Below are 54,153 nucleotides of genomic sequence, written 5' to 3'. Positions count from 1 at the left end.
GGATCGCGGTATCGGCATCGCGCCGGAAGACCAGTCGCGCATTTTCGATGCCTTCGAGCAGGCCGACAGCCAGCTCAGCCGCAAATACGGCGGCGTCGGCCTCGGCCTGTCGCTGGTGCAGGCCTTCGTGCGTGCCCATCAGGGCAGCATCGCCATCGACAGCGCGATCGGCAAGGGCACCAGGATCACGGTGTCCTTCCCGGCCGCACGGACCGGCATTTCGCCTTAAAACCGCAGTGCAGACGGACGGCCTTTGGCCGTCCTGCGTCAGGCGGCCGCCATTCTCTGCGCCGCCTGGGCGCGGCTGCGCCGACGGGTCAGCCAGCGCTGTTCCTGGTGATCCCACAGCATGGCGAAATCGGCCAGCATCATGGCCGTCGCCACCTCGACGAATTCGGCGCGTTCGACCGTGCCGCGCAGGAAATCGAAACCGCGCGCCAGATCGATCACCGCCTCGACCATCTTGTAGTGATCCTGCGGCAGGCGGCAGCGCTGGTAGATCGCCTGCAGGCCGCGCTTGCCGGGATCGTGCAGCAGCAGGCGCACATTATGCAGCGGCACGCCGGCAATCAGGCTGACGCCCTGTTCGAAGAAGGCGATGTCGCCGCCCGCCAGCGACCGCAGCAGCAGCGTGCCGGTCAACTGGCCGCGCTTGTGCAGATCGACGATCAGATCGGCCAGCGCCGGCGGTTCGGCGCCGTCGCCCAGCAGTCCGAGCAGGCTGCGCTCGCGCAGCTGGATCATGGTATCGGCCGCCATCGCCGGCGGAATCTGGTAGCGGCTGATCAGCGCATCGCGCAGGGCATCGGAAACCTGGGCGATCAGGCGGGCGGCGAATTTCGGCGGCAGGCCGGGATGGCCCGCCAGCGCATCGCCCAGCGCGCGGCTGTCCGGGAAACGGTCGAGCGCGCGCTCCATCATCGCGCCGCTGACGGCGGCGCCGCGATTGTTCATCAGCGCCGCCACGGCCGGTTCGGCGGCATGGCTGGCCAGCGCATCGGCCAGCGGCGCCGAGACCCGTGCCCGGCCGGCGATCGCACTCTGATGCAGCGGCGACACGGCCTGCACCAGTTCGATCAGGTCGGCATCGGTGAAGACCGGCGAGAATTGCAGCAGCGGAGTGGCCACCGCGGCGACATCGCGCGCCAGCCGGAGCGCCAGGCTGCGCGGCAATTGCGGCGAATCGCGGAGCTGTTCCGCCAGCGCCTGGCGCACCAGGGTTTCGGCATCGCGGGCGAGTGCGGCGATGATCGCCTGGGCGAGATCTTTCTCGACCGCGCTTAAGGCCGGGCCGCCCTCGTTTTCATTGGCATAGGCGCGGGCGACTTTCGCGGCCGTGTCGGCGCGCGCCGCCGGCGAAGGGTCCGCCAGCAGTCGTTGCACATCCTGAATGCCGAGAAACGCCCCCTGAACCACTAACTCTGCTTCCCCCGCCCATAACGTCGTTCGGTTGGTCGCCGATGTTGGCGGCGGACAATAGCAAACAAGGGTCAAATGTCACGGTGAAAGATGCTGACCAAATCTGACGGGATGCGACTGCCTATTCATGCGGCAAAACGCCGTGTTACGGGGCAGATGTATGCACGCATACGGTGGCAGGCCGGACGAGATCGGCCAAGCCCCGGCGCGGCGAATCCGGGCGCTAGGCCATCACGCGGCGGGCCAGGGCATCCTCGATGGCATCCCAGATCTCGGCTTCCAGCTTCACGCCGTTGAAGCGGTTGATCTGCTGGATGCCGGTGGGCGAGGTCACATTGATCTCGGTGAGATAGTCGCCGATCACGTCGATACCGACGAAGATCAGGCCCTCGCGCTTCAGATGCGGCCCGATGATGTCGCAGATTTCCTGTTCGCGCGGCGTCAGCAGCGATTTTTCCGGGCGGCCGCCGACATGCATGTTCGAGCGCGCCTCGCCCCTGGCCGGCACGCGGTTGACCGCGCCGACCGGGCGGCCGTCGATCAGGATGATGCGCTTGTCGCCGGCGCGCACCTCCGGCAGATAGCGCTGCACGATCACCGGTTCGCGCGCCAGCTTGGTGAACATTTCGAGCAGCGAGCCCAGATTCTCGTCGTCGGGCGTGAGATGAAACACGCCGGCGCCGCCATTGCCGAACAGCGGCTTGAGGATGATGTCCTTGTGTTCGGCGCGGAAGGCCTTGATGGCTTCCATATCCGAGGAGATCAGCGTCGGCGGCATCACGCCGTCGAAATGCGTCACATACAGCTTCTCCGGCGCATTGCGCACCGCGACCGGGTTGTTCACCACCAGCGTCTTGGGGTGGATATGCTGCAGGATATGCGTGGCCGTGATGTAGGCCATGTCGAAGGGCGGATCCTGGCGCATCAGCACCACATCCATATCGGCAAGATCGACCAGTTCGGGATCGCCCAGCGTGTAGTAATCGTCGCGGTCGGCGCGCAGGCGCATGGCGCGGCCGCGGGCCAGCACCTTGCCATCGCGGAAACTGAGATCGCGCGCCAGATAATGGAACAGCGCATAGCCGCGCGCTTCGGCTTCGAGCCCGAGCACGAAAGTGCTGTCGCCGTCGAAGTCGATGCTTTCGATGGGGTCCATCTGGATCGCCACCTTGAGGGCCATGGCACAGTCCTTTTTTGTGAAAAGCAGGCTTCCCCAAACGGGGAAGCCGGGCCTTTTTTGTGAAAAGCAGGCTTCCCCAAATCGGGAAGCCGGGCCTTTTTTGTGTTTTACGCGAGACCTGAACTGGGGCTGCCGGCGCCCGATTCAACCGGACGCCTAGTTCAGCTGCAGACGAATGTGGCGCAGGAAGGCCTCGGCCTCAAGGCTCGCCGCCTCGTCGCCGGCCAGCATCAGGAAACGTTCGGTGGCGGCCATGGCCTGGCGGATGCGACCGAGCTGGCCCTCGACCACGCCGAGTTCGCGCCAGGCCGGCGCGAAATTCGGCGCCACCAGCAGCATGCGGCGCAGGGTTTCGGCGGTCCGCTCCATATCGCCGGCGCGCCAGGCGCGCGCCTTGATGTTGTTCTGCAGGCGCAGCAGCACCTCGCGGCCCGTCATCGACCGCACATGTTCGGGCCGCAATTCGGTTTCGCTGACGCGGCGCAGCAGGTCGTTCATTTCCGGCGGCGCGGCGATGCGCCCCTGGTGGAAGGGATCGAGAATCAGCGCACCATCCTCGCCTTCGAGCCGGATCAGGAAATGACCGGGAAAATCGACGCCGGCGACCGGCCAGAGCTGGGCGCGTGCCGCGAAGATATAGAGAATGCCGAGGCTGACCGGCAGGCCCATGCGCCGGTCGATGACGCGGACCAGATCGGCATTCTGCGGATCGTCGTAGGACTCGGTGTCGCCGCGGTAACCGAATTCCACACTGAGCACGGCGGCCAGCGCCATGGCGCGCGGCGCCACTTCGGTATCCGCCTCGATACGGCTGAGCGCAGCGGCGATATCGGCGAGATGGCGGCGATACGGCGCCAGATCGAGGCCCGGCTTGTCGAGCGCCGAGAGCAGCAATGCTGCCTCGGCGATGTCGAGTCCGTCATCGGGCGCGGCGCCGAGAGCCTTGAGGGCCGTTTCGATCGCCGCGCGGTCGGTCATGGCATGTCCTATACCGGGCGACGGCGCGGATCGGTCTTCAGCCAGACATGGCTGACCACCTTGCGCACGCCCTTGATGGTGCGGGCATAGTCGGTGACTTTGGTGATTTCCTGATCGTTCTGCGCCAGGCCGATCAGGTAAACCGTGCCGTTCACCGACTCGATCGAATAGTTGATGTCGACGATTTCCTTGTCGGTGGCGATCTTGGCGCGCAGCTGCGTGGTGATCCAGGCATCGTTGGCGCTGTCGACCAGATCGCCGGCGCTGGTCACCTGCACCTCGTTGATCACTTCCTGGATACGGTCGCTCGCCGTCCAGGCCAGCCGCGTGGCCTCGTCGCGCGAGAACTCCGTGCCCACCACGCCGGTCAGCAGCACGCGGCCCTCGATCACCGTGATCGACAGCTTGCGCCAGACATACTGGTTTTCCTTGAGGTATTTGTCGTTGATGGCGAGCTGGATGCCCTTGTCGTTGGCGGCATTCTTGATGCCGCGCTCCTCGGCGGCGGCAACACCGGTGGCGGCACCGGCGCCGACCGCCACACCGACACAGCCCTGCAAGACCGGCACGGCCAGCAGCAGAAGGACAAAGGGCGTTACGCGAAACAGGGAGGCAAGGCAGACAGGACGCAAGCGGAACTCCTCAGGTGTGACGACAAGCCCGGACCGGACGTCAGATCCGCCAGGCATCGCGGATATGACGGGGCCAGCGACCGGGCACCAGCAGCATGGCATCGAAACGCAGCGACAGGGTGGCGGCATCGGCCTGCTGGCCCAAGAATACCGCAGCCGCCTGGGCAATGCGATGGCGTTGCGCAGCCTGCACGGCCTCGGCGGCCTGCGCGAAACTGTCACGCCACTTCACCTCCACGGCAATCACCAGCCGGCCGCGCCGCGCCAGGATATCGATCTCCCCCAAAGGGTGGCGCCAGTTGCGGGCCAGGATGCGATAGCCCTGCAGCCGCAGCCACCAGACCGCCCGGGTTTCGCCGGCCCTGCCCCGGCTGTGACGGTCAGTCCGTGCCGCCATCGCGGGAGTCCCCGTCGCGCAATGCGAGAGCCCGGGCATAGACCGGCTTGCGGCCCAGCCCGAGCAGCACCGCGACTTCATCCACGGCCTGGCGCAGCGGCAGCCGGGCCATCGCCTCGGCCAGTGCACTGTCGAGATCGGCGGCCGAGGCCGCGGCTTGCTCCGCCGGCGGAGCGATCACCAGGGTGATCTCGCCCTTCGGCGCGCCATGGGCGGCATAATGGGCGGCCAGATCATGCAGCGTGCCGCGCCGCACTTCCTCGAATTTCTTGGTCAGCTCGCGCGTCACGGCGGCTTCGCGCGCCGGGCCGAACACCGATTCCATATCGGCCAGGCTGTCGCCCAGCCGCTGGGCGCTTTCGAGCATGACCAGGGTGGCCGGAATGCCGGCCAGTTCGGCCAGCCATTTGCGCCGCGCAGCGGTTTTCGGCGGCGGAAAGCCAGCGAACAGGAAACGGTCGCTGGGCAGGCCGGAGACGCTCAGGCCAGCCAGCACGGCCGAGGCGCCCGGCAATGCGGTGACGGCGATACCGGCCTCGATGCAGGCGCGTACCAGTTTGTAGCCCGGATCGTTGATCAGCGGCGTGCCGGCATCGGACACCAGGGCCACCACGGCACCGCCCTGCAGCTTCTCGATCAGCTGGGGCCGCACTTTTGCCGCATTATGCTCATGGTATGGGAAAAGCGAGGTATCGATGCCGTAGCGTCTGAGCAGCGGCCCGGTGACGCGGCTGTCTTCGCAGGCGACCAGGTCGGCATGCTGCAGCAGGGCGAGGGCACGCAGCGTGATATCGGCAGCGTTGCCGATCGGGGTGGCCACCAGATATAAGCCGGGGGTGAATTGCGCCGCATCGACCCCGAAAGTTGAGCGTTCGGGCGGCGACTGGATTGGATCTGTCATGGGCTTCGGAATGAGCTGCGTCATGCATTGTAGAGTGGGCCTTTCCGCCCAGTCTATGCCTCCCATGCCCCTGTCCGCCCCGATATCCGGTTTCCTCCGTCGTATTCTGCCTTTGCTGATGCTGGCCATGCTGGCGGCCTGCCAGAGCGGCCCGCAGGCCCAGGGCGGCCTGCCCGGACTGCTGGAGCGGGTGGCGCCGGGTGCGCCGCAGCGCGTCGCCCCCTCGCCCGGCACCCCGGCCCATCAGGCGGGCGCCGGCACGCAGACCAACATCCCGCCCGCCGGCACGGCCCTGCCGCAGCCGGCACTGCCGTCGCTGGCCATCGAAACCCAGCCGCTGCCGCCGCTGAATGCCCCCATGCTGACCGCGCCAAGCAGCGCCGATGCCATCCGCATCGGTTTCCTGGCGCCCTTATCGGGCCCGAATGCCGGCCTGGGCCGGGCGCTGTTCGACGCCGCCCAGCTGGCGCTGTTCGATCTGGCCGACAGCCGCCTGGTGCTACTGCCGCGCGATACCGAAGGCAGCGCCGACAAGGCCGCCGAAGCGGCGCGCCGCGTGATCGCCGAGGGCGCCCAGATCATCATCGGCCCGCTGTTTTCCAACGAGGCCGCCGCCGTCGGCACGGTGGCGCGCGAGCGCAATGTGAAGGTGCTGAGCTTTTCCACCGACCGCAGCGTGGCGGGCGGCGGCACCTATCTGCTCGGTTTCACGCCGGACCAGCAGGTCGAACGCGTGATCGGCTATGCCCGCACACGCGGCCTCACCCGCTTCGCCGTACTGGCGCCGGATTCGCCCTACGGCAATGCGGTGACGCAGGCTGCAACGGTGGCTGCCGGTGCCGCCGGCGGCCAGATGCTGCACCAGGACCGCTACCCGGTCGATACCGGCGACCTGACGCCGACGGTGCGCCGCTTCGCCGCCGCCCTGCGCGCCCTGCCGCCGCGCGGCCCCGAAGAGCCGCCGGTGGAGGGCGCCGATCCCAGCCTGCCGCGGCCGGTCGACGGCCTGCTGCTGCCCGAAGGCGGCGCGCGGCTGCGCGCCCTGGCGCCGCTGCTGCCGTTTTTCGATATCGATCCGCGCGCCGTGCGCTTCCTCGGCACCGGCCTGTGGGACGATGCCGCGCTCAGCACCGAACCGGCCCTGGTCGGCGGCTGGTATGCCGGCCCGGCGCCGGACGGCTTTATCGAATTCAGCCGGCGCTTCGAGCAGGGCTTCGCCCGCCGACCGCCGCGGCTCGCCAGCCTGGCCTACGATGCCACCGCGCTGGTCGGCATCCTGGCGCGGCGGACCGATACCGCCACACCCTTCGATGAGGCGGGCCTGTCCAATCCCGATGGCTTTGCCGGCTATGACGGGATTTTCCGTTTCAGGGCCGATGGCCTGGTGCAGCGCGGCCTGGCCGTGCTGGAAATCCAGCGCCGCGGCAGCAGCCGGGTGATCGATCCGGCCCCGGCCAGTTTCCAGCCGCCGACCAACTGATCCGCAGCCGACGCACCGGCTGCACAGGCGGATTACCGAGAATTTACTCGATCCACGCGGGCCGGGCATGATACTTACCGCTTAAGGCAAAACACTACTTTAACGAGCTTTTGCTAATGATCATCTTCTAGTACAATTTATGTTCACCCGTTCGCGGGAGGAACTGAGCGGTGAGCGAAGACATGGCCGATCATGAGCGTATCGATTTCTCGAAGATCAGTTTCCTGGTCGTCGAGCCCAACCGATTGATGGGCCAGATGGTGCGCGACGTGCTGCAGATGCTGGATGCGCAATACATCGACCGCGCCCGCGATTTCGACACCGCCATCAACGTCCTGCGCATGGGGCGCACCGATATCATGATCACCGAATGGGCGCTGAGCCAGGAAAAGCTCGGTCGCGACGGCATGGATATCGTGCACTGGCTGCGCAACGACGCCGGCTCGCCCAACCGCATGATGCCGGTGGTGATGATGACGGCGAATTCGGAAGAGGAATATGTCTGCCGCGCCCGCGATTGCGGCGTGTCGGAATTCGTCGCCAAGCCCTATACCGTCAACGGCTTCTACACCCGCCTTGCCGCCGCCATCGCGCGACCGCGCCAGTTCGTGCGGATCGGCGAGTATTTCGGGCCGGACCGCCGGCGCCGCAGAATGCCGGATTATGGCGGGCCGGAGCGCCGCGTCATGGCTGAAGCCATCTGACAGGAACGACGGGCCAGCCTCTCAGGATGAGCAAGAAACCAGTTTTCATGCCGCCGGCCCAGGAGCTGCGGCGCAAGGCGGTCAACTTCAAAAAGGGGTTCCGGCTCAAGCTGGAGCCGGAAGAACTGAAGCGGCTGGAAGCCGTGGTCGAGAAGGCCACCGACCAGTTCACCGTCGAGGTCGCCGAGAAGCTGCGCCTGCTGCGCAGCGCGCTGGACCAGGTGGCACTGGGCCGGCACGGCAGCGACCAGGCGATGCAGGCGATCCGCGGCGCCTCGCTCGAGATCAAGGGCATGGGCGGCATGTTCAAGTATCCGCTGCTCACCGCCTTTGCCAAATCGCTCAACGATTTCACCAAGGATATGGGCGCCCCGAGCCCGATCCAGCTCGACATCATCGCGGCGCAGATCGACGCGCTCTATGTCGTGATGGGCCAGCGCATCCAGGGCAGCGGCGGCAAGATCGAGACCCAGCTGCTGGAAGCGCTCGAACTGGCCGCCCGCAAGCACAAAAACTGACGCCGGCACCGCTGTCGCGGTTTCCTACAGCATTTTCCACAGCGGCAGGCCCGACAGGGCGGCAAAGGCGCAAAGCGCCAACGCGACGCGGCGGAACTGGGCCTCGTCGGCGCGCGCAAACAGCCGCATGCCAAAGCGTAGCGGCAGCAGATAGGCCGGAATCAGCGGCAGCGATGACAGCAGGCTTTCCGCCGTGAACAGGCCGTTCCACCAATAGGCGATGGCCGTCGCGATTGCGGTGAAACCGAAAAACACCACAAGGTTGGCGCGCACCGTGGCGGCCGCGCTCTGGCCGCCGAGCCAGAGCAGCACCACCGGCGGCCCCGGCAAGGCCACCGCCCCGCCACTCAATCCGGCCAGCGCGCCGGTGCCCAATGTGGCCGGCAGGCCAAGCCGGCCCTGATAGCGCCAGCCCCGGGCCATCAGCGCGACGGCCAGCAGGATCACGCCGCACACCATCCAGCGCATCAGGTCGGCATCGGCCACCACCAGCAGCGCAACACCGAGCGGAATGGCGGCCACGGCAGCAAGCGCGAGCGGCAGCACCTCGCGCCACACACAACGCCGGACCGCGTCGCGCAGCATCGGCAGGGCGGCCGCATCGTCAGCGATCAGCAGCCAGACGGCGGCCAGTTTGGGCTCGTACATCAGCCCGGCGATCGGCATGAACATCATGGCGCCGCCGAAACCGGAAAAGCCGCGCACCAGGCCGGCCAGCGCTGCCGCGCCGACCACCGCCCAGTAGCGCGGCTCGGTCAGGAAACCGAGAAGGGTGTCAGCCAACCAGGATGACGATGCCGGCCAGCGCCACCGCGGCGCCGGCGGCGCGGGTAAGCGCCGGCAGCGCGACATGCTGGGCCAGCCGCGCGGCGGCAAGGCCGAGACCGTGCAGCAGGGCCGTGGCCAGCACCATGCCGAGGGCATAGGTCACGGCCTGCGACGCATCGCCCAGTTCAGTGCCATGGGCATGGCCGTGGAAAACGGCGAACAGCGCCGTCACCGCCATGGCGGCCGGCAGCGGCGGACGCACGGCGAAGGCCACGATCAGGCCGAGCAGCAGCACGGAAAGCGCGATGCCGGCTTCAACGCCCGGCAGCGCAACCTGCGCCAGGCCGAGGACGAAACCGCCGGCCATGGCGACAACGAAACTGGCCGGCAGCAGCCAGAGCGCACGCGGAGTCTGGCCCGACTGCTGGATGGCCCAGAGGCCGACCGCCAGCATGGCCATCAGATGGTCGAACCCGCCGAAGGGATGCGTGAAGCCTGCCGTAAAGCCGGCGGCGACCGGCTCGCCGCCCGGATGGCCGGGATGGGCCAGCGCCGGAAGGGCAAGGCTTGCCAGAACAACGGCCGGCAGAACCGCCTGACCCAGCTTGGACTTGAACGACATGGCGAACCTCTTGTTATGCGCGCCGTGCAGACTGCGCGCGTCGTGCGAACCACCCGCCCCTTTGTGCCCAAGGCCGGCCGGTTTGACAAGACCGGTACCGCGGCTTACCGTCCGCCGCGATGGTTCGTGGCGGTGTCTGTCTGGATGGCGTCACGATGAAAAGGGAACGCGGTGCCGGCTTTTCCTGCGGAATTTTTCCGCAGGATGCCGCAAGCCGCGGCAGCCCCCGCTACGGTGGGCGGTGAGCGGCGCGCAACACGCCACTGGACAGTCTGATAGTCCGGGAAGGCGCGCGATCCGCGATGAACCGCAAGCCCGGAGACCTGCCATCGGAATTGGTCGAAACGGACGTGTCGGACGGGGTGTGCCGGCGCCCGGCCTGTGTCATTCTCGCCCGCCCAGCCGCTGGAGGACTGGCGCAGCGGCAGGATCGGCACGGCCATGGTCCGCGTCGGCGTCATGCAACAGGACGCTAGAAGAATGCAGAAGAGTCCCGCCCAGAAAATTCCCGCGACCGTGGTGACCGGCTTCCTCGGTGCCGGCAAGACCACGCTGATCCGCCATCTCATCACCAACGCCAATGGCCGGCGCATCGCGCTGATCGTCAATGAATTCGGCGAGATCGGCATCGATGGCGAGCTGCTGAAAAGCTGCGGCGCGCCCGATTGCGGCGAAGACGATATCGTCGAGCTGGCCAATGGCTGCCTGTGCTGTACGGTCGCCGACGATTTCCTGCCCACCCTGCAAAAGCTGCTGGATCGCCCCAATCCGCCCACCCATATCGTAATCGAAACCTCCGGCCTCGCCCTGCCGAAACCCCTCGTTCAGGCCTTTGCCTGGCCCGGCATCAGGAATCGCACCACGGTGGATGGCGTGGTGACCGTGGTGGATGCCGCCGCCGTGGCCGAAGGCCGTTTCGCCGAGGATGAAGACGCGCTGGCCGCGCAACGCGCCGCCGATCCGAATCTCGATCACGACAATCCGCTGGAGGAACTGTTCGAGGATCAGCTGGGCTGCGCCGACCTCGTGCTGCTGAACAAGGCCGACCTGCTGGATGACGGCGCGCTGGACAATGTGCGCAGCGAAATCGCCGTGCATCTGCGTCAGGGCGTGAAGACGCTGGCGATTGCCCGGGGCGAGATCGCCGCCGACATCCTTCTGGGCATCCACGCCGCGGCCGAAGACGATATCGCCGCGCGCAAATCGCATCACGACGATGAAGACGACCACGACCACGAGGATTTCTTCAGCTTCAGCGTCACGCTGCCCGAACAGGTCGCGCCCGAAGCACTGCTGGAGCGGCTGCTGCCGGTGATCGACGAACACGACATCCTGCGCGTGAAAGGCTTTGTCGCCGTCGCCGGCAAGACCATGCGGCTGGTGCTGCAGGGCGTCGGCGCGCGGCTGAGCCATTACTACGACCGCGACTGGCAGGGCCATGAGCCGCGCGCCACCCGCCTGGTGGTGATCGGCCGCGCCGGGCTGGACGAGGCGGCGATCCGCGCCGCCCTCGCGGCCTGACAGCGTAAAGCGGCAACACCGTGCATCTGCTCAATGCCATACCCGGCGGCGCGGCAGCGGCTGACGGTGCCGTCGACCTGAAGCAGTCGCCCGGCGACATCGTCATCCTGAGTGCCGCCGATACCGAACTGTCGGCACTCAGCAGCGCCTGTGCCGGCCTGCCTGAAGATTTTCCCTCGCTCAGACTCGCCAATCTCCTGCAGCTCGGCCATCCCTACGCGGTCGATCTCTATGCCGAGAGCGTGATCGCCCATGCGCGGCTGGTGATCGTGCGGCTGCTCGGCGGCCAGAGCTACTGGAGCTACGGCGTCGAGCGGCTGAGCGACCTGTGCCGCGCGCGCGGCATCCTGCTCGCCTTCCTGCCCGGTGACCGCCAGCCCGACCCGGGCCTCGACGGATTCTCCACGGTCGACGATGAAAACCGCGCCGCGCTGTTCGAGTATTTCCGCGAAGGCGGCATCGAAAACCTGCGTCATGCGCTGCACCGTGCCGCCGCCCTGATCGGCCGCGACGAGGATCCGCCCGCCGCGCGCCCGCTCCCGGCCGCCGGCCTGTACTGGCCGCAGATCGGCGATCCCGATCTCGACAGCCTGCGCCAGGCCTGGGACGGGACGCACCGGCGCGGGCCGCAGCCGGTGGCCGCCATCGTGTTCTATCGCGCGCTGATGCAGGCCGGCGATCTGGCCGCCGTCGATGCGCTGATCGCGGCGCTCGCCAGCGAAGGCCTCAACCCGCTGCCGATCTATGTCACCAGCCTGAAGGACCGCCTGTCGGCGGATATCGTCGGCACCCTGCTCGATCAGGCGCTGCCCGATGTGATCCTGAACGCGACCAGCTTCGCGCTCGGCAGCCCGGCCGGCAATGACGGCGGCAGCGAAGACCCGCTCGGCCAGTGCGACTGCCCGGTGCTGCAGGTTGTTTTTGCGACGCAGCCGGCGGAAGACTGGAGAACCGGCACGCGCGGCCTCAATCCGCGCGACCTTGCCATTGCCGTGGCGCTGCCCGAGATCGACGGCCGCATCCTGAGCCGCGCCGTCGCCTTCAAGGCCGAGGCGCAGTTCGACACGCGCACCGAATGCAGCATCGTGCGGCTGCAGCCCGATCATGGCCGCTGCGCCTTCGTCGCCAAACTCGCCTGCGCCTGGTCGCGGCTCGGCCGGTTGGCGCCGGCCGAACGCAAGGTCGCGCTGGTGATGGCGAATTATCCGAACCGCGACGGTCGCATCGGCAACGGCGTCGGCCTCGACACGCCGCAGAGTGCAGTGGAAATCCTGCGCGCCATGAAAGACGCCGGCTATGAGCTGAATGCGCTGCCGGTGAGCGGCAACCGCCTGATCGAGGCGCTGATCGAAGGCGTCACCAACGATTTCGCCTCCGCCGCCGGGCGGCGCATCCGCGTGGTCTATCCGCTGGCGCTGTATCGCCGCTTCTTCGAGCGTCTGCCGCCGGCGATCCAGCAGGCGGTGACCGCACGCTGGGGCGAACCGGAAGACGATCCCCATATCGATGCCGGTGCCGATGGACGGAACGGCTTTGCCCTGCCGGTGCTGCCGCTGGGCAATGTGGCGGTGATGATCCAGCCGGCACGCGGCTACAATATTGATCCGGCGCGCAGCTATCACGACCCCGACCTGGTGCCGCCGCATCACTATTTCGCCGCCTATGCCTGGCTGCGCGAAAGCTTCGGCGCCGATGCGGTGATCCATTGCGGCAAGCACGGCAATCTGGAATGGCTGCCCGGCAAGGCGCTGGCCCTCTCTGAGGACTGCCTGCCCGAGGCGGTGTTCGGCCCGATGCCGCAGCTCTATCCCTTCATCGTCAACGATCCGGGCGAGGGTACGCAGGCCAAGCGCCGCACGGCGGCGGTGATCCTCGATCACCTGACGCCGCCGCTGACGCGCGCCGAAATCTACGGCGACCTGGCCGCGCTGGAACAGCTGGTCGACGAATATTATGAAGCCGCCGGCATGGATCGCCGGCGCCTGCCGCTGCTGGCCGAACGCATCATCGCCGAGACGCGGCGGCTCGGCCTGGATGCCGATTGCGACATCCAGATCGGCGAGGCAACGGACACTGCCCTGCTGAAACTCGACAATCACCTGTGCGACCTGAAGGAACTGCAGATCCGCGACGGCCTGCATGTCTACGGCACCAAACCGCATGGCGAGCAGCTGATCGACCTGCTGGTGGCGCTGGTGCGGCTGCCGCGCGGCGACGGCAAGGAGGGCCGGGCCTCGATCCTGCGCGCGCTGAGCAGCGATCTCGGCCTCGGCTTCGATCCGCTCGGCACTGATTATGCGGCACCGTGGGACGGGCCGCAGCCGGCCGTGCTGGCCGACCTGGCGCCGGGCAGCTGGCGCAGCCATGGCGACACCATCGAACGGCTGGAGATTCTGGCCAAGCAGCTGGTGGCCGACCGCCGGCTGCCCGATGAATCCTGGCTGGCAACCCGCGCCGTGCTGCAGGAAATCGACTATCGCCTGCGCGCCGCCGTGCTCGGCTGCGGCCGCGCTGAGATCGAGAATCTGCTGCGCGGCCTCGACGGCCGCTTCGTGCCGCCGGGGCCGAGCGGCGCGCCGACCCGCGGCCGGCCGGAAGTGCTGCCCACGGGCCGCAACTTCTTCTCGCTGGATGCGCGCAGCCTGCCGACGCCGACAGCCTGGACGCTGGGCTGGCAGTCGGCCGATGCGCTGCTGCAGCGCCATCGCCAGGATCACGGCGAATGGCCGCGCGCCATCCTGCTCAATGCCTGGGGCACCGCCAACATGCGCACCGGCGGCGACGACATCGCCCAGGCGCTGGCCCTGATCGGGGCGCGACCGACCTGGGAAACCACATCGGGCCGCGTCACCGGTTTCGAGATCGTGCCGCCCGACCTGCTGGACCGGCCGCGCATCGACGTGACGCTGAAGGTGAGCGGTTTCTTCCGCGATGCCTTCCCGATGCAGCTCAACCTGTTCGATGCCGCCAGCCGCGCCGTGCAGGCGCTGGACGAGCCGCCCGAGGTCAATCCGCTGGCGCAGCGCGTGAAAGACGAGGCGGCGGCGATGATGGCGCGCGGCCTGGATGCCGCGGAGGCAAAGCGCCGCGCCGGCTATCGCGTCTTCGGTGCGCAGCCCGGGGCTTATGGCGCCGGATTGCAGGCGATGATCGACGAAGGCGGCTGGACCGAGACCGCCGATCTGGCCCGCGCCTATATCGCCTGGGGCGGCTATGCCTATGGCGGCGACGCGGAAGGCATTGCCGATGCGGAAGTGTTCGTGCAGCGCCTGAGCGGCATCGATACGGTGGTGCAGAACCAGGACAACCGCGAGCATGACCTGCTTGATTCCGACGACTATTACCAGTTCGAGGGCGGCGCGGTGGCAGCGGTGCAATTCGCGTCCGGCACGGCGCCGACCGCCTATCACAACGATCATTCGCGCCCCGAGGCACCGCGCATCCGCCGGCTGGAAGAGGAAATCGCCCGCGTCGTGCGCGGCCGCGCCGCCAATCCGAAATGGATCGCCGGCGTGAAGCGCCATGGTTACAAGGGCGCCTTCGAGATCGCCGCCACGGTGGATTACCTGTTCGCCTTCGCCGCCACCACCGGCCTGGTGCGCGACCACCAGTTCGAGGCGCTGTATGACGCCTACCTGGCCGATGCCGAGACGCGCAGCTTTCTCGAAAGCAACAACCCGGCCGGGGCGCGCGAGATCGCCGAACGCTTTGCCGAGGCGATCCGTCGCGGCCTGTGGCATCCGAAAACCAACTCGGTGCCGGACCTGCTGGAAAGGATGCTGGCGGCATGAAGATCAAGGAACCCGGCCTGAGCGAGGACGAGGCCAACGCGCGCGCCAACGAGAAGGCGAAGAAGCGCAAGGAGGTGCGCGACCGCATGCTGGCGACCAAGACCATCGAGAAGGGTCTGCTCATGGTCCATACCGGCAAGGGCAAGGGCAAGTCGACCGCCGCCTTCGGCCTGGTGATGCGCGCCATCGGCAACGGTTTCCGGGTCGGCATCGTGCAATTCGTCAAGGGCAAGTGGCAGACCGGCGAACGCCCGGTGCTGGAGATGTTTCCCGAGCAGGTGACGATCAAGGCGATGGGCGAGGGCTTCACCTGGGATACCCAGGACCGCGCCCGCGACATCGCCGCCGCCAAAACCGCCTGGGACGAGGCCAGGCGCATGATCGAGGCGGCACGGCAGGAGCCGCCGGCCTATGACATGCTGGTGTTCGACGAGCTCAACATCGTGCTGCGCTACGATTACCTCGATCTGGCCGAGGTGGTGGAAACCCTTCGCCAAAAACCGCCCGGGCTCCATATCGTGGTCACCGGCCGCAACGCCAAACCTGAGCTGATCGAGGCCGCCGACCTGGTGACCGAGATGACCGAAGTGAAGCATCCCTTCCAGGCTGGGGTGAAGGCACAAAAGGGGATAGAGTTCTGAGCATGAAGAAAAGTCTGCACAATCCCGCCAGCGTGGGCGCCGCCGTCGGTGGCTATACCCATGGCTGCCAGATCACCGAAGGCCAGCGCATCCTGTTTGTCAGCGGCCAGATTCCAGAAGCCGCCGATGGCAGCATTGCCGCGGATTTCGAGGGCCAGGCGCGTCAGGTCTGGCACAATATCGAGGCCGTCTTGCAGGATGCCGGCATGACGCTGGACAACCTGGTGAAGGTAACGACCTTCCTGACCGACCGCGAGCAGGTGCCGGCCAACCGCAAGGTGCGCAACGAAATGCTGGGCGAACGCAAGGTGGCGCTGACCGTGATGGTGGCCACCACGCTGGAAGCGCGCTGGCTGCTTGAAATCGAAGCCATCGCGATGGCATGAGCTGACCGGATGAACAGCCCCCTGATCCCCAATCCCTTCCAGAAGACCGGCGTCATGCTGTGCGGCCATGGCAGCCGCGACGAGCGCGCGGTGGCCGAGTTCACCGCGCTGGCCGATCACATGAAACGCCGCCTGCCGCAATACGATGTCGATTTCGGCTTCCTGGAATTCGCCACACCGATCATCCGCGACGGGCTCGATGCCCTGCGCGCCAAGGGCAACACGCGGATTCTGGCCCTGCCCGGCATGCTGTTCGCCGCCGGCCATGCCAAGAACGACATCCCGAGCGTGCTCAACCGCTATCAGGCCGAACACCCGGGTGTGACGATCAGCTACGGCCGCGACCTCGGCATCGACCTGAAGATGCTGCGCGCCGCCGGCGACCGTGTTCAGGCTGCCCTGAATGCTGCAGGGGAAGACATCGCCCGCCATGAAACCTGCCTGGTGGTGGTGGGGCGCGGCACCTCCGATCCGGACGCCAATTCCAACATCGCCAAAGTGATGCGCCTGCTGTGGGAAGGCTTCGGCTTCGGCTGGGCCGAGACCGCCTATTCCGGTGTCACCTTTCCGCTGGTGCAGCCGGCGCTGGAGCATGTCGCCAGGCTCGGCTACAAGCGCGTGATCGTGTTTCCGTATTTCCTGTTCACCGGCATCCTGGTCGAGCGCATCTACGATTCCACCGATATCGTCGCCGCCGCCCATCCGGAGATCGAATTCGTCAAGGCCGGCTACCTGAACGACCATCCGCTGGTACTCGAGGTGTTCGAGGACCGCCTGCAGGAAATTCTTGCCGGCACCAACAACATGAACTGCCAGATGTGCAAATACCGCGCCCAGGTGCTCGGCTTCGAGGACGAGGTCGGCCTGGCGCAGGAAAGCCATCACCATCATGTCGAGGGCATCGGCACCGGTCACGGGCATGGCCATGATCACGGGCACGATCATGGGCACGACCATCACCATGGACATGAGCACGGGCATGACGGGCACGGGCACCATCCCTATCCGCATGCCGACCACCCGCTGGGACCCAAGACCCTGACCAAATGATGGCTTACGACTATCTGCGCGACCCCGATGCGATCTATCGCCTGAGCTTCGAGCTGATCCGCGCCGAGGTCGACCTGTCGCATCTGCCGCCGGGCATTGACGAACTGGCGCTGCGCCTGATCCATGCCTGCGCCATGCCGGAGATTCTGCCCGACCTGGCCTGGACGCCGGATTTACCAGCCGCAGTCCATACTGCATTACAAAGCGGCAGACCGATCCTGAGCGATGTCGACATGGTGGCCTATGGCGTGATCCGCTCGCGCCTGCCGGCCGACAATCGCGTGTTGAGCTTCCTCAACACGCCGGAGGCGCGCGAGATCGGCCGTACCAAGCAGATCACGCGCTCTGCCGCGGCTGTTGAATTATGGATCCCCCATCTCGATGGGGCCGTCGTCGTCATCGGCAATGCGCCGACTGCCCTGTTCCGCCTGCTGGAAATGCTGAATGACGAAGGTGCACCGAAACCCGCCGCCATTCTCGGCTTCCCGGTCGGCTTCGTCGGTGCCGCCGAATCCAAGCAGGCGCTGATCGACCACGCGCCGGATGGCGTGGCCTGGGCGACGCTGAAAGGCCGGCGCGGCGGCAGCGCCATGGCGGCGGCAGCCATCAATGCCCTAGCAACCTGGAGTCCCGCATGAACAGGCGCTGGCTCAGCATTGTCGGTATCGGCGAGGACGGGCTCGACGGCCTCGGCAACGCCGCGCGCAGCGTGATCGAAACCGCCGAACTGCTGATCGGCGGCGAACGCCATCTCGCCATGATTCCGGCCCGCGAGGATCAGCGCCGCATCGGCTGGACCACGCCGCTGCTGGCCCAGGCCGACAGCATCGCCGACCATAAAGGCCGCCGGGTCTGCGTGCTGGCCAGCGGCGATCCGCTGTGGTTCGGCATCGGCGCCACGCTGGCCAAACGCGTGCCGGCGGAAGAAATTTCCGTCATCCCGCATGCCGGCGCCTTTTCGCTGGCGGCAGCCCGGCTGCTCTGGCCTCTGGATGCAGTGGATTGCCTTTCATTACATGGGCGCCCGCTCGACCTGCTGGCCGCTTTCCTGATGCCCGGTGCCCGCCTGCTGCTGCTGACCGAAAACGGCGCCGCGCCGGCGAAGATCGCCGAGTATCTGGCCAGACGCGGTTTCGGCAGCGCCAGCCTCACCGTGCTGGAGCATCTGGGCGGCGCGCAGGAAAACATCCTGACCGGCACCGCGAAGGACTGGCCGCACAAGACCTGCGCCGACCTCAATGTGCTGGCGGTCGAAATCACGGACGGCCCGGGCCTGACGCGGCTCGCCGGACTCGACGACGATCTCTATCTCCATGACGGCAACATCACCAAGCGCGAGATCCGCGCCGTCAGCCTGGCGCGCCTGTCGCCGTTTCCGGGCGACCTGCTGTGGGATGTCGGCGCCGGCTCGGGCTCGATCTCGATCGAATGGCTGCGTGCCGACCGGCGCAATCGCGCCATCGCCATCGAACACAAGGATTCGCGGCGCAGCATGATCGCGCAGAATGCGGCGGCGCTGGGCGTGCCGCAGCTGGACATCCGGGGCGGCACCGTGCCGGCGGCGCTGGATGGCCTGCCGGCACCCGACGCCATCTTCATCGGCGGCGGCGTCACCACCGAAGGCCTGATCGAACGCTGCTGGCAGGCGCTCAAGCCCGGCGGCCGGCTGGTCGCCAATGTGGTGACCCTGGAAGGCGAAATCCTGCTGGTGCAGGCGCGCCAGAGCCACGGCGGCGATCTGGCGCGCTTTGCCGTGCAGCGGGCCGAGCCGGTCGGCCGCTTTCATGGCTGGCATGCGATGATGCCGATCACACAATGGAGCGTCACCAAGGAATGAAGTGCCGCAAATGAGTGGAATTCTGTACGGCCTCGGTATCGGTCCGGGCGATCCCGAGCTGATCACGCTGAAGGCCCTGCGCCTGCTTCAAAGTGCCGATGTTGTTGCATACCCGGCGCCCGAGCAGGGCGACAGCCTGGCACGCAGTATCGTCGCGCCGCATCTGCGCGGCCGGCAGACCGAGCTGGCGATCCGCATGCCGCTGACCGTGGCGCGCTTTCCGGCCCAGGCGGTCTATGAGCAGGCGGCCGGGGAACTGGGTGCGCATCTGTCGGCCGGGCGCACGGTGGCGGTGCTCTGCGAGGGCGATCCTTTCCTCTACGGCTCCTTCATGTATCTGTTCGGCCGGCTGGCCGAACGCTTTCCGGTCGAGGTTGTGCCCGGCGTATCGTCGCTTACGGCCTGCGCGGCGGCGCTGAAACATCCGCTGGTGTCGCGCAACGATGTGCTGACGGTGATCCCGGCGCCGCTGGATGACGAGACCATCGCCGCCAAGCTGCTGCATACCGATGCCGCCGCGATCCTGAAGCTTGGCCGCCATGGCCCGCGCATTGTCGCCCTGCTGCAGCAGTTGGGCCTCGCCGACCGCGCCCAGTATATCGAACGCGCCACCATGGCCGGGCAACGCATCCTGCCGCTGGCCGAGATTGATCCGGCCAGCATTCCCTATTTCGCCATGATCCTGGTGCACCGGCGCGGAGAGCAGCATTTCATGGAGTTCCAGAGTTGAGTGGCAAACCGGCCCTGGTCCTGCTGACCCCGAATGCGCGCGGTACCGCGCAGGCGCTGATGACCGCCTTCCCCGCCTGGGAGGTCTATGCCCCCGACGATGCCGCGCTGGTGCATGCCCTGCCTCTCGGCAGGCCGACCAAGGCGATTGCGCAGCTGTTTGCCGCCGGCCGGCCGGTGATCGGCATCTGCGCCGCCGGGATTCTGATTCGCGCCGTGGCGCCGCTGCTGCAGGACAAGCACAGCGAGCCGCCGCTGATCGCGGTGGCGGCCGACGGGTCTTCGGTGGTGCCGCTGCTGGGGGGCCATCATGGCGCCAATCTGCTCGCGCGCCGCATCGCCAGCGTGCTGCAGGGCATTGCGGCGATCACCACGGCCGGCGATCTCGCCTTCGGCCTCGGCCTGGACGAGCCGCCCGACGGTTATACGCTGGCCAATCCGGACGACGCCAAGGGCCTGATGGCGAATCTTCTGCGTGGCAACGGCGTGCGTATCGAAGGGCATGCCCCGTGGCTGCGCGAGACCAACCTGCCGATTCGCGACGACGGCAGTATGCTGATCGAGGTGACGCATCGCGCCATCGAGGGCAGCCCCGATCACCTGATCTATCATCCGCGCAGCGTCGCCATCGGTGTCGGCTGCGAACGCAACACGCGGCCGGTCGAGCTGATCCGCCTGGTGCAGGGCACCCTGGACGAAGCCGGCATCGCGCGCGACGCAATTGCCGGGATTTACTCACTCGATCTCAAGGCCGACGAACCGGCGATGCAGGAACTGGCGAAATGGCTCGGCGTGCCGTTCCGCGTCTTCGATGCCGCGACACTGGAGGCCGAGACGCCACGCATGGCCACGCCTTCCGCGGTGGTATTCGCCGAGGTCGGCACCCATGGCGTGTCGGAAGGCGCCGCGCTGGCCGCCGCAGGACCGCTGGCCGAACTGATCGTACCCAAGCGCAAATCCGAACGCGCCACCTGCGCCATGGCGCTGGCGCCCGCGCCTTTCGATGGCGAAACCCGCGGCACGCCACGCGGCGAGCTGCATGTGGTGGGCACCGGCCCGGGCGATGCGCAATGGCTGACGCCGGAGGCGCGTATCGCGCTGGCGGACGCCACCGACTGGGTCGGCTACGGCCTCTATCTCGATCTCTATCCGGAGCTGCAGCCCGGCAAGACCCTGCATCGCTATGAGCTGGGCGAAGAAGAAGTGCGCGTGCGCGCCGCGCTGGATCTCGCCGCCACCGGCAAGCGGGTGGCGCTGGTCTGCTCCGGCGATCCCGGCATCTATGCGATGGCGACACTGGTGTTCGCCCTGCTGGAGAAGGAACCGGAGCGCAAGGACTGGCAGCGCATCGCCGTCAGCGTCGCGCCCGGCATCTCGGCTTTGCAGGCGGCAGCGGCGAAATCCGGCGCGCTGCTGGGGCATGACTTCTGCACGATTTCGCTGTCCGATCTGCTGACGCCGCTGGAAGCCATCCTCGAACGCGTCAAGGCCGCCGCCGAGGCCGATTTCGTCATCGCCTTCTACAACCCGGTGTCGCAGCGCCGCCGCCACCAGCTGGAGATGGCGAAGGATATTCTGCTGCGACATCGCCCGAATGAGACGCCGGTGGTGCTGGCGCGCAACCTGGGTCGCGAGGGCGAGCGGGTGACACTGACCACTTTGGCCGCGCTTGATATCGACAAGGTCGACATGCTGACCGTGGTGCTGGTGGGCAGCAGCGCCAGTCGCGCGATCGCGCTGCCCGACGGCCGCCGCTTCGCCTATACGCCGCGCGGCTATGAAAAGAAGTTCGACAGATGACGGTCCATTTCATCGGCGCCGGACCCGGCGCACCCGACCTGATCACCCTGCGCGGCGCGGCGCTGATCAAAAAATGCAGGGTCTGCCTCTATGCGGGCTCGCTGGTGCCCGAGGCCGTGGTTGACATGGCGCCGAAGGCGGCCCGCGTGATCGACACCGCGCCGCTGAACCTGGATGAGATCATGGCCGAGATCGTGGCGGCGCATGACAAGGGGCTGGACGTGGCGCGCGTGCATTCCGGCGATCCGTCGCTCTATGGCGCCATCGCCGAGCAGATCCGCCGCCTGAAAAAACTGAACATTCCTTTCACCATCACGCCGGGCGTGCCGGCTTTCGCCGCCGCTGCTGCCATCCTGCAGACCGAACTGACCCTGCCCGAGATCGCGCAGAGCGTGATCCTGACCCGCACGGCGATGAAATCCTCGGACATGCCGAAAGGCGAGACGCTGGCGAATTTCGGCCGCACCGGCGCCACGCTGGCGATTCATCTCTCGATCCGCAACATGCGCCATGTGGTGCAGGAACTGACGCCGCATTACGGCGCCGACTGCCCGGTTGCCGTCGTCGTGCGCGCCACCTGGCCGGACCAGGAGATTATCCGTGCGACCTTGAGCACGATTGCCGCGAAAGTGCGTGCCGCCAAGATCACCCGCACGGCGCTGATCCTGGTCGGCCGCGTGCTGGATGAAGCCGCCGATTTCCGCGACAGCGCGCTGTACGATCCGCGGCATGTGCATGTGCTGCGGCCCGGAAAGAAAGCCAAACCGGCGAAATCGCGCTAGGCTGGCCGCCTTGATTCGAGATGGAGTCCTCATGACCCTGCGTCCGGCATATCTGCGACTCGCTACCATCGCCTGGCTGTGCGGCAGCCTGGTCGCCTGCGGCACCGCCGAAGTCGAGCCGGCGGCCAAACCCGATCTGCTGACGCTGGAGATGCCGCAATCCGGCGGGCGCTTCATCCTGATGCAGGGCGAAGAGGTGCGTATCCGCCTGCCGGCCGATCACGGCACCGGCCATCGCTGGAGCATGGTGAATGAAGCACCCGGCACGGAAGCGCTGGCCCTGGCGGAAGAGCCGGCCTACGAGAGCGGCAGTGCCGAGGTCTGGCATTTCCGCGCCGCCGGCACCGGGCCGACCATCCTGTATTTCGTCTATCGCCAGCCCGGCGGCCCCGCTGTGCGCGAGGTGATCTACAGTTTCGAGATCCGCTGACGCGTCAGACCGCGTGGATGTTGATCCAGCCGAGCGCGGCGCCGACCGAGTCGAGTGCCGCGCCGGGCGGCAGCGGCGGGCGGTCGATCATCAGCACCGGAAGATGCAGCTCGGCGGCGGCGGCGATCTTGCCCGCGGCGCCGCCGGCATTCTTGGTCACCAGCAGGTCGATGCGGTGCTGCTGCATCAGCGCCTTTTCGTCATCGGGCGTGAACGGCCCGCGTGCCAGCAGGGTTTCGCCGCGCGGCAGCGCGATGTCATCGGCCGGCGGATCGATCATGCGGGTGAGAAACCACCGACCGTTCCCGTGCGGCGTATCCTCATGGCCGAGCGGCACGAACGGCCCGATCTCCTGCCGGCCGACGGTGAGGAAAATGCGCTGTGCCGGATGGAAACGCAGGAAGATCGCCGCCGCCGCCACGCTGGGCATCATGGTCCAGCGGTCGCCCGGCGACGGCACCCAGGCCGGCCGCACCAGTTTGGCGCGCGGGATGCCGAGCGCCGCGCAGGCGTCATGGGCATGCCGCGCCATCTGCGCCGCAAAGGGATGCGTGGCGTCCAGCACCAGGTCGATCTTCTCAGCCACCAGATAATCGCTCAGTCCGTCGATGCCGCCGAAACCGCCGATGCGCACATCGCCCGGCGGGCGTTCGGGATTTTCCGTGCGGCCGGCCAGCGAGGAGATGCAGCGCACGCGGTTATGCCCCTGCAGCTCGCGCGCCAGCCGCAGCGCCTCGCCGGTGCCGCCGAGCAGCAGCAGGTTACGCAGCCGCGCCATCGGCTCTCCCCACCACGTTACCGGTGCGCTCCACCGCCACCACATCGACGGCAATGGCGGACGGCGCGACAATCTCCATCGCCACCGCGCGCGCCTTCGCCGCAACCAGATCGCCGAGCGGCAGGCCGGCGGCCTGCGCCAGCGCCAGAACTTCCAGCGCGGTATTCGCCGCTGCGGCTTTGGCGATCAGCGCGTCCGGCGCACCAAGGTCGCCGAGCCACTGCGCCAGAACGGTTTTGTCGACCTGGCTGCGGCCGGAATGCAGATCCATCTGGCCCTGCGCCAGTTTCACCAGCTTGGCGAAACCGCCGCCGATGGTCAGTCGCGGCACCGGATGCTGGCGCAGATATTTCAGCAGCGCGCCGGCGAAGTCGCCCATGTCGAGCAGCGCCAGCTCGGGCAGGCCATGCAGCGCCTGCACGGCGGCTTCCGAGGTCGAGCCGGTGCAGCCGGCGACATGGGTGAGGCCGGCCGCGACGGCAACATCGACGCCGCGATGGATCGAATGAATCCAGGCCGAACAGGAAAACGGCACGACGATGCCGGTGGTGCCGAGAATGCTGAGGCCGCCGAGGATGCCGAGCCGCGGATTCCAGGTCTGTTTCGCCAGTTCGGCGCCGCCCGGCACGCTGATCTCGATTTCCACATCGCCGGCATCGTTATGCAGCCCGGCGAGATCACGCACCGCCTGCTGCATCAGACGGCGCGGCACCGGATTGATCGCCGGCTCGCCCGGCGGCAGCGGCAGGCCCGGCCGCGTGACGGTGCCGACGCCTTCGCCGGCACGGAAGATCACACCGCTGCCGGCCGGCGCGCGCCGCACCCGGGCCAGGATCAGCGCCTGATGCGTCACATCGGGATCGTCGCCGGCATCCTTCACGATACCGGCCTCGGCCCAGGCGCCGCGCTCGTCCTCGCCGCGCCGTTCGATGGCCAGCGCGAAGCTGGGCTGTTCGCCTTTCGGCAGGGTGATGGTGACCGGATCGGGGAAACGGCCGGTCAGCAGCGCCTGGTAGGCGGCGCGCGTGCCGGCGGTGGCGCAGGCCCCCGTGGTCCAGCCCCGGCGGAGTATGCTGGCGACCGGATCTGACCCTGTATCGGCGGCGACTTCGGACATGCCGCCAATATACACCGCGGACGCCCTGCTGTACCCTGCGCGGCATGCAATTGCCTGCCCTCGATATGCCTGTTTTCCAGCCCGGCTGGGTCTGGCTGGCCGGCGCCGGCCCCGGCGATCCGGGACTTCTGACCCTGCATGCGGTGAATGCGCTGAACCAGGCCGATGTGGTGATCTACGACGCCCTGGTGGGCGACGGCATCCTGCGCTGTGCCCGGCCGAACACGGTGCTGGAATACGCGGGCAAGCGCGGCGGCAAGCCATCGCCGAAGCAGCGCGACATTTCCGAACGGCTGGTCGAGCTGGCGCGCCAGGGCAAGCGCGTGCTGCGGCTGAAGGGCGGAGATCCCTTCGTGTTCGGCCGTGGCGCCGAGGAAGCCCTCAGCCTGCGCGAGGCCGGCATTCCCTTCCGCATCATTCCCGGCATTTCGGCCGGCATCGGCGGCCTGGCCTATGCCGGCATCCCGCTGACCCATCGCGACACCAATTCCTGCGTCACCTTCCTGACCGGCCATAATGCCAGCGGCGAGGTGCCCGACAGCCTGGACTGGGCCGCCATGGTGCGCGCCTCGCCGGTTCTGGTGATCTACATGGCGATGAAGCATCTCGATATCCTGGTGTCGAAACTCACGCATGCCGGCCTGGCCGGCGACCGGCCCGCCGCCCTGGTGCAGAACGCCACCCTGCCTGGGATGCGCGTGCTGACCAGCCGGCTGGACCGGATCGTCGCCGAGGCACAAGCTGCACAGATGGCGCCGCCGGCCCTGCTGGTGGTGGGCGAGGTGGTCGATCTGCACGCTGTATTCGGCAGCAGCGATTTCCAGGCCGGCCTGAAGGCGAGCGGATCATGCCAAGCGGCGTCGTAATCGCAGCACCGGCCTCGGGCAGCGGCAAAACCACGGTAACGCTGGCGCTGCTGCGCCTTCTGGGTCGCGAAGGCCGCATCATCGCACCGTTCAAGATCGGGCCCGATTACATCGACGGCTCATTCCATCGCGCCGCCGGTGCCGGCCGGCCCTGCTACAACCTCGATGCCTTCGCCATGCGGCAGGAGACCATCACCGCCGTGGTGGCGGCCGGTGCCGAGGATGTCGAGCTGGTGGTGATCGAGGGCGTGATGGGCCTGTTCGACGGTGCCGCTAATGGTGAAGGCTCCACCGCCGATCTCGCCCGCCTGCTCGGCCTGCCGGTGATCCTGGTGATCGATGCGGCGCGCCAGAGCCAGTCGGTGGCCGCCCTGGTGCATGGCTTCCGCAGCTTCCGCCCCGACGTGACGATCGCCGGCGTGATCCTCAACCGCGTCGCCTCGCCGCGCCATGAAACGTTGCTGCGCGCGGCGCTGAAGCAGATCGACATGCCGCTGCTGGCCGCATTGCCGGCACAGGCCGACCTGAAATTGCCGAGCCGGCATCTCGGCCTGGTGCAGGCGGTGGAGCGCGACAATCTGGAACTCTTTCTCGATCGCGCCGCCGACTGGCTGCATCGCCGGCTCGACCGCTTCGCGCTGGAACAGATCCTGCGCAAGCTGACGGTGCAGACCGACGCGACGCTGAAACCGCTGCCGCCGCTGGGCCAGAAGATCGCGGTGGCGCGCGATGCTGCCTTCGCCTTCTGCTATCCGCATCTGCTGCAGGGCTGGCGCGCCCAGGGCGCCGACCTCACCTTCTTCTCGCCGCTGCATGACGGCATGCCCGAGGCCGATGCCGATGCGGTGTTCCTGCCGGGTGGATATCCCGAATTACACGCCGGCCGGCTGGCCGGCAACATGGCGCTGATGCGCGGCCTGAAAGCGGCGGCGGCACGCGGCGCGGCGATCTATGGCGAATGCGGCGGCTTCATGCTGCTGGGCCAGAGCCTGACCGATGCCGAGGGCGATACGCATGCGATGGCCGGCCTGCTGCCGGTGGCGACCAGCTTCAGGATGCGCAAGCGGCAGCTCGGCTATCGCCGCATCGCCGCGCTGGCCGACACCCCGCTGGGACCGAAAGGCAGCCGCTTCCGCGGCCATGAATTCCATTATTCGGTACAGATGGGCCAGGCCAGCGGCGCGCCGCCGCTGTTTGCCGCCACCGATGCCACCGGCGCCGATCTCGGCCCCACCGGCTGCCGTAAAGGCAGCGTGTTCGGCAGCTACCTGCATCTGATCGACCGCGAATAGTCTGCCGGCAGGCCGGGCAATCATGTTGCGCGCGGACTCCCCCCTGCTACCATCCGCCTGCTGAGGACCCGATTCGGTCTTAACCCTTCCTTTGCCGGTTTTGCGCTAGTCACCGCTTTCATGTTGCCGCGATTCGTCTTCGCCCTGGGTCTCGTCCTGCTCGTCCCGCCGGTTCTGGCGGCCGAGGCAAAGAGGACGACGCTGACGCCGGTCTCGGCCAGCCCGCCCCCCCTGAGCACAGGCCCGGTCACCACGGCCGCCAGCACCGCAGCCGGCCAGCCGGCCGGCACCGCGACGCCGGCCGACCTGCCGGACAAGGGCGCCGATTCCGGCCTGCCGCTGCCGCGTTTCGTCAGCCTGGCCGCCGAGAAAGTGAATGCCCGCACCGGGCCGGGCTCGCGCTATCCGATCGCCTGGCAGTATCAGCGCCGCGGCCTGCCGGTCGAGGTGGTGGCCGAATACGAATACTGGCGCCGCATCCGCGACCATGACGGCACCGAGACCTGGGTGCACAAGAACCTGACCTCGGGCAAACGCTATGCCATGGTCGAGGGTGGCGTGCGTTCGCTTTATCGCAAGCCCGACGCGGATACGGACGTGCTGCTGACCGCCGAGGCCGGCGTGCAGGCGCGCCTGCGCAAATGCCCGGATGCCATGTGGTGCCAGGTGGAGATCGCCGGTACCCGCGGCTGGATGCTGCGTGCCTATCTCTGGGGCCTGTATCCCGGCGAGACCTTCGACTGAGTCCGGCCGCGGGGCGGGCTGTGGCCCGCGATCTGCGACAAGGGGTCGCGGCTATCAATCACCCCGGCCTGCCCTATCATGGATGGCATGGCCCACCAGGACGAAACCGACACCACGCTGGCTGAACGCCAGGCCCGTCGCGCGGCGCTGTCGCCCGGCGCGCAGGCCGGCGTGGATGAAGCCATGGTGCACCGGGTGGTGCATAGCTTCTACGGCCGCATCCGCAGCGACGATCTGCTCGGCCCGATCTTCAACGGGGCCATCGGCGACCGCTGGGACGCCCATCTGGCCAATATGGTGGATTTCTGGTCCTCGGTGCTGCTGATGACCGGGCGCTATGCCGGCCGGCCGATGCAGGCGCATCTCAAACTCGATCACGGTCGCGGCGAGCAGGGCATGCCGCGGCTCGACCAGCCGCATTTCGATCACTGGCTGGCGCTGTTCCGCGCCACCGTGGCCGAAATCTGTCCGCCCGAAGCCGCGGCGCTGTTCGTCCATCGCGCCGAGAAGATCGCGCAGTCTTTCGTGCTGGGCATTCGCTTCAATCGCGGCGAGACGCCCGACTGGCTCGGGCCGGTCCGCAGCGAACCGGTAAACACTGACTAGGCGTGCAGCGGTTCGGCGTCTTTGGCGTAATGCGTCAGGCGCTGACCTGGCAGAAGGTCATAGGCGGATTGCCAGCCGGGCAGCGCCGCGATGCGGTCGAGCCATGCCCTGATCGCCGGATGCGTGGCAGCGAAATCGTAGCCGGTCTCGTCGGCCGGAAAATGCAGATAGGCCATCATCGAAAAATCCGCCACCGTGGGCCGGTCGCCGACTGCAAAGGCCGTATCCTGCAGATGCGTCTCCAGGATGGCGAGGAAATCATCCAGCCGGCGGCGGAAATAGGTCAGCACCTGCGGATTGGGTTTCGGCGTGAAACTGCGGTGAAAGCGATAGGTCGCCATATAGCCGGTGAGCTTGTGGTTGTCCCAGAACAGCCAGCGCAGCACCTCGTATTTCTCGGCCGCGGTCTCGCCGCCGAACCTGCCATACTGCTCGGCCAGCTTCATCAGGATCGGCGCGGTCTGGGTCAGCTTGACGCCATCCTCTTCCAGCACCGGAATCTCGCCCATGGCATTGACGGTCGCGCGCCATTGCGGCGTGCGGGTGACACCGCCGCCGAAATCGGTCCAGACCGGCTCGAAGCACTGGCCGCAAAGCGTGAGCATCAGCGCCAGCTTGTAGCTGTTGCCCGATTCCGGGAAGTAATGCAGGCAATAGGCGGGCATCGCTAATACAGCCGCGTCCTGTAGCCTTCCTCGATCACGGCCTCGACGGCCTTGACCTCCAGCCCCGCCACCTGATCGGCGATCACCCTGCCGAGCGTGGGAAAGCTTGAGCGTGGCACATGCTTGTCCGGGTTCCACAAGTCCGAGCGCATCATCGCCTTGGCGCAATGGAAAAAGACCTCGCGCACAGTGATCTCCAGTGCCGAGCCGGGCGCCTTGCCCTGCGCGGTCATCGGCGCCAGACGCTGCGGATCGGTGATCACCTTGGCTGTGCCGTTGACGCGCAGCGTCTCGTTGATACCCGGCACCAGGAACAGCAGGCCGACCTGCGGGTGCTGCACCACATTGCGCAGACTGTCGATCAGGTTGTTGCCGCGCCGGTCGGGCAGCAGCAGCGTGCTGTCATTCTCGACATGCACGAAACCCGGCGCATCACCGCGCGGCGAGCAGTCGGCGCCGTCCGGCCCGCTGGTGGACAGCGCCAGGAAGGGTGACAGCGCGATGAAGGCTTTGGCATGCTTGTCGAGGCGGGAAAGAATTTTCCGCTGAACGGTGTCGTTGGGCATGTCGTAGCAGCCGCGCAGGTCGGCTTCGGTGGTGAGGACGGTCATGGCGGACTCCGCGCAGGGCTTCAGCTGGGGCTGCCGCAAGCATGAAGCCTTACGCCGGAAAGTCCAAGTCCCAATCGCGCGTGGCGATCCGTCAGGCTTTCGGGTGCGGCACGATGGCCACGCTGGGTGCCGAGCGGGTGGCCAGGCCATGGAACACCGCCTCGATATTGTTGCCGTCGGGATCGAGGGCGAAGGCTGCGTAATAACCCGGATGGTATGTCTCGCGGAAGCCCGGCGCCCCGTTATCCTTGCCGCCGGCCGCCAGCACGGCCACATGAAACCGCTGCACCATGGCCTGGTCGGCGGCTTGGAAAGCGATATGCGCCCGGCCGGTGAGGTGGAAGTCCTCGTGCGCTTCGGCCGTGCTGATATAGAGCTCGTCGCAGCCAAAAAAGCCCGGGCCTTCGGTTTCGATCTTCAGGCCGAGCGCACCGAAGGCGGCTTCATAGAAGCGGCGCGACGCGGCAAGGTCGCGCACCACAAGCTGAACATGGTCGATCAGCCGGCCGCGATGGAACTGCATGTCTGTCTCCTCCGGTCAAAGAAAAAGCGTCACTGCAGGTAACCCGTGACGCGACGCTTTGATCCGGCAAAAAGACAGGGTTTACGCGAAATCCCTGTTACGAGAAGTCCTGGGCCAGCGCTTCGCGCGTGGTCTCCGGCATCACGGCGATATGGCCGTAATTGGGATGCTCGATGGCGAGCAGCACGCGGGTGCCCGGCGCCCTGAAGGCCGCCACCTGTTCGGGCGTGAAGGGGAAGCGCAGGAAATGCACCGACGAGGTCTTGCCGTCCTCGCGGTTGCGTTCGGCATCGTCCTCCGGCACCGAGCGCACCTTGTGCGGGCCGAATTCCAGTACCACCATCTGGTCGATATTGGTCAGCTGCGCCAGCACGGCCGGGCGGCGCACGGCATCATCCACCTCGATCATGAAGGTGCAGACCAGTTCGGTACCCTTGGGGATCAGCGGCGCATAGGCATGCAGCTCGTCGGCAATCTGATTCTCGCCGCCCTTTTCGATGAACAGCATCTCGTGGATCTGCCACCACATGGTGGCGTAATTCTCGAAATAGAAGGTGCAGAACGGCCCGACGCCGACGCGGCGGTGCTTCTTGATGCCGACGATCTCGGCGCGCTTGTCCTTGCGCACCTTCACGAACTCGTCCATCGGCAGGATGTCGGCGCGGGTGATCGTGGTCTTCAGACTCATCATACTCTCCTGTGTGCCGGAAGCCCCTCCGTCACCGGATACCGTTTAAATCAAACCGTAAGCCTTGGCGAAGAGTTCCACCGGATGATCGGCCCTGGCCGGCAGGGTGAAGCCCTCTTTATCCTTGCCCTCGCGTTCCATGCCCTGGCGGATATGGATGGCGGCGAGCGGGCATTCCGATGCGATATGCGCCTTGGCTTCCTTCACCGCGGTGCGCGCCACCGGCCTGCCCACCTTCATACCGATTTCGAAGAATTCTTTCCGCACACCCCAGCTGCCGCCATGGCCGGCGCAGCGTTCGATCACGGCCAGGTCTTCGCCCGGCTTCATCTCGGGGATCAGCTTCATCAGCTCGGTGGCCTTGGCGCCCATATTCTGCGCCCGCGCATGACAGGCCAGATGCAGGGTGACGCCGCCAGCCAGCGGCTTCAGTCCCGGCGCGAGGCCGTCCTTCCTGGCGATATCGACGATGTATTCGGAGATATCGAAGGTCGCCTGCGCCAGCTTTTTCACCAGCGGATCGTTGGGCAGAATCAGCGGCCATTCGAATTTCAGCATCAGCGCGCAGGACGGCACCAGCGCCACGATGTCGTAGCCCTGGTCGATCAGCGGCGCATAGAATTCCGCCACCACGCGCGCCTTCTTCGCCACATCCTCGATATCGCCCTGTTCCAGGCGCGGCATGCCGCAGCAGCCGGGATAATCGACACGCAGCGCGACGCCGTTATGCGCCAGGATCTTCTGCGCCGCGACGCCGATATCGGGATTGTTGTAGTTGCCGAAGCAGGTGGCATAGATCGCCGCCTTGCGCTTGCCATAGCCCGGCGCAGCGCTGTTGACCGCGGCCGGCTCGGCTTTCGCGCGTGCCACCAGGGTTTTGGCGTTGAATTTCGGCAGCTCGGCATCGCGGTGCACATCCATCACCGCTTCCATCACCGGGCGGGTCAGGCTGTTGCCGCGCTCGGATGCCCAGTTGGCGATCGGCGCCACCAGGCCGGCGAGTTTGCCGTTGCGGTCGGTCTGCGACAGCTGGTCGCCGATCGCATCCTTGTGGCCGTGATGCCGCTCGGCGGCGCGGTAGCGCAGCATCAGATGCGGGAAATCGAGCTGGAATTCGTGCGGCGGCACATAGGGGCACTTGGTCATGTAGCACAGGTCGCAGAGCGTGCAGGCATCCACGATCGGCTTGAAATCCGCCGACTTCACTTCGTCGAGTTCGCCGGTCGGCGAGGCATCGACCAGATCGAACAGGCGCGGGAAACTGTCGCACAGATTGAAGCAGCGACGGCAGCCATGACAGATGTCGAGCACGCGTCGCATCTCGACGTCGAGCTTTTCAAGGTCGTAGAAATCAGGATTCTGCCAGTCGAGCGGATGCCGGGTCGGCGCGTCCAGGCTGCCTTCGCGCATTCAGTCCCCCAGGATTTTCGGGTGCGTCTAACGCAGGAATACCGGCGGGCGCCCAGAAGCGTATCTGGGCACCCGCCGGACCGTTACGTCACCGGAGCGGAGACTCAGAGCGTGTCGAGCGCCTTCTGGAAGCGGCCGGCATGGCTCTTTTCAGCCTTCGCCAGCGTCTCGAACCATTCGGCGATCTCGTCGAAGCCTTCCTCGCGGGCGGTCTTCGCCATGCCGGGATACATGTCGGTATATTCGTGGGTCTCGCCGGCAACCGCGGCCTTCAGGTTGGACGCGGTCGGGCCGATCGGCAGATCGGTGGCCGGGTCGCCGACTTCGGCCATGAATTCGAGATGGCCATGGGCATGGCCGGTCTCGCCTTCCGCGGTCGAGCGGAACACGGCGGCGACGTCGTTGTAGCCTTCCACATCGGCCTTCTGGGCGAAGTAGAGATAACGGCGGTTCGCCTGGCTTTCGCCGGCGAAGGCTTCCTTCAGATTGCCGTGGGTCTTGGTACCCTTGAGTGCTGCCATGTGCTGGTCCTCCTTGTTTTCGCCTGCCGCCGGGGCGCGGACCATGTCGGAAAACATGGGGCCCGGCGGCGCATGTCCCGCCCTGGCCCCCGGACTGCCACCCAGAAATCAGTGGGGCGGGGAGCAGCGGGACAGAGATTCGGAACGCGGGGATTATGGACCCGCGCGGCGATCAGTCAAGCTATGTTAGAATCATTCTAAAATCTGCGAATGGCTCGCAGCTGTCAATCCTGCAGGCGCAGGATGACATCGACACGCGCGATCTTCGCGCCTTCCGGCGCCGCTGGCAGCCTGGCCACTGCGATTTCGGCTTCCGGAATGTCGCGCAACTCGCCGCTGCGCTCATAGTAGAAATGATGATGCGGCGAGAGATTGGTATCGAAATAGGCGCGACCGGCATCCACCGTCACCATGCGCAGCAGGCCGACGGCGGTGAACTGGTGCAGGCAGTTATACACCGTGGCCAGCGACAGGCGGGCGCCGCGCTCGGCGGCCTCGGTGAACAGGCTCTCGGCGGTGACGTGACGATGGCCCTGGCTGAACAGGATTTCGGCCAGCATCAGACGCTGCCGCGTGGTGCGCAGACCGGCAGCACGCAGCTGCCCGGCGGCAGCCTCAAAACGGGGTTCGATCACCTTGCCCATGGATTTTGATATACAGCACAGCATTAGCGACGGCCACAGGAATGTCATCTGGGCCGGATTGGCCTGTAATCACAACCACTTGATCCGGGCTCTGCAATCTTGGGCTGCCGCTGCGGCATCGTGATCGCGTCATTGTAACAAGATGCAACGAAACTGTTGCGGCTGGCCTGCGGATCACTACATTGTCCCCGGAAGGCGATGACAGGCCCGCCACTTAGCGGAATTCGCCATGGAGGATTGCGCCGCCTCCGGATGTTCCGGGCGGTGCCAGACGGGTTGAGGATTTCACCATCGTGGAACGGAAGAACAGTTACAGCTACGAGGATCTGCTGGCTTGCGCGCATGGCAAGCTGTTCGGCGAGGGCAATGCCCGCCTGCCGCTGCCGCCCATGCTGATGCTCGACCGGATCGTGAAGATCGTCAGCGAAGGCGGCAAATACGGCAAGGGCGAGATCGAAGCCGAGCTCGACATCAAGCCCAACCTCTGGTTCTTTCCCTGTCATTTCGAAAACGATCCGGTGATGCCGGGCTGCCTGGGCCTCGATGCCATGTGGCAGCTGGTCGGCTTTTTCCTCGGCTGGATGAAGGCGCCCGGCAAGGGCCGCGCCCTCAGCGTCGGCGAGGTGAAATTCTCCGACATGGTCACGCCGGCGGCCAAGAAGATCACCTTCAAGATCGATATCAAGCGCGTGCTGATGCGCAAATTCGGCATCGCGATTGCCGACGGCACGATGTTTATCGACGGCAAGCCGGCCTATGAATGCAAGGACATGCGCGTCGGCGTATTCCCCGAAGGCATGGCCCCCGCTGCTGCGTAAACAGCTGCTGCTTAATGCCGCGGCCTGAACGAAATCCGCCGCGGCGAACTGTAACGGTTCTTGCCTTATGATTGTGGCCCGGCCACGAAGTCCGGCCCGCATTTGAGGAGTCTCACGCCCATGCGTCGCGTTGTTGTTACCGGTCTCGGCATCACCTCCTCCATCGGCAACAATGCCGAGGACGTGGCCGACAGCCTGAAGGCCGGCCGTTCCGGCATCGTGTTTGCCGAAGACTATGCCAGGCTGAATTTCCGCAGCCAGGTGCATGGCACGGTTAAGATCGATCTCGAAGCCGCGATCGACCGCCGCCAGAAGCGCTTCATGGGCGACGGCGCGGCTTATGCCTATCTCGCCATGGAACAGGCCATCGCCGACAGCGGTCTGGAAGCCGGCGATATCATCAATCCGCGCACCGGGCTGATCGTCGGCTCCGGCGGCGCGTCGACCCGCAACCTGGTCGCCGCCGCGGATATCACCCGCGAAAAGGGCGGCCCGAAGAAGATCGGCCCCTTCATGGTGCCGCGCACGATGTCGAGCACCTGCTCCGCCGTGCTCAGCACCGCCTTCAAGATCAAGGGCGTCAACTATTCGATCAGCTCGGCCTGCTCGACCTCGGCGCACTGCATCGGCAATGCCGCCGAACTGATCCAGCTCGGCAAGCAGGACATCATCTTCGCCGGCGGCGGCGAGGAACTGGACTGGACGCTGAGCTGCCTGTTCGACGCCATGCCGGCGATGAGCTCGTCTTTCAATGCCACGCCGGAAAAGGCCTCGCGCGCCTATGACAAGGACCGCGACGGCTTCGTGATCGCCGGCGGCGGCGGCATCCTGGTGATGGAAGAGCTGGAGCATGCCAAGGCGCGTGGCGCCAGGATCTATGCCGAACTGATCGGCTACGGCGCCACCTCGGACGGCGCCGACATGGTCGCGCCCTCGGGCGAAGGCGCGGTGCGCTGCATGAATCTGGCGCTCAGCGATGCCGGCGGCCACGGTCACAACGCGCCGATCGACTATATCAACACGCACGGCACCTCGACGCCGGCCGGCGATATCACCGAACTGAAGGCGATCCGCGAAGTCTTCGGCGACAAGGTGCCGCCGATCAGCTCGACAAAGTCGCTGACCGGCCATTCGCTGGGCGCGGCGGGCGTGCAGGAATCGATCTATTCGATCCTGATGATGCGCGACAGCTTCATCGCCGCGTCGGCCAATATCGAAAATCTCGATCCTGGCGCGGAAGGCTTCCCCATCGTGCGCGAGCGTCGGGACAACGTGACTTTGAACCGCGTGATGTCGAATTCCTTCGGCTTCGGCGGCACCAATGCCTCGCTGATCTTCCAGCGTTACGCCGCCTGATCTCACCGCCTTCCCCGACACAGATTTTCATTCACCGGATTTAACATGACCGATACGCCTGCATTGATGAGCGGCAAGCGCGGCCTCATCATGGGAGTCGCCAACGACCATTCGATCGCCTGGGGCATCGCCGACATGCTGCACAGGCATGGCGCCGAACTCGCCTTCACCTTCCAGGGCGAGGCCTTCGAGCGCCGCGTGCGGCCGCTGGCGGAAAGCGTCAATGCCAAGGCCGTGGTGCCCTGCGACGTGGAAGACGAAACCTCGATGCGCCAGGCCTTCGAGAAGGTCGGCGCCGCCTTCGGCAACCAGATCGATTTCGTGGTGCATGCCATCGCCTATTCCGACAAGGAAGAGCTGAAGGGCCGCTACCTCAATACCACGCGCGGCAACTTCGGCCGCTCGCTGATGATCTCCTGCTACTCCTTCACCGAGGTGGCGCGGCTGGCGCAGCCCTATATGAGCAAGGGCGGTTCGCTGATCACGCTGACCTATGAAGGCAGCACACGCGTGATGCCGAACTACAACGTGATGGGCGTGGCCAAGGCGGCGCTGGAAGCCAGCGTGCGCTACCTCGCCGTCGATCTCGGCCCGCAGAATATCCGCGTCAATGCCGTATCGCCGGGCCCGATGCGCACCCTGGCCGGTTCGGCCATCGGTTCGGCGCGGGCCACCTTCAAATTCACCGCGCAGCACAGCCCGCTGCGCCGCAATGCTTCGCTCGACGAAGTCGGCGGCGCCGCGCTGTTCCTGCTGTCGGATCTCGGCGCCGGCGTCACCGGCGAGATCGTGCATGTCGACAGCGGCTTCCATACGCTCGGCATGCCCAATCCCGCCGATCTGCAGAACGGCGGCAACGGTGGTAACGGCGAAGGCTGATACACGGCTGCTCGCCCCCTGATTACACGAACGGCCCGGGCGGCTATGCTGCCGGGGCCGTTTCATTTCTGGCCCCCCGCATGGATCGTCCGCTCGACAGCCTGCTCAACGACCTGGAACTGCCCGGCCACCGTGCCGTGGCCGAACACTGGCTGGGCCTGTATCGCGGCAATGGCCGCATTCCCACACTGGCCGAAATCGATCCCCTGCATTTCCCCAGGGCTTTGGCCGATGCCTGGATCGTCGATGCCACGGAGGACGGCAGATTCCGCTTTCGCCTGATGGGGCAAACCCTGGTGGAATGGTATGGCCGCAGCCCGAAGGGCCTCTATTACGAAGACCTGTTCCCCGCGGCGATGGTGTCGATGCTGGTGACGCAGTCGCAGATGGTGCTGGCACGGCCTTGCGCCGGCTTCCAGCGCGTGCATACCCAGTCGCCGGAACGGCATTGGCCGCGCTTCTTCGAACGCCTGACCTTCCCGCTGCGTGGCAGCGACGGCCGGATCCGTCACATTCTCGGCAATTCGATTTTCAATCGCGAGCGCGAAGCCGATGCCGCGCCGGAAATAAACCACTGGTATCCGATCGCCTGAAACAAAGACGACAAGGAACTGCTCGATGCTGAATCTTTTCTATGCTGCCCATACCTGCGCGCTGGCCTCGCATATCGCCCTGGAGGACGCCGGCGCCAGCTATACCACGACGCGGATCAGCTTTTCCGGCAACGACCAGCGCAAGCCAGACTATCTCGCCATCAACCCCAAGGGCCGCGTGCCGGCACTGGTGACCGATCGCGGCGTGCTGACCGAAACCCCGGCCATGCTGGCCTTCATCGCCCAGAGCTTTCCGCGGGCGAGGCTCGCGCCGTTCGACGATGCCTTCGCCTTCGCGCAGGTGCAGGCCTTCAACAGCTATCTGTGCTCCACCGTGCATGTTTCCCATGCCCATCGCATGCGCGGCTATCGCTGGGTCGATGCCGGAAATGCCGAGGCCATCGCGGCGATGCAGCGTCAGGTGCCGCAGAGCGTGTATGAAGGTTTCGCGCTGATCGAACAGGGCATGCTGGCCGGCCCCTGGGTGATGGGCGAGACCTACACGATCTGCGACCCCTATCTCTTCACCCTGGCGCAATGGCTGGAAGCCGATGGCGTCGATATCGCGCGTCTGCCGCGGGTGATCGACCATCGCCGCCGCATGGGCGAACGCCCGGCCGTGCAGCGCGCGCTGGCCGCCGAACTGGCCCGGGCCGGCTGATCGCCGCCATGGTTACCGCTTGTTTAGTAGACGGCGCTGCCGCATCGGGTAATGGTGCGAAGGTGCAATAACCCCGTCCGCCCCAATGATCCGTACCCTCGATACCCTGTCTGCCGATCTGCGCGCGACCAGCCATCGCTCCGTCGCCGAACACTGGCTCGATCTCTATCGCCGCCATGACGATATTCCGCCGCTTTCGGCGCTCGATCCGCTGCATTTCCCCAGGGCCCTTGTGGATGCCTGGATTGTCGATGCCGAAGACGACGGCCGTTTCCGCATCCACCTGGCCGGAGAAACCCTGGTCCGCTGGTATGGCCGCAATCCGAAGGGTCTGCATTTCGAGGACATCTTCTCGCCGGCCATGCTGCCGGTGGTGATCCGGCAGTCGCGCCAGGTCGTGCAGACGCCCTGCATCCTGTATCACCAGATGCAGACAACGATCCCGGACTGGAGCGTGCCGGCGGCATTCGACCGTGTGGCCTTTCCGCTGCGCGATGCCGTCGGCCATATCCGGCATATCCTGGGGGCGACCGTTTTCGCCAACGACCCCAGCCTTGGGCGCGGCGGTGAAAGCACCCGCATCGGCGTCGAATACCAGTACGAGATTCCGGCAGCGCTGCAGGCCGCATCCTGACGCGGCAGGCCGCATACCGGGCGAGTCGCGGAGGCCGATCCGGATTCCGATTGCCGCCATGGCAGCCCGGCCGCATACTGCGGCCAACAGCGAGGGTCCGGTGATGTCTTACGACTTCAGTACCCTGTTAAACGACATGCAGCTGCCGGCGCATCGCGCCCTGGTCGGGCACTGGCTCGATCTCTATACGGCTGCCGGCGCGCAGGTTCCTGCCCTGCAGGAGATCGATCCGATCCGTCTCGGCCGCCATCTGCCGGATATCTGCATCCTCAATCACGAAGGCGGCAACCTGTACCGCTTCCGCCTCGCCGGCGGCAATGTGAACGATTTCTACGGCCAGGATGTGCGGCAGAAAAGCCTGGCCGATCTGGTCGAATCGCCGACGCGCGAACGGCTGCTCGACATGGCGCATGCGATCCTGCATCTGCCGGCCGCCGTCATGCATGGGCTGAGCAGCATGCAGCCGCAATGGAATTATTCCATTGCGCTGCAGCGCATCAGCCTGCCGCTGGCTGATGCCGACGGCGTGCCACGCCATATCATCAGCAGTACGGTCTTCTTCCGCTTCGACCGCGACGACACGCAGTCGCTGGCCTCCACCGACTTCCAGCATCGCTACCGGATTCCTCTGCACAGCGGCAGCAACGATATGGCGGTGCGCCCGGCCTGCTAGCCGTCTGCCTGCCGCATTCCGCCACACTCAATTTGCATGCACCGCCTGATCCGGCCGCTATACTGGCCGGGTGGATCGCCCGTTATCCAGCCTGCTCGAAACCCTGACCCTGCCGGGCCATCGCGCCGCGACGCAGCATTGGCTGGCCTTGTATCGCGCCGGCGACAACCGGGTGCCGATGCTGCACGACCTCGATCCGCTGCAGTTTTCCGCCGCCCTGCCCGATATCTGGATCGTCGACCTTGATCCTGACGGACGCTTCCGCTTCCACCTGCTCGGCCAGAACATGATCGACTGGCACGGCAGCAACCCGAAAGGCCTCAGCTTCGAGGACATCTACACACCGGAAATGCTTCCGGTAGTGACGGCGATGGTCCGGCGGGTGATCGAGCAACCGGCCGTCGTCTATCAGAAGGCGCAGAGCGTGACGCGCAACCGCAGCCTGCCGGTACCGATCGAGCGCATCGCGCTGCCGCTGGCCGATGCGGAGGGCCGTGTCCGCCACCTGTTCGGCGTCACCGTGTTCATGACGCGCGACGGCCATGGCAGCGGCCCGCTGCGTACCGAACTGCAGGTCGATGACTGGTATCCGGTGGAGACAGCGGAAACATAGTCCGCAGGCACCGGCCTGAACTTCAGCGCAGCGCCGTCTTCAGCACGGCAAACAGCCGCTCGATATCGGCATCGGTATTGTAGACATGCGGCGTGACGCGCATCGCCTTGCCGCGCACGCTGACGAACACCTTCTGCGCCGCCAGCCTGCCCGGCAGCTCCGTCGGGCCGCCATTCGAAAATTTGGCATCGCCGAAGCGCAGGCCGAGATAATGCCCGGCGCGGCGGTCGGCACGCACGGTATCGAGGCCCAGCTCGGCCTTCGCGCGTTCGGCGATCCTGTCGTTGCGCGTTTTCAGCGTGGCGTAGATGCGCTGGGTGCCGAGGCCGATCAGATACTCCAGCGAGGCCTTCGCCGCCGGCGTCAGCGCGAAATTGCTGCGCTCGCCGACATCGAAGCGGCGCGCACCGGGCTGATACGCCGCCTTGTAGTCGACCAGGCCGGCGAAGTTTTCCGATTCCCGGCGCGCGATCCAGTTCTGCTCGATCGGCGCGCCGTCCTGCCAGCGCGGTGCGACATAGAGATAGCCGTAGGTGTAGGGGCCGAGCAGCCATTTATAGCCGCCGGCAACCAGAAAATCCGGCTGGATCGCCGCCACGTCGAATGGCATCACACCCAGCGACTGCGTCGCATCGATGCACAAGGCCGCGCCGACCTTGCGGCAGGCGGCACCGATGGCGACCAGATCGAGCAGGCCGCCATCGGTCCAGTGGCAATGCGGCAGCGCCACGATCCCGGTGCGCGCATCGATGCGCTCCAGCACGCGCGAGGTCCAGTCATCGTCGGCGGGACGCGGAATGGTGACGAAGGCGGCGCCGGTTTTCTTTGCCAGTTCGATCCAGGGATAGACGTTGGAGGGAAACTGCTCGGCCAGCGCGATCACCGTCTGGCCGGCCTGCAGCGGCAGGATATTCGCCGCCACCGCCATGCCGTAGGACACCGACGGCACCAGCGCGATATCCTCGGCTGTCGCATTCACCAGGCGGGCGAACAGCCCGCGCACGGCTTCCGATTCGGTGAAGAAATCGACCGGCGCGATGGTCCAGGGATGGAGCTTGGCGCGCATGCCGGCCTCGCCGGCTTCCACCGCCAGCTTCGGCATCGGCCCCATATAGGCGCTGTTGAGATAGGCGACATCCTCGGGGATATCGAACAGCGCGCGCTGCGCGGGCAGAAGAGTCTGGCCTGGGGTTTGCTGGTTCATCGGGACCATCCGCTGTGAAGCCCTGTCTGTGCCCGGCGGCAGCCGGCCTGTCGAGCGACATATTGCCGCCCGACAATTTACCTTAACGGTAAGTGACGGGCAGATCGTGGTCTGCTGAATGTACCCCGACAATTTTTTGCTGGCCTGCCCCGGGCCGGGCCGGCATGGTCGCCGGCAAAATCACAAAGCTGCCTCCCCCCGAAAGCCCGCTCATGCCGTTGCCGCATATTGCCCTTGCCGTCCTGATCGCCGCGATCTGGGGCTTCAATTTCGTCGTCATCCGGCTCGGGCTCGATGCCTTCCCGCCGCTGCTGTTCAACGGCCTGCGCTTTGCCGTGGCCAGCCTGCCCTTCCTGCTGTTCTTCCGCAGCCCCGGCGTGCCGTGGCGCTGGGTGCTCGGCACCGGGCTGGTGCTCGGCATCATGAAATTCAGCCTGCTGTTCCTCGCCATGGCGCATGGCATGCCGGCCGGCCTGGCCTCGGTGGTGATGCAGGCGCAGGCGCTGTTCAGCGTGGTGTTCGCGGCCATGCTGCTGGGCGAGCGGCCCGGCCAGGTGCAGTGGGCCGGGCTGGCGATTGCCGCCGCCGGCATTGTCGTCATCGCCATCGACATGGACACGGGCGCCGGCCTGATCGCCTTCGCCACCATCATCGCCGCCGCCGCCTGCTGGGGCTTTGCCAATATCCTGACGCGCCGCGCCGCCGCGCCACAGCCGCTCGCCTTCATGATCTGGGTCAGCGCCGTGCCGCCGCTGCCGATGTTCGGCCTGTCATGGATCTTCGAGGGGCCGGATGCGATTGCCGCCGCCTTCGCCGGACTGGAGCTGCGCGGCATCATGGCCGTACTCTATATCGGACTGCTCTCCACCACCGCCTGCTTCGCGGGCTGGAGTCTGCTGCTGCGGCAGTATAAAGCGTCGCTGGTGGCGCCCTTCACCCTGCTGGTGCCGGTCTTCGGCCTGCTCAGCGCCTGGCTGGTGCTGGACGAGATGCCGTCAGAGATCAAGCTCGGCGGCGCCGTGCTGATCCTGCTGGGCCTGATGGTGAATGCCGGGCTGCTGCGCCGCGTCACCGGCTGGCAGACCCTGCGGGCCAAGGCCTAGACAGAGCCTAGAGTCGCGCAGCCCTATAACTTGATCGCCAGATCGCGGATCGCCGTGCGGCAGGCATCGGCGGTGCGTTCGAGATAAGCGCGCGCTTCGGGGCGAAGACCGTCCTGCTGCAGCTGTTCGTTGATGGACGCAAGTATAGTGCGCAGGTGCCGAATGCGGGCCGGCATGTCTTTATCCCCCAGGAATGAATCGCGTGTCGAATCGGATGTCACGCGAGGGAGAGTGGCGGGGTTAGGTTAACAAAAACTGACCCCGCTTCGGCGCGGCCTTGCGGCGCGCGCTCCGCCGCAGTCCCGGCGTGAAACCGGCGAGGCCCGGCGAGAATTCCGGTGTGGCATCCGGCACCACGAGATGCGGCGCACCCGGCCGGTCGAGTGCCACTACATCGGGTATCACCACCTCTTCGGCCGGCACGGTGATTGGCGCCAGATCGCGACCCGGTGCGGCGCGATCGGCGGCGTCATTTTCTGCGCGCGGCGGATCGGGAATCGGCACCGCATGAATCGTGGTGACGACCGGCACTGCCGATTCGGCCGTCGAATCGGCGCGCGAATCACCCTGCGATTCGCCATCCGATTCATTGGCCGGCAGCCGGTCTGCCGGCACTGTGCAGTGGCTGGTCGCCGGCTGCTGCAGCCCGGCCTGGGCAACCAGCCGGTCGATCATGCTTTTCAGGGCCGGCGGCACGGCATCGTAGCCTTTGAGGATCAGCACCAGCGCCGGCCGCGGCAGGCCGAGTTTTTCGCTGAGCTGCTCGAAGCCGATCTCGAAATGCCGGCAGGCCTCCAGCACCCGCGGCTGCACATCGCCGAGGTAATAGAGCTGGCCGTCGCGGCGCAGGCAGGGCAGGCCGTCATCGAGCAGGAAATCGTCATCGGGCTGGATCGTGGCATGGAGGGTCACGGGCATCTCCGGGCGCAGGTCTTGCGAACTGATCGACGGACCAAACAGCACAGCGGCCGGAGAAGTTTCCCCCGGCCGCGCGCCGCGCGGTGACCAGCGCGGGACAAATGCGTGATGCAACGACGGGTTTTACCCGCGCTAGAGCCGGTCCTGCGCCGTGGCGGCCGCCGCCTGCCAGGGCGTGACACCGGCACTCAGGCTCAGGCCGCGCAGCACGAAATCCTCGATCCCGCGCTGCACCGGGCGCGGCACCGGGTCATGGCCCTTGAGCATCAGCACCAGCGCGCCGCGCGGCATGCTGAAGCGCGCGGCAAACAGATCGAAGCCGATGCTATGGGCGCGGCAGGCCTGCAGCACCAGCGGCTGCACATCCTGCGCGAAATAGCTGCGCGCGCTGCGTTCCACCGTGGCGAGACCGCCGCGGGCGAGAGGGCTGCCGGCAGGCCGGCTTGCCGGACGGGCATGGCGGGGATACTGCATGGGATTCAAGGCCGGCCTCCGTCGACGCACACAACCATGCAGTCAGAACGCCGGCGCCCCCGGACAGTTTCCCGCCGGCGCAGATTTAATCGGGACAGGTTTTATGACGGATCAGACGCTGAGATCGGCCTTGCGACCCATGCCGCGCGGATGGGCACCGCGGGTGCCGCTGGTCTTGGTCTCGGTGGCGGAAGCCTGCGAATCCGACTTCTTGCCTTTTTCGCCCTTGGTGCCGACCGAGCCGCCGGTATTGCCCGAGGCGGTCGCCGCCATCCGGGTCTGCTGGCCGCCCACCGGCATGGCCGTCACCGCCGCCGCCGCCTGAACGGCGTTCGGCGCCTGATTCTGCTGCCCCAGACCCTGTGCCGCACTGGTCGGCTGGGTTTGTGGCAGCGACGTTACCGGTGGTACAAATAGGCTCATGGTTAAGATGTAAGATGTCACCAACCCCTTGACAAGAACTTAAAGTAATGTGGCAGGTATGGGGGCGAATCGTTAACGAGCGCCTGAGAAACCCTGCCGGGAAAGAACCGCCGCCTTGTCCAAGTCCAAGCTGTCCAAACCTGCCGCCAAAGCCCCGGGGAAACCCGGGCTGCTGGCCCGGCTGTTCGGGGCGGAACCGGCAGCCCAGAAACAGTCCGCGGCCAAGCCGGCGCAGCAATATACCGGGCCGGCTAAGGACCCCCGGGTGATCCTGGCCCAGCAGATCAGGGCGATCCGGGCCAAACTGGACCCGAAGATCGTGCGGCTGGCCGAAAAGATCGCCCGCAAGGGACCCCCGGCAACCGACCAGGAGCGCGCCACGCTCGCCATCGAGCTGTTCCTGGCTCAGAAGCAGGACGGCGGCGACTTTGCCGCCAAGCTGAAAACCAAGCTGGACGAGCAGAAGCGGCGCAGCCACTAGCCGCGAAAAAAACCGGACGTTTGCGGCCTAGTGCAGGATGCTGCGCGACGGGTCGCCGTCGCTCCTGGCCGGCTGATCCGCCACCGGCACGCCATCCTGCGCATCGGTCGCGGCCACCGTCTGGTCGCCGCGCTTGAAGCGGGCATGCGCCTTCACCGAGAAGGGGATCGAGACGATATAGGCGAGTTCCATCGCCGCCAGCGTATACCACGGCTGGTTCAGCAGACCGGCCACCAGCAGGCCGACGACCAGCAGCACAACGCCGACATATTCGCGCTTCACCCGCACGCGCTTGAAGGAAAACGTCGGCACGCGGCTGATCATCAGGCCGCCGATGCCGAGCATCCAGATCGCATTGAGATACGGCGAATGGAAGAAGTCACTTTCCAGTTCCAGATTGATGATCAGGAACAGCAGGCTGAGGCCGGCGGCGGCCGGTGCCGGCACGCCGGTGAAGAAGCTGCCGGTCCATTGCGGCTTCTCGGTATCGTCCAGCGCTGTGTTGAAACGGGCCAGGCGCAAAGCGGCGCAGACGCTGAAGGCCAGCACCACCAGCCAGCCGGTGTTGCCGCTGCCGATCTCGTGCAGGGTCCAGAAATACAGCACCATCGCCGGCGCCACGCCGAAGCACAGGAAATCCGACAGCGAATCGAGTTCGGCGCCGAATTTCGACGCACCTTTCAGCAGGCGCGCCACGCGGCCATCCAGCATGTCGAAGAAGGCGGCGGTGGCAATCGCCAGCACGGCGAACTTGAACTGCCCGAGCAGGGCGAAGCGGATCGCCGTCAGCCCCGAGCAGAGCGCGATGATGGTGAGGATATTGGGCGCCAGCGTGTTGAGCGGCAGCTTGCCCAGGCGATGCGGCGGTTTCAGATTGATCGGCTTCATCGGGCCTCCTCGGTCCGCACCCCTGCCCATACCTTCTGGCAGGTCAGGGTTACGGCAGCATTAAAGGTCAGCGCACTTCGCCGGTCCGCGGCTGCTCGGTGGCGCCATCCTCGGCGATCACCGTTTCGCCGGCGATGCAGCGCTGGCCGGTCACCACCAGCGGCACCATGCCGTCCTCGAGATAGACATCGACGCGGCTGCCGAAGCGGATCAGGCCGAAACGTTCGCCGGCCTTGTAGCTCTGGCCCTCGCGGGCCTCGCACAGAATGCGCCGCGCCACCAGCCCGGCGATCTGGACCACTGCGATTTCCTTGCCGTTGGCGAGCCTGAGCCGCATCGACTGGCGCTCGTTGTCGATGCTGGCCTTGTCGAGCGCGGCATTGAGGAACTTGCCCGGGCGGTATGCCAGAGCCGTGACAACGCCGTCGACAGGGGCGCGGTTCACATGCACGTCGAACACATTCATGAACACCGAGATGCGGGTGCGGGCATCCGTGCCCATGCCGAGCTCTTCCGGCGGCACGGCGCGTTCGATCATCTGCACCACGCCATCGGCCGGCGAGATCAGCAGACCGTCGCGGACCGGGGTGACGCGCGGCGGGTCGCGGAAGAAATAGGCGCACCAGCAGGTCAGGATCACGCCCAGCCAGCCGAGCGGTTCGGCGACCCAGAACAGCACCAGGGTGACGATCGCGAAGATCGCGATGAACTTCCAGCCTTCGCGGTGGATCGGCACCAGAACGGAACGGATCGTGTCCATGGACGCATAAACCTTTGGAATAAAGAGACAGGGCAATGTAGCCACTGCGGCGCCGGGCTTAAAGACCCGCGCCATTAAATTACCGCTCTGCCAGAGACCGTCCCGGGCCACCGGCAGCGGCCAACAGTGATGGCAGCTCGGCCAGGCTGCCGATCACCAGATCGGCCTCGGCGGCCAGGGCCGCGCGTGGGATCAGGCCGCTGGGCACCGCGATGGCGATGGCGCCGGCCGCGCGGGCTGCATGCAGATCGTGGAAGGAATCGCCGATCAGGGCGATTTCTCCGACCGGCAGGCCGGCGGCGGCGGCAAAGGCCTGCACCATGCCGGGGCCGGGCTTGCGACCGAAGCCGGAATCCGAACCGGCGACGAAACCGAAATGCGCCTCGATGCCGAGTGCGCGCAGCTGCCGCCGCGCACCGGCGGCACCGTGATTGGTGGCCAGTCCGATCGGCAGGCCGCTGTCCTGCAGGCCCGCGAAGAGTTCGGGCAGCGCACCGAGCGGCGTGAGATGGCGCAGGCCGGCCTCGCCAAGCCGCTGCGACAGCTCGCGGCGGAAGCCATCATCCGGCGGCCGTCCGAGCGCCGCCGCCCAGTCATCGGCATAATCGTCCGGCGCACCGGCCAGCAGCGGCGACGACATGCGGAAGCGGCGTTCCTCTTCGATATAGTGGCTGCAGGCAATCAACGCCTCGAGCCGCGCGCGGTCGCCGTCGGCCAGATCGGTCATCACCTCCCAGGCCGCCGGCCCCCAGGTGCGGTCGACATCGACCAGGGTGCCGTCCTTGTCGAACAGCAGGCCACGGATGTTCATGACAGCGCCTCGCGCTCTTCGGCCGGCAACGGCGCCGACACCACGATCAGATCTATGCCCTGCGCCACGATGGCGTCGCGATCCTCGTCGCCGATGCCGTCGTCGGTGATGATGCGGTCGATCTGGTCCATCGGCACGATGCGATGCACGGCCTGGGCGCTGAACTTGCTGGAATCGACCAGCAGCGTGATTTCGTCGCAGGCTTCGATAAAGGCGCGATTCATCGCCGCCTCCACCGGGTCGGCCATCATCGGACCGGCATCGGGCATCACGCCGACCACACCGAGGAAAGCCGAGGGCGGTCGCAGGTCGGCGAAGGTGCGGCCATCGGGCTGCAGCACGGTGGACATCTTCTTGCGGTCGAGCATGCCGGGCAGCACGAAAATCTCGGTGCTGGCATTGCTGCGCAGTTCCAGCGCCACGGTCAGGCCATTGGTCACCACATGCAGGTTGCGGTGCTGCCGCAGCGCCTGGGCGAACACCGTCATCGTCGAACCGGCATTGATCAGCAGGCTGTCGCCGTCGCTGACCAGCTGCGCGGCGCGTTCGGCGATGGCGCGTTTCTGCGCCGCCTGCACCTTCAGGCGATCCTCGAAAGTGCCGCTTTCATAGCGCGCGTAGCCGTGCATCGCGGCATCCAGCACCGCGCCGCCATGGGTGCGTGCCAGCAGGCCCTGCTGCTGCAGTTCGATCAGGTCGCGCCGGATCGTCATGGTGGAGAGGCCGAAGCGGCGCGCCATTTCGGCCACCGAGACGGCGCCATCGCCGTTCAGAATCTGCAGGATGTCCCGCCAACGCTCCGCCTTGATCATGGATGACTCCTGCTTCCTGTCGATTCGAACATTCTTTTATTAATATAATGTTCGATTTTGTTCAATATTGTCACATTCATGTAGCTTTTGCCGATTACTTCCTAGCCCGACCACAGAAAAGGGGCAGGAAGAGATGGCGACCGTCGGCATCCGCGGCATCGCGAAAGGCTTCGGCACCACGCCGGTGCTGAAGGGCGTATCGCTCGACATCGCCCATGGTGAGTTCCTCACCCTGGTCGGCCCTTCGGGCTGCGGCAAATCCACCCTGCTGCGCATCATCGCCGGACTCGACTATGCCGATGCCGGCAGCATCCTGATCGACGGCCAGCCGGTCGACGCCCAGGCGCCCAAGCAGCGCGACGTGGCGATGGTGTTCCAGTCCTACGCGCTCTACCCCTACATGACGGTGGCGCAGAACATCGCCTTGCCGCTGGTGATGCGGCGGCTCAGCCCGCTGCAGCGGCTGCCGCTGCTCGGCCGTCTGCTGCCGGGCACTGCCGTACAGCAGGCACAGATCACCGCTGATGTGCGGACGGTCGCCGACGGCCTGGACATCGCCCATCTGTTGCAGCGCAAGCCTGCGCAGCTGTCGGGCGGCCAGCGCCAGCGCGTGGCTTTGGGCCGCGCCATGGTGCGCCAGCCCAAGGTTTTCCTGATGGACGAGCCGCTGAGCAACCTGGACGCCAAGCTGCGCGTGCAGATGCGCGCCGAGATCGCCGAGCTGCACCGCCGCCTGAAGACCACCTTCATCTACGTGACGCATGATCAGGCCGAGGCGATGACGATGTCGGATCGCGTCGCCGTCATGCTGCATGGCGAACTGCTGCAGGTGGCGCCGCCGGCCGTGGTCTATCGCGATCCCGCCAGCCTGGCGGTGGCGGAATTCATCGGCAGTCCGAAGATCAACATCCTGCCTGCCGGCCTGCGCAGCGACCGCGCGGTGGAATCGCTCGGGCTCACCCTGCCGATCCGGCTGCCCGGCCATATCGGCAGTCAGATTCATCTGGGCCTGCGCGCCGAAGCCTTCGACCTGCTGCCGGCGGTGCGGCCGAATGCAAATCCCGGCGTGTGGCACGGCCATGTCACGCATCGCGAAGACCTCGGCGCCGACCTGTTCCTGCATGTGCAGCTTGAGCATGGCGGCCATCGCCTGGTGCTGCGCAGCCAGCATGCCGAAGCCGCCAGCCTGATGGTTGGCAGCCCGCTCGGCCTGCGCCCGAAGCCCGACCAGGCCCTGCTGTTCGATGCCGACGGCCGGCGCCTGCGCCCGGCCCTGGATGTCGCCGGCGATGGCACCATTCTGGCCTGGGATACCGCCACTGCCGAGGCGCGCCAGTTTGCGGGGCATCACCGTGTCTGACGCGGCCCTGTCCGCCGCACCGCCGCGCGCGCGCCGGCGCCATGCCGGCGCAGTGGCCGAGGCGATGGCCGGCTGGTCGCTGGCGCTGCCGGCGACGATCCTGATGATCCTGCTGCTGCTGGGCCCGGCTCTGGGCGCCGTGATCCTGGCGCTGACCGACTGGCAGTTCGGCGCGCCGACGCTGAACTGGATCGGGCTGGGCAATTTCGTCGACATGGCCGGCGATCGCGTGTTCTGGCGCTCGCTGGGCAACACGATGATCTATATCGGCCTGGTGGTGCCGCTGTCGGTGCTGCTCGGCCTCGGCGCCGCCCTGCTGATCGAGGCCGACCCTGCAGGCCGCAGCTTCTATCGCGCCGCCTTCTTCCTGCCGGTGGCCTCCACGCTGCTGGCGATGGCGATCGTGTGGGAATTCCTGCTGCACCCCTCCTTCGGCCTGGTCAACCGCGTCGTCGAACTGTTCGGCGCCAGTGGCATCGACTGGCTGAAGAATCCGGCCACTGCGCTGCCCACCGTCGCCGCCATCGGCATCTGGAAGGCGCTTGGCCTCAACATGGTGCTGTTCATGGCCGGGCTGAAGAGTATTCCGCACGACCTTTACGATGCCGCCGCCATCGACGGCGCCGACGGGGCCTGGGAGCGTTTTCGCCGCGTCACCTGGCCGATGCTCGGCCCGACGCTGATGTTCGTGCTGGTGATCAGCGCGATCCGCGCCTTCCAGGAAAGCTTCGACCTGGTCGCGGTGCTGACCCAGGGCGGTCCGAACAAGGCCACCGAGGTGCTGCTCTACACCATCTACCAGGAAGGCTTCTCCTTCTTCCGTTCCGGCTATGCCGCGGCATTGACCCTGATCTTCCTTGCCTTCGTGCTGGCACTGACGCTGCTGCAGGCCAAGGTGCTGGACAAGCGGGTGCATTACGGATGAGCGCGGCACGGCCTGTCAGCGAACGCTATCGCATGGGCCGGCTGTCGCCGGCAGCCCGGCTGCTGCGCCATCTGGTGCTGCTGGCCGGCGCAACGGTGATGCTGGTGCCCTTCGTGTGGATGATCTCCACCTCGCTGAAGCCGCCGAACGAGATTTTCTCTGCCGATATCGCCCTGCTGCCGCAGACCTGGCATGCGGTGGAAAACTACACGGCCGCCTTCACCAAGCAGCCGCTGCTGCGCTACCTGGCAAACGGCCTGCTGGTCTGCGCCGCCATTTTCATCGGCCAGGTCACCTTCATGGTGCCGGCGGCCTATGCCATCGCCAAGCTGCGGTTTCCCGGCCGCGATGCGCTGTTCGGCATCGTGCTGCTGGCCCTGCTGATCCCCACCCAGGTGACGGCGATCCCGCTCTACATCCTGTTCTACAAGATCGGCATCCTCGACACTTACGCCGCCCTGGTCGTGCCGAGCGTGATTTCCGTCTTCGGCATCTTCCTGATGCGACAGTTCTTCCGCACCGTGCCCGACGACCTGATCCATGCCGCGCGGCTGGATGGCTGCAGCGAACTGGCCATCGTCTGGCGCATCGTGCTGCCCACTGCGATGCCGGCCATCGTCGCCTTCGGCATCCTGTCGCTGGTCTGGCACTGGAACGACTATTTCTGGCCGCTGCTGGTGGTGACCTCGCCCGAACTGGCGACGCCGCCGCTCGGCATCGTGTTTTTCGACAACCAGGAGGCCGGCACCGATTTCGGCCCGCTGATGGCCGGCGCGGTGATCATCACCGCCCCGCTGCTGCTGGCCTTCCTGTTTGCACAGCGCCGCTTCATCGAAGGCGTGACGATGAGCGGCGTCAAATGACAGCCACGCCGGACAGACCATCCCATCGACGGACCGGTGGGCCGACCAACCAAGGAGAGGCAATATGAAAAAGACAGCACTGGGACTCGCGCTCGCCGCGACGCTCATGGCCGGAGCAGCCCCGACCGGCAGCGCCCTGGCCCAGACCACGGAAATCACCGTGGATTACTCGATCCCGGACATCTTCAAGGAGGTCCATGAAACCATCGCCAAGGATTTCATGGCCAAGCACCCGAATATCAAGGTGACCTTCCGCGCGCCGCAGCCGGGCTATGAGGAGATCACCCAGCAGAATCTGCGCCAGGCGATCACCAACCAGCTGCCCGACGTGGCCTATCACGGCCTGAACCGCCAGCGCATCTTCGTCGACCGCAACATCGCCGTCGACATGGGCCAGTTCATCGCCAAGGAGAAGGACTGGGCCGGTGCCGGCTATGACGGTTCGCTGCTGACGCTCGGCCAGGTCAAGGGCAAGCAGTATGGCATGGGCTTCTCGCTCTCCACGCCGATCCTCTATTACAATGCCGACCTGGTGAAAAAGGCCGGCGGCGACCCGAACAATTTCCCCACCACCTGGGACGGCGTTTTCGATCTCGCCAAGAAGATCCGCGCGCTCGGCGACAAGACCTACGGCTTCCATTACGACTGGGACATCACCGGCAACTGGATGTTCCAGGCGCTGGTCTTTTCCAACGGCGGCACCATGCTGAGCCCGGACGAGACCAAGGTGGCCTTCGACGGCCCGGCCGGCCAGAAGGCGGTCGCCACCCTGGCGAAGATGGTGAAAGAAGGCACCATGCGCGATGTGGCGGCGGCTGCGGTGCTGCAGGATTTCGTCTCCGGCAACCTGGGCATCTGGGCCCATTCCACCTCGCGCCTCTCCGGCGTGACCAAGCAGATCGGCGACAAGTTCGCGCTGCGCACCGCCCGCTTCCCGCTCGGCGATGCCAAGGGCCTGCTGCCGGCCGGCGGCAACGCGGCGATGATCTTCGCCAAGGATCCGAAGAAGCAGGCGGCAGCCTGGGAATATGTCAAGTTCGCCACCGGCCCGGTCGGTGCCACCTACATGGTGAAGGGCACCGGCTATTTCCCGGCCAATGCCAAACCGGCCAAGGACCCGGCGATGCTCGGCGAGTTCTACAAGCAGAACCCGAATCACATGACCGCGGTGGGCCAGTTGCCGGTGCTGACCGGCTGGTATGCCTTCCCGGGCGAGCATGGCCTGAAGATCACCGACGTGATCAAGGACCATCTGCAGAGCATCGTGAACCAGTCGGCCGATCCGCAGGATGCGCTGAAGAAAATGGCCAAGGACGTGCAGGCCCTGCTGCCGAAATCCAGCTAACATTGCCAGCCAACGGGCCGGCGGCGGAAATTTCCGCCGCCGGCCTTTTTCGTTTCATGCCAGCCGCGCCGGAGCGACCATGACCTTCCAGTTCATCCATGTGACAGACACCCATCTGGTGCCGCCAGGCCAGACGCTGTACGACCTCGATCCGCAGGCGCGCCTGCGGCTGTGCCTGGACGATATCGTTCGCCGCCATGCCGATGCCGCCTTCGTCGTCATCACCGGCGACCTGACCCACTGGGGCGCGCCGGAAGCCTATGCCGCGCTGCGCGACGAACTGGCGCGGCTGCCGCTGCCGGTACATCTGCTGCTCGGCAACCACGACAGCCGGCCGAATTTCCTGCAGGCCTTCCCGCAGGCGCCGCTGGATGAAAACGGCTTCGTGCAGCGCGTGCTGGATACGCCGGCCGGCCGCTGCATCTTCCTCGATTCGAATGAGCCGGATGTCTCCTGGGGCGTGCTGTGCGACCGCCGCCTGGCCTGGCTCGATGCGGAACTGAAGGCCGAAACCGACCGGCCGGTCTTCCTGTTCTGCCATCATCCGCCGTTTCCGGTCGGCATCCGCAAGATGGACACGATCGGCCTGCGCGAGCCGGAAAAATTCGCCGCCGTGGTGCGGCCCCACGCGGCGCGCATCCGGCATTTCTTCTTCGGCCATCTGCACCGGCCGATCTGCGGCTCCTGGCTTGGCATCCCCTTCTCGACCATGCGCGCGACCAGTCACCAGGTGGCGCTGGATTTCGTCAGCGACGGCATCGTGCCGGGCAGCCACGAACCGCCGGCCTATGCCGTGGTGCGGGTCGACCCCGATCATGTGGTGGTGCATTTCCACGATTTCCTCGACCGCACCAACACCTTCAATCTCTAGGTAATCTGTGGGCAGATTCAATCTGCAGGCGTGAAATTCGGTAGGCCCGGCAATGCCTTGCCGGGCCATCGCCATTTCCTCCGTATGAGGAGCGTGCTAAACAGAGCCCGCAAGCCAACCCGGAGGATCAACCATGGCGACCATGCAGCGCCTCACCCGAATTTTCACCGCAGCACCCTTGGCCGCCGCACTGGCCGCCGTCACGCTCGCCGGCATCCTGCCGGCCGCCGTTAGCGATGCCAGGGCGCAGGCCTTTCCGTCCAAGCCGGTCACCATGGTCGTGCCCTTCCCGGCCGGCGGCACCACCGACATCGTGGCGCGCCTGACCGCGCAGAAACTCTCCGAGGCCTGGGGCCAGCCGGTGATCGTCGACAACCGCGCCGGCGCCGGCGGCAATATCGGCTCGGCCATGGTCGCCAAGGCGGCGCCCGACGGCTACACGCTGCTGATGGGCACCGTGGGCACGCATGCGATAAATGCCAGCCTCTATGCCAAGATGCCCTATGACGTGGTGAAGGATTTCACGCCGGTCACCAATGTCGCCGCCGTGCCCAACATGTTGGTGGTGACGCCCGACCTGCCGGTGAAGTCGGTGAAGGAGCTGATCGATTACGGCAAGAAGAATCCCGGCAAGCTGAACATGGCCTCCAGCGGCAACGGCACCTCGATCCATCTCTCCGGCGAGCTGTTCAAGGTGATGACCGGCGTGGCCATGGAGCATGTCCCCTACAAGGGCTCGGCCCCGGCGCTGACCGACCTGATGGGCGGCCAGGTGCAGGTGATGTTCGACAACATGCCTTCGGCCCTGCCGCATGTGAAGGCCGGCAAGCTGCGCGCCATCGCGGTGACCACGGCGACGCGCTCGCCGGCGATGCCCGAGCTGCCGACCATTGCCGAAGCCGGCGTGCCGGGCTTCGAGGCGGCCTCGTGGTTCGGCCTGCTGGCCCCGGCCGGCACGCCGAAGGAGATCGTCGCCAAAATCCATGCCGATGTGGTGAAGGCGATGAAGACCACCGACCTGACCGAGAAGATGGCGCAGCAGGGCGCGGTGGCCGTGGGCTATACGCCCGATGAATTCGCCGCCTATATCAAGACCGAGCTGGCCAAATGGGAAAAAGTGGTGAAGGCCTCGGGCGCCCGCGCCGACTGAGGCTTTTCACCCGCCAGGACACCAAAGGCCGGCCCGGAGCTGATTGCTGGGGCCGGCCTTTCTTTTGGGGCAGAATCTATTCGTCATTCCCGCAGCACCGGTTCCGCGCGCAGCCGCTCGACGGCGAAATCGAGGAAGGCGCGGATCTTGGGATTGGCGCGCCGCCCTTCCGCATGCACCAGCTGCACCGGCACCGGCGGCAGTTCGTAATCGCGCAGGATGACCTGCAGCCGACCCGCCGCCAGCGCCGGCGCCACCATGTAGGACAGCACGCGCGTCACGCCATGGCCGGCGATGGCCGCGCCGATGGCGACCTCCGAGGAATTCACCGCGAAACGCGCCGCCGGCGCGATGCGGATATTGTCGCGGAACACCCAGTCGTCGATCGCCATGCCGGCGGAAAACATCACGGCCGGATGCTGCAGCAGATCGTCGGGATGCCGCGGCACGCCCTGACGCGCCAGGTAGTCCGGCGATGCCACCACGACGCGGCGCACATGGCCGACG

62 protein-coding genes and 1 riboswitch (1 of these 63 only partly in view) are annotated in these 54,153 nt (G+C 66.4%); of the genes, 35 read left to right on the top strand and 27 right to left on the bottom strand.

Features of this window, described 5'->3' with window-relative positions:
• Positions 1 to 229, top strand: partial view of a HAMP domain-containing sensor histidine kinase gene (locus tag OJJ21_RS10175; protein ID WP_297685799.1) — the 3' portion only. 1,529 nt of this gene lie to the left of the window's left edge; only the last 229 of its 1,758 coding nucleotides appear in the window; its start codon lies off the left edge, out of view; it ends in the stop codon at positions 227 to 229.
• 38 nt (positions 230 to 267) lie between these two features.
• On the opposite strand, the gene OJJ21_RS10170 is transcribed toward OJJ21_RS10175, so the two are convergent.
• The 6 genes from OJJ21_RS10170 to rsmI form a co-directional block, all read right to left on the bottom strand.
• Positions 268 to 1,416 (bottom strand): DUF2336 domain-containing protein, encoded by a 1,149-nt coding sequence (locus OJJ21_RS10170; protein WP_297685797.1) that lies wholly within the window; start codon positions 1,414 to 1,416, stop codon positions 268 to 270.
• A gap of 226 nt (positions 1,417 to 1,642) precedes the next feature.
• Positions 1,643 to 2,599, bottom strand: a complete 957-nt coding sequence (gshB, locus tag OJJ21_RS10165) for a glutathione synthase (RefSeq protein WP_297685795.1) — start codon at positions 2,597 to 2,599, stop codon at positions 1,643 to 1,645.
• Positions 2,600 to 2,755: 156 nt separating this feature from the next.
• Positions 2,756 to 3,577: a transglutaminase-like domain-containing protein gene (locus OJJ21_RS10160; RefSeq protein ID WP_297685793.1), complete on the bottom strand. Its 822-nt coding sequence runs from the start codon at positions 3,575 to 3,577 to the stop codon at positions 2,756 to 2,758.
• An 8-nt stretch (positions 3,578 to 3,585) separates the two neighbouring features.
• Entirely contained in the window at positions 3,586 to 4,209 is a 624-nt protein-coding gene (locus tag OJJ21_RS10155; protein WP_297685791.1) for a BON domain-containing protein, read from the bottom strand.
• A gap of 40 nt (positions 4,210 to 4,249) precedes the next feature.
• Positions 4,250 to 4,606 carry a YraN family protein gene (locus OJJ21_RS10150; protein ID WP_297685789.1) on the bottom strand — a complete coding sequence of 119 codons (357 nt, stop codon included), beginning with the start codon at positions 4,604 to 4,606 and terminating at the stop codon, positions 4,250 to 4,252.
• Positions 4,590 to 5,507, bottom strand: a complete 918-nt coding sequence (rsmI, locus tag OJJ21_RS10145) for a 16S rRNA (cytidine(1402)-2'-O)-methyltransferase (protein ID WP_297685787.1) — start codon at positions 5,505 to 5,507, stop codon at positions 4,590 to 4,592. Before rsmI ends, OJJ21_RS10150 begins: the two co-directional genes overlap by 17 nt.
• A gap of 64 nt (positions 5,508 to 5,571) precedes the next feature.
• On the opposite strand from rsmI, the gene OJJ21_RS10140 reads away from it, so the two are divergent.
• From OJJ21_RS10140 to OJJ21_RS10130, 3 genes are all read left to right on the top strand, one after another.
• Entirely contained in the window at positions 5,572 to 6,987 is a 1,416-nt protein-coding gene (locus OJJ21_RS10140; RefSeq protein WP_297685785.1) for a penicillin-binding protein activator, read from the top strand.
• A 170-nt stretch (positions 6,988 to 7,157) separates the two neighbouring features.
• Positions 7,158 to 7,691 (top strand): response regulator, encoded by a 534-nt coding sequence (locus tag OJJ21_RS10135; RefSeq protein WP_297685784.1) that lies wholly within the window; start codon positions 7,158 to 7,160, stop codon positions 7,689 to 7,691.
• A 26-nt stretch (positions 7,692 to 7,717) separates the two neighbouring features.
• On the top strand, positions 7,718 to 8,209 hold the full coding sequence (locus OJJ21_RS10130; protein ID WP_297685782.1) for a hypothetical protein: 492 nt from the start codon (positions 7,718 to 7,720) through the stop codon (positions 8,207 to 8,209).
• A gap of 24 nt (positions 8,210 to 8,233) precedes the next feature.
• Here OJJ21_RS10130 and OJJ21_RS10125 read toward each other — a convergent pair whose 3' ends face one another.
• Complete coding sequence (locus OJJ21_RS10125) at positions 8,234 to 8,992, bottom strand: sulfite exporter TauE/SafE family protein (RefSeq protein ID WP_297685780.1); 759 nt, start codon at positions 8,990 to 8,992, stop codon at positions 8,234 to 8,236.
• Positions 8,985 to 9,599, bottom strand: a complete 615-nt coding sequence (locus tag OJJ21_RS10120) for a HupE/UreJ family protein (protein WP_297685778.1) — start codon at positions 9,597 to 9,599, stop codon at positions 8,985 to 8,987. The genes OJJ21_RS10125 and OJJ21_RS10120 overlap by 8 nt, the downstream gene beginning before the upstream one ends.
• Before the next feature lie 103 nt (positions 9,600 to 9,702).
• Positions 9,703 to 9,945, top strand: a riboswitch (cobalamin riboswitch).
• Between the two features lie 134 nt (positions 9,946 to 10,079).
• Here OJJ21_RS10120 and cobW point away from each other — a divergent pair.
• The 11 genes from cobW to OJJ21_RS10065 are packed head-to-tail and all read left to right on the top strand — an operon-like array spanning position 10,080 to position 22,566.
• Complete coding sequence (gene cobW / locus OJJ21_RS10115; RefSeq protein WP_297685822.1) at positions 10,080 to 11,120, top strand: cobalamin biosynthesis protein CobW; 1,041 nt, start codon at positions 10,080 to 10,082, stop codon at positions 11,118 to 11,120.
• Between the two features lie 20 nt (positions 11,121 to 11,140).
• The gene (gene cobN / locus OJJ21_RS10110; RefSeq protein WP_297685776.1) at positions 11,141 to 14,911 is read left to right on the top strand and encodes a cobaltochelatase subunit CobN; all 3,771 of its coding nucleotides are present in this window, start codon (positions 11,141 to 11,143) and stop codon (positions 14,909 to 14,911) included.
• Positions 14,908 to 15,552, top strand: a complete 645-nt coding sequence (cobO, locus tag OJJ21_RS10105) for a cob(I)yrinic acid a,c-diamide adenosyltransferase (RefSeq protein ID WP_297685774.1) — start codon at positions 14,908 to 14,910, stop codon at positions 15,550 to 15,552. Before cobN ends, cobO begins: the two co-directional genes overlap by 4 nt.
• Positions 15,553 to 15,554: 2 nt before the next feature.
• Complete coding sequence (locus OJJ21_RS10100) at positions 15,555 to 15,938, top strand: RidA family protein (RefSeq protein ID WP_297685772.1); 384 nt, start codon at positions 15,555 to 15,557, stop codon at positions 15,936 to 15,938.
• A gap of 9 nt (positions 15,939 to 15,947) precedes the next feature.
• A complete protein-coding gene (locus tag OJJ21_RS10095) occupies positions 15,948 to 16,988 on the top strand; it encodes a sirohydrochlorin chelatase (RefSeq protein WP_297685770.1) in 1,041 nt (346 codons plus the stop codon).
• Entirely contained in the window at positions 16,988 to 17,626 is a 639-nt protein-coding gene (locus OJJ21_RS10090; RefSeq protein WP_297685820.1) for a precorrin-8X methylmutase, read from the top strand. The genes OJJ21_RS10095 and OJJ21_RS10090 overlap by 1 nt, the downstream gene beginning before the upstream one ends.
• Complete coding sequence (cbiE, locus tag OJJ21_RS10085) at positions 17,623 to 18,825, top strand: precorrin-6y C5,15-methyltransferase (decarboxylating) subunit CbiE (protein ID WP_297685768.1); 1,203 nt, start codon at positions 17,623 to 17,625, stop codon at positions 18,823 to 18,825. Before OJJ21_RS10090 ends, cbiE begins: the two co-directional genes overlap by 4 nt.
• A 10-nt stretch (positions 18,826 to 18,835) precedes the next feature.
• Positions 18,836 to 19,555, top strand: a complete 720-nt coding sequence (cobI, locus tag OJJ21_RS10080; RefSeq protein ID WP_297685766.1) for a precorrin-2 C(20)-methyltransferase — start codon at positions 18,836 to 18,838, stop codon at positions 19,553 to 19,555.
• Positions 19,552 to 21,354 carry a precorrin-3B C(17)-methyltransferase gene (gene cobJ, locus OJJ21_RS10075; protein ID WP_297685764.1) on the top strand — a complete coding sequence of 601 codons (1,803 nt, stop codon included), beginning with the start codon at positions 19,552 to 19,554 and terminating at the stop codon, positions 21,352 to 21,354. Before cobI ends, cobJ begins: the two co-directional genes overlap by 4 nt.
• Positions 21,351 to 22,136 carry a precorrin-4 C(11)-methyltransferase gene (gene cobM, locus OJJ21_RS10070; RefSeq protein WP_297685762.1) on the top strand — a complete coding sequence of 262 codons (786 nt, stop codon included), beginning with the start codon at positions 21,351 to 21,353 and terminating at the stop codon, positions 22,134 to 22,136. Before cobJ ends, cobM begins: the two co-directional genes overlap by 4 nt.
• 31 nt (positions 22,137 to 22,167) lie before the next feature.
• Positions 22,168 to 22,566, top strand: a complete 399-nt coding sequence (locus OJJ21_RS10065; protein ID WP_297685760.1) for a protease inhibitor I42 family protein — start codon at positions 22,168 to 22,170, stop codon at positions 22,564 to 22,566.
• Positions 22,567 to 22,570: 4 nt separating this feature from the next.
• Here OJJ21_RS10065 and OJJ21_RS10060 read toward each other — a convergent pair whose 3' ends face one another.
• Positions 22,571 to 23,344, bottom strand: coding sequence for a cobalt-precorrin-6A reductase (locus OJJ21_RS10060; protein WP_297685759.1), 774 nt, complete (start codon positions 23,342 to 23,344; stop codon positions 22,571 to 22,573).
• Positions 23,328 to 24,461, bottom strand: a complete 1,134-nt coding sequence (locus tag OJJ21_RS10055) for a cobalt-precorrin-5B (C(1))-methyltransferase (RefSeq protein WP_297685757.1) — start codon at positions 24,459 to 24,461, stop codon at positions 23,328 to 23,330. The genes OJJ21_RS10060 and OJJ21_RS10055 overlap by 17 nt, the downstream gene beginning before the upstream one ends.
• Positions 24,462 to 24,505: 44 nt before the next feature.
• On the opposite strand from OJJ21_RS10055, the gene cobA reads away from it, so the two are divergent.
• The 4 genes from cobA (at position 24,506) to OJJ21_RS10035 (ending at position 27,969) form a co-directional block, all read left to right on the top strand.
• The gene (gene cobA, locus OJJ21_RS10050) at positions 24,506 to 25,327 is read left to right on the top strand and encodes a uroporphyrinogen-III C-methyltransferase (protein ID WP_297685755.1); all 822 of its coding nucleotides are present in this window, start codon (positions 24,506 to 24,508) and stop codon (positions 25,325 to 25,327) included.
• Positions 25,309 to 26,619, top strand: a complete 1,311-nt coding sequence (locus OJJ21_RS10045; RefSeq protein WP_297685752.1) for a cobyrinate a,c-diamide synthase — start codon at positions 25,309 to 25,311, stop codon at positions 26,617 to 26,619. The genes cobA and OJJ21_RS10045 overlap by 19 nt, the downstream gene beginning before the upstream one ends.
• Before the next feature lie 120 nt (positions 26,620 to 26,739).
• The gene (locus OJJ21_RS10040; RefSeq protein ID WP_297685750.1) at positions 26,740 to 27,363 is read left to right on the top strand and encodes an SH3 domain-containing protein; all 624 of its coding nucleotides are present in this window, start codon (positions 26,740 to 26,742) and stop codon (positions 27,361 to 27,363) included.
• 87 nt (positions 27,364 to 27,450) lie between these two features.
• Positions 27,451 to 27,969 (top strand): group III truncated hemoglobin, encoded by a 519-nt coding sequence (locus OJJ21_RS10035; RefSeq protein WP_297685748.1) that lies wholly within the window; start codon positions 27,451 to 27,453, stop codon positions 27,967 to 27,969.
• Here the strand turns inward: OJJ21_RS10035 and OJJ21_RS10030 are convergent.
• The 7 genes from OJJ21_RS10030 to irrA all read right to left on the bottom strand — a co-directional run bounded on the left by OJJ21_RS10030 (position 27,966) and on the right by irrA (position 33,031).
• Positions 27,966 to 28,634 carry a glutathione S-transferase family protein gene (locus OJJ21_RS10030; RefSeq protein ID WP_297685746.1) on the bottom strand — a complete coding sequence of 223 codons (669 nt, stop codon included), beginning with the start codon at positions 28,632 to 28,634 and terminating at the stop codon, positions 27,966 to 27,968. The genes OJJ21_RS10035 and OJJ21_RS10030 overlap by 4 nt on opposite strands.
• Positions 28,635 to 28,636: 2 nt before the next feature.
• A complete protein-coding gene (locus OJJ21_RS10025; protein WP_297685744.1) occupies positions 28,637 to 29,245 on the bottom strand; it encodes a pyridoxamine 5'-phosphate oxidase family protein in 609 nt (202 codons plus the stop codon).
• 91 nt (positions 29,246 to 29,336) lie between these two features.
• Positions 29,337 to 29,768 carry a VOC family protein gene (locus tag OJJ21_RS10020; RefSeq protein ID WP_297685742.1) on the bottom strand — a complete coding sequence of 144 codons (432 nt, stop codon included), beginning with the start codon at positions 29,766 to 29,768 and terminating at the stop codon, positions 29,337 to 29,339.
• Positions 29,769 to 29,865: 97 nt separating this feature from the next.
• The gene (locus tag OJJ21_RS10015) at positions 29,866 to 30,456 is read right to left on the bottom strand and encodes a DUF3501 family protein (protein WP_297685739.1); all 591 of its coding nucleotides are present in this window, start codon (positions 30,454 to 30,456) and stop codon (positions 29,866 to 29,868) included.
• Between the two features lie 45 nt (positions 30,457 to 30,501).
• Positions 30,502 to 31,866 carry a heterodisulfide reductase-related iron-sulfur binding cluster gene (locus OJJ21_RS10010; RefSeq protein ID WP_297685737.1) on the bottom strand — a complete coding sequence of 455 codons (1,365 nt, stop codon included), beginning with the start codon at positions 31,864 to 31,866 and terminating at the stop codon, positions 30,502 to 30,504.
• A 104-nt stretch (positions 31,867 to 31,970) separates the two neighbouring features.
• Complete coding sequence (locus OJJ21_RS10005; protein WP_297685735.1) at positions 31,971 to 32,387, bottom strand: rubrerythrin family protein; 417 nt, start codon at positions 32,385 to 32,387, stop codon at positions 31,971 to 31,973.
• A gap of 224 nt (positions 32,388 to 32,611) precedes the next feature.
• Positions 32,612 to 33,031: an iron response transcriptional regulator IrrA gene (gene irrA, locus OJJ21_RS10000; RefSeq protein ID WP_297685733.1), complete on the bottom strand. Its 420-nt coding sequence runs from the start codon at positions 33,029 to 33,031 to the stop codon at positions 32,612 to 32,614.
• Between the two features lie 293 nt (positions 33,032 to 33,324).
• Here irrA and fabA point away from each other — a divergent pair, with 293 nt between their 5' ends.
• From fabA to OJJ21_RS09960, 8 genes are all read left to right on the top strand, one after another.
• Positions 33,325 to 33,849, top strand: coding sequence for a bifunctional 3-hydroxydecanoyl-ACP dehydratase/trans-2-decenoyl-ACP isomerase (fabA, locus tag OJJ21_RS09995; RefSeq protein WP_297685731.1), 525 nt, complete (start codon positions 33,325 to 33,327; stop codon positions 33,847 to 33,849).
• A gap of 120 nt (positions 33,850 to 33,969) precedes the next feature.
• Positions 33,970 to 35,205 (top strand): beta-ketoacyl-ACP synthase I, encoded by a 1,236-nt coding sequence (fabB, locus tag OJJ21_RS09990; protein ID WP_297685729.1) that lies wholly within the window; start codon positions 33,970 to 33,972, stop codon positions 35,203 to 35,205.
• Positions 35,206 to 35,250: 45 nt separating this feature from the next.
• Positions 35,251 to 36,084, top strand: coding sequence for an SDR family oxidoreductase (locus OJJ21_RS09985; RefSeq protein ID WP_297685727.1), 834 nt, complete (start codon positions 35,251 to 35,253; stop codon positions 36,082 to 36,084).
• Between the two features lie 80 nt (positions 36,085 to 36,164).
• Entirely contained in the window at positions 36,165 to 36,677 is a 513-nt protein-coding gene (locus OJJ21_RS09980) for a PAS domain-containing protein (protein WP_297685725.1), read from the top strand.
• Positions 36,678 to 36,702: 25 nt separating this feature from the next.
• A complete protein-coding gene (locus OJJ21_RS09975) occupies positions 36,703 to 37,338 on the top strand; it encodes a glutathione S-transferase family protein (RefSeq protein WP_297685723.1) in 636 nt (211 codons plus the stop codon).
• 85 nt (positions 37,339 to 37,423) lie between these two features.
• Positions 37,424 to 37,972, top strand: a complete 549-nt coding sequence (locus OJJ21_RS09970) for a PAS domain-containing protein (protein ID WP_297685720.1) — start codon at positions 37,424 to 37,426, stop codon at positions 37,970 to 37,972.
• A gap of 58 nt (positions 37,973 to 38,030) precedes the next feature.
• A complete protein-coding gene (locus tag OJJ21_RS09965; RefSeq protein ID WP_297685718.1) occupies positions 38,031 to 38,645 on the top strand; it encodes a PAS domain-containing protein in 615 nt (204 codons plus the stop codon).
• 70 nt (positions 38,646 to 38,715) lie between these two features.
• Complete coding sequence (locus OJJ21_RS09960) at positions 38,716 to 39,258, top strand: PAS domain-containing protein (protein ID WP_297685716.1); 543 nt, start codon at positions 38,716 to 38,718, stop codon at positions 39,256 to 39,258.
• Between the two features lie 22 nt (positions 39,259 to 39,280).
• Here the strand turns inward: OJJ21_RS09960 and OJJ21_RS09955 are convergent, their stop codons facing one another.
• The gene (locus OJJ21_RS09955; RefSeq protein ID WP_297685714.1) at positions 39,281 to 40,462 is read right to left on the bottom strand and encodes an aminotransferase class V-fold PLP-dependent enzyme; all 1,182 of its coding nucleotides are present in this window, start codon (positions 40,460 to 40,462) and stop codon (positions 39,281 to 39,283) included.
• Between the two features lie 212 nt (positions 40,463 to 40,674).
• Between OJJ21_RS09955 and OJJ21_RS09950 the strand changes: the two genes are divergently transcribed.
• Positions 40,675 to 41,565, top strand: a complete 891-nt coding sequence (locus OJJ21_RS09950; RefSeq protein ID WP_297685712.1) for an EamA family transporter — start codon at positions 40,675 to 40,677, stop codon at positions 41,563 to 41,565.
• Between the two features lie 23 nt (positions 41,566 to 41,588).
• Here the strand turns inward: OJJ21_RS09950 and OJJ21_RS09945 are convergent, their stop codons facing one another.
• The 4 genes from OJJ21_RS09945 to OJJ21_RS09930 form a co-directional block, all read right to left on the bottom strand.
• A complete protein-coding gene (locus OJJ21_RS09945; RefSeq protein ID WP_297685710.1) occupies positions 41,589 to 41,741 on the bottom strand; it encodes a hypothetical protein in 153 nt (50 codons plus the stop codon).
• Positions 41,742 to 41,805: 64 nt separating this feature from the next.
• Complete coding sequence (locus OJJ21_RS09940) at positions 41,806 to 42,477, bottom strand: hypothetical protein (RefSeq protein WP_297685708.1); 672 nt, start codon at positions 42,475 to 42,477, stop codon at positions 41,806 to 41,808.
• A gap of 138 nt (positions 42,478 to 42,615) precedes the next feature.
• On the bottom strand, positions 42,616 to 42,966 hold the full coding sequence (locus tag OJJ21_RS09935) for a hypothetical protein (RefSeq protein WP_297685706.1): 351 nt from the start codon (positions 42,964 to 42,966) through the stop codon (positions 42,616 to 42,618).
• Between the two features lie 102 nt (positions 42,967 to 43,068).
• Positions 43,069 to 43,380 carry a hypothetical protein gene (locus OJJ21_RS09930; protein ID WP_297685704.1) on the bottom strand — a complete coding sequence of 104 codons (312 nt, stop codon included), beginning with the start codon at positions 43,378 to 43,380 and terminating at the stop codon, positions 43,069 to 43,071.
• 115 nt (positions 43,381 to 43,495) lie between these two features.
• On the opposite strand from OJJ21_RS09930, the gene OJJ21_RS09925 reads away from it, so the two are divergent.
• On the top strand, positions 43,496 to 43,861 hold the full coding sequence (locus tag OJJ21_RS09925) for a hypothetical protein (protein ID WP_297685702.1): 366 nt from the start codon (positions 43,496 to 43,498) through the stop codon (positions 43,859 to 43,861).
• A gap of 27 nt (positions 43,862 to 43,888) precedes the next feature.
• Here the strand turns inward: OJJ21_RS09925 and pssA are convergent, their stop codons facing one another.
• The 4 genes from pssA to OJJ21_RS09905 form a co-directional block, all read right to left on the bottom strand.
• Entirely contained in the window at positions 43,889 to 44,749 is an 861-nt protein-coding gene (gene pssA, locus OJJ21_RS09920) for a CDP-diacylglycerol--serine O-phosphatidyltransferase (RefSeq protein WP_297685700.1), read from the bottom strand.
• Positions 44,750 to 44,816: 67 nt separating this feature from the next.
• Positions 44,817 to 45,509, bottom strand: coding sequence for a phosphatidylserine decarboxylase (locus tag OJJ21_RS09915; protein WP_297685698.1), 693 nt, complete (start codon positions 45,507 to 45,509; stop codon positions 44,817 to 44,819).
• A gap of 79 nt (positions 45,510 to 45,588) precedes the next feature.
• On the bottom strand, positions 45,589 to 46,320 hold the full coding sequence (locus tag OJJ21_RS09910) for an HAD family hydrolase (protein ID WP_297685696.1): 732 nt from the start codon (positions 46,318 to 46,320) through the stop codon (positions 45,589 to 45,591).
• Positions 46,317 to 47,132: a DeoR/GlpR family DNA-binding transcription regulator gene (locus OJJ21_RS09905; protein WP_297685694.1), complete on the bottom strand. Its 816-nt coding sequence runs from the start codon at positions 47,130 to 47,132 to the stop codon at positions 46,317 to 46,319. The genes OJJ21_RS09910 and OJJ21_RS09905 overlap by 4 nt, the downstream gene beginning before the upstream one ends.
• 133 nt (positions 47,133 to 47,265) lie before the next feature.
• Here OJJ21_RS09905 and OJJ21_RS09900 point away from each other — a divergent pair, with 133 nt between their 5' ends.
• The 6 genes from OJJ21_RS09900 to OJJ21_RS09875 all read left to right on the top strand — a co-directional run bounded on the left by OJJ21_RS09900 (position 47,266) and on the right by OJJ21_RS09875 (position 53,646).
• Positions 47,266 to 48,492, top strand: coding sequence for an ABC transporter ATP-binding protein (locus OJJ21_RS09900; protein ID WP_297685692.1), 1,227 nt, complete (start codon positions 47,266 to 47,268; stop codon positions 48,490 to 48,492).
• Entirely contained in the window at positions 48,485 to 49,417 is a 933-nt protein-coding gene (locus tag OJJ21_RS09895) for a sugar ABC transporter permease (protein ID WP_297685690.1), read from the top strand. Before OJJ21_RS09900 ends, OJJ21_RS09895 begins: the two co-directional genes overlap by 8 nt.
• The gene (locus OJJ21_RS09890; protein ID WP_297685688.1) at positions 49,414 to 50,280 is read left to right on the top strand and encodes a carbohydrate ABC transporter permease; all 867 of its coding nucleotides are present in this window, start codon (positions 49,414 to 49,416) and stop codon (positions 50,278 to 50,280) included. Before OJJ21_RS09895 ends, OJJ21_RS09890 begins: the two co-directional genes overlap by 4 nt.
• 64 nt (positions 50,281 to 50,344) lie before the next feature.
• Complete coding sequence (locus tag OJJ21_RS09885; protein WP_297685687.1) at positions 50,345 to 51,625, top strand: ABC transporter substrate-binding protein; 1,281 nt, start codon at positions 50,345 to 50,347, stop codon at positions 51,623 to 51,625.
• A 79-nt stretch (positions 51,626 to 51,704) separates the two neighbouring features.
• Complete coding sequence (locus OJJ21_RS09880) at positions 51,705 to 52,496, top strand: phosphodiesterase (protein WP_297685685.1); 792 nt, start codon at positions 51,705 to 51,707, stop codon at positions 52,494 to 52,496.
• A 133-nt stretch (positions 52,497 to 52,629) separates the two neighbouring features.
• Positions 52,630 to 53,646 (top strand): tripartite tricarboxylate transporter substrate binding protein, encoded by a 1,017-nt coding sequence (locus OJJ21_RS09875; protein ID WP_297685683.1) that lies wholly within the window; start codon positions 52,630 to 52,632, stop codon positions 53,644 to 53,646.
• Between the two features lie 83 nt (positions 53,647 to 53,729).
• Here the strand turns inward: OJJ21_RS09875 and OJJ21_RS09870 are convergent.
• A partial coding sequence (locus OJJ21_RS09870) for a LysR substrate-binding domain-containing protein (RefSeq protein WP_297685681.1) occupies positions 53,730 to 54,153 on the bottom strand: 424 nt, incomplete at its 5' end.

Source organism: Ferrovibrio sp. (assembly GCF_025869515.1).
In the GTDB taxonomy this organism is placed as follows: domain Bacteria; phylum Pseudomonadota; class Alphaproteobacteria; order Ferrovibrionales; family Ferrovibrionaceae; genus Ferrovibrio.
Note: the sequence above shows the minus strand (reverse complement) of the source record. Positions and strands in the feature narration are given on the sequence as shown.

What these genes read in the sequence shown, in the direction of transcription:
- gshB (WP_297685795.1), bottom strand. Translation starts at nt 2,599, where the DNA reads ATGGCCCTCAAGGTGGCGATCCAGATGGACCCCATCGAAAGCATCGAC.
- OJJ21_RS10160 (WP_297685793.1), bottom strand. Translation starts at nt 3,577, where the DNA reads ATGACCGACCGCGCGGCGATCGAAACGGCCCTCAAGGCTCTCGGCGCC.
- OJJ21_RS10150 (WP_297685789.1), bottom strand. Translation starts at nt 4,606, where the DNA reads ATGGCGGCACGGACTGACCGTCACAGCCGGGGCAGGGCCGGCGAAACC.
- rsmI (WP_297685787.1), bottom strand. Translation starts at nt 5,507, where the DNA reads ATGACAGATCCAATCCAGTCGCCGCCCGAACGCTCAACTTTCGGGGTC.
- OJJ21_RS10140 (WP_297685785.1), top strand. Translation starts at nt 5,572, where the DNA reads ATGCCCCTGTCCGCCCCGATATCCGGTTTCCTCCGTCGTATTCTGCCT.
- OJJ21_RS10130 (WP_297685782.1), top strand. Translation starts at nt 7,718, where the DNA reads ATGAGCAAGAAACCAGTTTTCATGCCGCCGGCCCAGGAGCTGCGGCGC.
- OJJ21_RS10120 (WP_297685778.1), bottom strand. Translation starts at nt 9,599, where the DNA reads ATGTCGTTCAAGTCCAAGCTGGGTCAGGCGGTTCTGCCGGCCGTTGTT.
- cobW (WP_297685822.1), top strand. Translation starts at nt 10,080, where the DNA reads ATGCAGAAGAGTCCCGCCCAGAAAATTCCCGCGACCGTGGTGACCGGC.
- cobO (WP_297685774.1), top strand. Translation starts at nt 14,908, where the DNA reads ATGAAGATCAAGGAACCCGGCCTGAGCGAGGACGAGGCCAACGCGCGC.
- OJJ21_RS10100 (WP_297685772.1), top strand. Translation starts at nt 15,555, where the DNA reads ATGAAGAAAAGTCTGCACAATCCCGCCAGCGTGGGCGCCGCCGTCGGT.
- OJJ21_RS10095 (WP_297685770.1), top strand. Translation starts at nt 15,948, where the DNA reads ATGAACAGCCCCCTGATCCCCAATCCCTTCCAGAAGACCGGCGTCATG.
- OJJ21_RS10090 (WP_297685820.1), top strand. Translation starts at nt 16,988, where the DNA reads ATGGCTTACGACTATCTGCGCGACCCCGATGCGATCTATCGCCTGAGC.
- cbiE (WP_297685768.1), top strand. Translation starts at nt 17,623, where the DNA reads ATGAACAGGCGCTGGCTCAGCATTGTCGGTATCGGCGAGGACGGGCTC.
- cobI (WP_297685766.1), top strand. Translation starts at nt 18,836, where the DNA reads ATGAGTGGAATTCTGTACGGCCTCGGTATCGGTCCGGGCGATCCCGAG.
- cobM (WP_297685762.1), top strand. Translation starts at nt 21,351, where the DNA reads ATGACGGTCCATTTCATCGGCGCCGGACCCGGCGCACCCGACCTGATC.
- OJJ21_RS10065 (WP_297685760.1), top strand. Translation starts at nt 22,168, where the DNA reads ATGACCCTGCGTCCGGCATATCTGCGACTCGCTACCATCGCCTGGCTG.
- OJJ21_RS10060 (WP_297685759.1), bottom strand. Translation starts at nt 23,344, where the DNA reads ATGGCGCGGCTGCGTAACCTGCTGCTGCTCGGCGGCACCGGCGAGGCG.
- OJJ21_RS10055 (WP_297685757.1), bottom strand. Translation starts at nt 24,461, where the DNA reads ATGTCCGAAGTCGCCGCCGATACAGGGTCAGATCCGGTCGCCAGCATA.
- cobA (WP_297685755.1), top strand. Translation starts at nt 24,506, where the DNA reads ATGCAATTGCCTGCCCTCGATATGCCTGTTTTCCAGCCCGGCTGGGTC.
- OJJ21_RS10045 (WP_297685752.1), top strand. Translation starts at nt 25,309, where the DNA reads ATGCCAAGCGGCGTCGTAATCGCAGCACCGGCCTCGGGCAGCGGCAAA.
- OJJ21_RS10040 (WP_297685750.1), top strand. Translation starts at nt 26,740, where the DNA reads ATGTTGCCGCGATTCGTCTTCGCCCTGGGTCTCGTCCTGCTCGTCCCG.
- OJJ21_RS10035 (WP_297685748.1), top strand. Translation starts at nt 27,451, where the DNA reads ATGGCCCACCAGGACGAAACCGACACCACGCTGGCTGAACGCCAGGCC.
- OJJ21_RS10030 (WP_297685746.1), bottom strand. Translation starts at nt 28,634, where the DNA reads ATGCCCGCCTATTGCCTGCATTACTTCCCGGAATCGGGCAACAGCTAC.
- OJJ21_RS10025 (WP_297685744.1), bottom strand. Translation starts at nt 29,245, where the DNA reads ATGACCGTCCTCACCACCGAAGCCGACCTGCGCGGCTGCTACGACATG.
- OJJ21_RS10020 (WP_297685742.1), bottom strand. Translation starts at nt 29,768, where the DNA reads ATGCAGTTCCATCGCGGCCGGCTGATCGACCATGTTCAGCTTGTGGTG.
- OJJ21_RS10015 (WP_297685739.1), bottom strand. Translation starts at nt 30,456, where the DNA reads ATGAGTCTGAAGACCACGATCACCCGCGCCGACATCCTGCCGATGGAC.
- OJJ21_RS10010 (WP_297685737.1), bottom strand. Translation starts at nt 31,866, where the DNA reads ATGCGCGAAGGCAGCCTGGACGCGCCGACCCGGCATCCGCTCGACTGG.
- OJJ21_RS10005 (WP_297685735.1), bottom strand. Translation starts at nt 32,387, where the DNA reads ATGGCAGCACTCAAGGGTACCAAGACCCACGGCAATCTGAAGGAAGCC.
- irrA (WP_297685733.1), bottom strand. Translation starts at nt 33,031, where the DNA reads ATGGGCAAGGTGATCGAACCCCGTTTTGAGGCTGCCGCCGGGCAGCTG.
- fabB (WP_297685729.1), top strand. Translation starts at nt 33,970, where the DNA reads ATGCGTCGCGTTGTTGTTACCGGTCTCGGCATCACCTCCTCCATCGGC.
- OJJ21_RS09985 (WP_297685727.1), top strand. Translation starts at nt 35,251, where the DNA reads ATGACCGATACGCCTGCATTGATGAGCGGCAAGCGCGGCCTCATCATG.
- OJJ21_RS09980 (WP_297685725.1), top strand. Translation starts at nt 36,165, where the DNA reads ATGGATCGTCCGCTCGACAGCCTGCTCAACGACCTGGAACTGCCCGGC.
- OJJ21_RS09975 (WP_297685723.1), top strand. Translation starts at nt 36,703, where the DNA reads ATGCTGAATCTTTTCTATGCTGCCCATACCTGCGCGCTGGCCTCGCAT.
- OJJ21_RS09970 (WP_297685720.1), top strand. Translation starts at nt 37,424, where the DNA reads ATGATCCGTACCCTCGATACCCTGTCTGCCGATCTGCGCGCGACCAGC.
- OJJ21_RS09965 (WP_297685718.1), top strand. Translation starts at nt 38,031, where the DNA reads ATGGCAGCCCGGCCGCATACTGCGGCCAACAGCGAGGGTCCGGTGATG.
- OJJ21_RS09955 (WP_297685714.1), bottom strand. Translation starts at nt 40,462, where the DNA reads ATGAACCAGCAAACCCCAGGCCAGACTCTTCTGCCCGCGCAGCGCGCG.
- OJJ21_RS09950 (WP_297685712.1), top strand. Translation starts at nt 40,675, where the DNA reads ATGCCGTTGCCGCATATTGCCCTTGCCGTCCTGATCGCCGCGATCTGG.
- OJJ21_RS09945 (WP_297685710.1), bottom strand. Translation starts at nt 41,741, where the DNA reads ATGCCGGCCCGCATTCGGCACCTGCGCACTATACTTGCGTCCATCAAC.
- OJJ21_RS09930 (WP_297685704.1), bottom strand. Translation starts at nt 43,380, where the DNA reads ATGAGCCTATTTGTACCACCGGTAACGTCGCTGCCACAAACCCAGCCG.
- pssA (WP_297685700.1), bottom strand. Translation starts at nt 44,749, where the DNA reads ATGAAGCCGATCAATCTGAAACCGCCGCATCGCCTGGGCAAGCTGCCG.
- OJJ21_RS09915 (WP_297685698.1), bottom strand. Translation starts at nt 45,509, where the DNA reads ATGGACACGATCCGTTCCGTTCTGGTGCCGATCCACCGCGAAGGCTGG.
- OJJ21_RS09910 (WP_297685696.1), bottom strand. Translation starts at nt 46,320, where the DNA reads ATGAACATCCGTGGCCTGCTGTTCGACAAGGACGGCACCCTGGTCGAT.
- OJJ21_RS09905 (WP_297685694.1), bottom strand. Translation starts at nt 47,132, where the DNA reads ATGATCAAGGCGGAGCGTTGGCGGGACATCCTGCAGATTCTGAACGGC.
- OJJ21_RS09900 (WP_297685692.1), top strand. Translation starts at nt 47,266, where the DNA reads ATGGCGACCGTCGGCATCCGCGGCATCGCGAAAGGCTTCGGCACCACG.
- OJJ21_RS09890 (WP_297685688.1), top strand. Translation starts at nt 49,414, where the DNA reads ATGAGCGCGGCACGGCCTGTCAGCGAACGCTATCGCATGGGCCGGCTG.
- OJJ21_RS09885 (WP_297685687.1), top strand. Translation starts at nt 50,345, where the DNA reads ATGAAAAAGACAGCACTGGGACTCGCGCTCGCCGCGACGCTCATGGCC.
- OJJ21_RS09880 (WP_297685685.1), top strand. Translation starts at nt 51,705, where the DNA reads ATGACCTTCCAGTTCATCCATGTGACAGACACCCATCTGGTGCCGCCA.
- OJJ21_RS09875 (WP_297685683.1), top strand. Translation starts at nt 52,630, where the DNA reads ATGGCGACCATGCAGCGCCTCACCCGAATTTTCACCGCAGCACCCTTG.